This window comes from Micromonospora sp. DT62 (assembly GCF_049847285.1).
GTDB lineage: Bacteria > Actinomycetota > Actinomycetes > Mycobacteriales > Micromonosporaceae > Micromonospora > Micromonospora reichwaldensis.
Map to the genome: position 1 here is coordinate 1 of NZ_JBNCOB010000035.1, position 57,671 is coordinate 57,671.

At 70.9% G+C, this 57,671-nt stretch carries 51 protein-coding genes, 1 tRNA gene, 1 other RNA gene and 1 pseudogene (1 of these 54 running past the window's edge); 28 read left to right on the forward strand and 26 right to left on the reverse strand.

Annotation, left to right across the window (positions count from 1 at the left end):
• Positions 1-202: 202 nt before the first annotated feature.
• The 6 genes and pseudogenes from ACPXCB_RS29350 to ACPXCB_RS29375 all read right to left on the reverse strand — a co-directional run bounded on the left by ACPXCB_RS29350 (position 203) and on the right by ACPXCB_RS29375 (position 6,311).
• The gene (locus ACPXCB_RS29350) at positions 203-1,081 is read right to left on the reverse strand and encodes an IS5 family transposase (RefSeq protein ID WP_425879246.1); all 879 of its coding nucleotides are present in this window, start codon (positions 1,079-1,081) and stop codon (positions 203-205) included.
• A gap of 132 nt (positions 1,082-1,213) precedes the next feature.
• Positions 1,214-1,324, reverse strand: a pseudogene (locus ACPXCB_RS29355) (site-specific integrase); the annotation flags it as partial.
• A gap of 85 nt (positions 1,325-1,409) precedes the next feature.
• Positions 1,410-2,699 carry a hypothetical protein gene (locus ACPXCB_RS29360; RefSeq protein WP_425879168.1) on the reverse strand — a complete coding sequence of 430 codons (1,290 nt, stop codon included), beginning with the start codon at positions 2,697-2,699 and terminating at the stop codon, positions 1,410-1,412.
• A gap of 348 nt (positions 2,700-3,047) precedes the next feature.
• Positions 3,048-4,148 (reverse strand): helix-turn-helix domain-containing protein, encoded by a 1,101-nt coding sequence (locus ACPXCB_RS29365; protein ID WP_425879170.1) that lies wholly within the window; start codon positions 4,146-4,148, stop codon positions 3,048-3,050.
• A 426-nt stretch (positions 4,149-4,574) separates the two neighbouring features.
• Entirely contained in the window at positions 4,575-5,126 is a 552-nt protein-coding gene (locus ACPXCB_RS29370; RefSeq protein ID WP_425879172.1) for a DUF5872 domain-containing protein, read from the reverse strand.
• 75 nt (positions 5,127-5,201) lie between these two features.
• Entirely contained in the window at positions 5,202-6,311 is a 1,110-nt protein-coding gene (locus ACPXCB_RS29375; RefSeq protein WP_425879247.1) for an ISAs1 family transposase, read from the reverse strand.
• A gap of 562 nt (positions 6,312-6,873) precedes the next feature.
• Between ACPXCB_RS29375 and ACPXCB_RS29380 the strand changes: the two genes are divergently transcribed.
• Positions 6,874-8,055, forward strand: coding sequence for a right-handed parallel beta-helix repeat-containing protein (locus ACPXCB_RS29380; RefSeq protein ID WP_425879174.1), 1,182 nt, complete (start codon positions 6,874-6,876; stop codon positions 8,053-8,055).
• 144 nt (positions 8,056-8,199) lie between these two features.
• Here the strand turns inward: ACPXCB_RS29380 and ACPXCB_RS29385 are convergent, their stop codons facing one another.
• From ACPXCB_RS29385 to ACPXCB_RS29400, 4 genes are all read right to left on the reverse strand, one after another.
• Complete coding sequence (locus ACPXCB_RS29385) at positions 8,200-8,730, reverse strand: hypothetical protein (RefSeq protein ID WP_425879175.1); 531 nt, start codon at positions 8,728-8,730, stop codon at positions 8,200-8,202.
• The gene (locus tag ACPXCB_RS29390; RefSeq protein WP_425879177.1) at positions 8,727-9,341 is read right to left on the reverse strand and encodes a hypothetical protein; all 615 of its coding nucleotides are present in this window, start codon (positions 9,339-9,341) and stop codon (positions 8,727-8,729) included. The genes ACPXCB_RS29385 and ACPXCB_RS29390 overlap by 4 nt, the downstream gene beginning before the upstream one ends.
• A gap of 307 nt (positions 9,342-9,648) precedes the next feature.
• Positions 9,649-9,840: a DUF397 domain-containing protein gene (locus ACPXCB_RS29395; protein ID WP_425879178.1), complete on the reverse strand. Its 192-nt coding sequence runs from the start codon at positions 9,838-9,840 to the stop codon at positions 9,649-9,651.
• Positions 9,831-10,598, reverse strand: a complete 768-nt coding sequence (locus ACPXCB_RS29400) for a Scr1 family TA system antitoxin-like transcriptional regulator (RefSeq protein WP_425879179.1) — start codon at positions 10,596-10,598, stop codon at positions 9,831-9,833. Before ACPXCB_RS29400 ends, ACPXCB_RS29395 begins: the two co-directional genes overlap by 10 nt.
• Before the next feature lie 370 nt (positions 10,599-10,968).
• On the opposite strand from ACPXCB_RS29400, the gene ACPXCB_RS29405 reads away from it, so the two are divergent.
• The gene (locus ACPXCB_RS29405; RefSeq protein WP_425879181.1) at positions 10,969-11,337 is read left to right on the forward strand and encodes a hypothetical protein; all 369 of its coding nucleotides are present in this window, start codon (positions 10,969-10,971) and stop codon (positions 11,335-11,337) included.
• On the forward strand, positions 11,334-11,585 hold the full coding sequence (locus tag ACPXCB_RS29410; RefSeq protein ID WP_425879182.1) for a flavin reductase: 252 nt from the start codon (positions 11,334-11,336) through the stop codon (positions 11,583-11,585). The genes ACPXCB_RS29405 and ACPXCB_RS29410 overlap by 4 nt, the downstream gene beginning before the upstream one ends.
• A 3-nt stretch (positions 11,586-11,588) precedes the next feature.
• Here the strand turns inward: ACPXCB_RS29410 and ACPXCB_RS29415 are convergent, their stop codons facing one another.
• From ACPXCB_RS29415 to ACPXCB_RS29430, 4 genes are all read right to left on the reverse strand, one after another.
• A complete protein-coding gene (locus ACPXCB_RS29415; protein WP_425879184.1) occupies positions 11,589-12,389 on the reverse strand; it encodes a sulfite exporter TauE/SafE family protein in 801 nt (266 codons plus the stop codon).
• 157 nt (positions 12,390-12,546) lie between these two features.
• Complete coding sequence (locus ACPXCB_RS29420) at positions 12,547-12,978, reverse strand: hypothetical protein (RefSeq protein ID WP_425879186.1); 432 nt, start codon at positions 12,976-12,978, stop codon at positions 12,547-12,549.
• Positions 12,975-13,250, reverse strand: a complete 276-nt coding sequence (locus ACPXCB_RS29425; protein WP_425879188.1) for a hypothetical protein — start codon at positions 13,248-13,250, stop codon at positions 12,975-12,977. The genes ACPXCB_RS29420 and ACPXCB_RS29425 overlap by 4 nt, the downstream gene beginning before the upstream one ends.
• A 105-nt stretch (positions 13,251-13,355) precedes the next feature.
• Positions 13,356-13,440: transfer RNA gene (locus tag ACPXCB_RS29430), tRNA-Ser, on the reverse strand.
• A gap of 82 nt (positions 13,441-13,522) precedes the next feature.
• On the opposite strand from ACPXCB_RS29430, the gene ffs reads away from it, so the two are divergent.
• Both ffs and ACPXCB_RS29440 read left to right on the forward strand, forming a co-directional pair.
• An RNA gene (gene ffs / locus ACPXCB_RS29435) (signal recognition particle sRNA small type) lies at positions 13,523-13,612 on the forward strand.
• A gap of 108 nt (positions 13,613-13,720) precedes the next feature.
• On the forward strand, positions 13,721-16,741 hold the full coding sequence (locus ACPXCB_RS29440) for a DNA polymerase III subunit gamma and tau (protein WP_425879189.1): 3,021 nt from the start codon (positions 13,721-13,723) through the stop codon (positions 16,739-16,741).
• Between the two features lie 176 nt (positions 16,742-16,917).
• Here the strand turns inward: ACPXCB_RS29440 and ACPXCB_RS29445 are convergent, their stop codons facing one another.
• A complete protein-coding gene (locus tag ACPXCB_RS29445) occupies positions 16,918-17,991 on the reverse strand; it encodes a DUF2332 domain-containing protein (protein WP_425879191.1) in 1,074 nt (357 codons plus the stop codon).
• 159 nt (positions 17,992-18,150) lie between these two features.
• On the opposite strand from ACPXCB_RS29445, the gene ACPXCB_RS29450 reads away from it, so the two are divergent.
• From ACPXCB_RS29450 to ACPXCB_RS29480, 7 genes are all read left to right on the forward strand, one after another.
• Positions 18,151-18,459 (forward strand): YbaB/EbfC family nucleoid-associated protein, encoded by a 309-nt coding sequence (locus ACPXCB_RS29450; RefSeq protein WP_357578012.1) that lies wholly within the window; start codon positions 18,151-18,153, stop codon positions 18,457-18,459.
• A 7-nt stretch (positions 18,460-18,466) separates the two neighbouring features.
• Positions 18,467-19,060 carry a recombination mediator RecR gene (gene recR / locus ACPXCB_RS29455; protein ID WP_151453559.1) on the forward strand — a complete coding sequence of 198 codons (594 nt, stop codon included), beginning with the start codon at positions 18,467-18,469 and terminating at the stop codon, positions 19,058-19,060.
• Positions 19,061-19,380: 320 nt separating this feature from the next.
• Complete coding sequence (locus tag ACPXCB_RS29460) at positions 19,381-21,045, forward strand: ABC transporter substrate-binding protein (protein WP_425879194.1); 1,665 nt, start codon at positions 19,381-19,383, stop codon at positions 21,043-21,045.
• Between the two features lie 128 nt (positions 21,046-21,173).
• Entirely contained in the window at positions 21,174-22,178 is a 1,005-nt protein-coding gene (locus ACPXCB_RS29465) for an ABC transporter permease (protein WP_393170478.1), read from the forward strand.
• Positions 22,175-23,131 (forward strand): ABC transporter permease, encoded by a 957-nt coding sequence (locus tag ACPXCB_RS29470; protein ID WP_425879196.1) that lies wholly within the window; start codon positions 22,175-22,177, stop codon positions 23,129-23,131. Before ACPXCB_RS29465 ends, ACPXCB_RS29470 begins: the two co-directional genes overlap by 4 nt.
• Positions 23,132-23,194: 63 nt before the next feature.
• Positions 23,195-24,325 (forward strand): ABC transporter ATP-binding protein, encoded by a 1,131-nt coding sequence (locus ACPXCB_RS29475; RefSeq protein ID WP_425879198.1) that lies wholly within the window; start codon positions 23,195-23,197, stop codon positions 24,323-24,325.
• Entirely contained in the window at positions 24,322-25,425 is a 1,104-nt protein-coding gene (locus tag ACPXCB_RS29480) for an ABC transporter ATP-binding protein (RefSeq protein ID WP_425879199.1), read from the forward strand. The genes ACPXCB_RS29475 and ACPXCB_RS29480 overlap by 4 nt, the downstream gene beginning before the upstream one ends.
• Positions 25,426-25,479: 54 nt before the next feature.
• On the opposite strand, the gene ACPXCB_RS29485 is transcribed toward ACPXCB_RS29480, so the two are convergent.
• Together ACPXCB_RS29485 and ACPXCB_RS29490 are read right to left on the reverse strand one after the other, a co-directional pair.
• Positions 25,480-25,935, reverse strand: a complete 456-nt coding sequence (locus ACPXCB_RS29485; protein WP_425879200.1) for a hypothetical protein — start codon at positions 25,933-25,935, stop codon at positions 25,480-25,482.
• Complete coding sequence (locus ACPXCB_RS29490; RefSeq protein ID WP_425879202.1) at positions 25,917-26,582, reverse strand: HNH endonuclease family protein; 666 nt, start codon at positions 26,580-26,582, stop codon at positions 25,917-25,919. Before ACPXCB_RS29490 ends, ACPXCB_RS29485 begins: the two co-directional genes overlap by 19 nt.
• A gap of 108 nt (positions 26,583-26,690) precedes the next feature.
• Between ACPXCB_RS29490 and ACPXCB_RS29495 the strand changes: the two genes are divergently transcribed.
• Positions 26,691-28,127: an MFS transporter gene (locus ACPXCB_RS29495; protein ID WP_425879203.1), complete on the forward strand. Its 1,437-nt coding sequence runs from the start codon at positions 26,691-26,693 to the stop codon at positions 28,125-28,127.
• Positions 28,128-28,171: 44 nt separating this feature from the next.
• On the opposite strand, the gene leuA is transcribed toward ACPXCB_RS29495, so the two are convergent.
• The 3 genes from leuA to ACPXCB_RS29510 form a co-directional block, all read right to left on the reverse strand.
• Positions 28,172-29,923, reverse strand: coding sequence for a 2-isopropylmalate synthase (leuA, locus tag ACPXCB_RS29500; RefSeq protein ID WP_425879204.1), 1,752 nt, complete (start codon positions 29,921-29,923; stop codon positions 28,172-28,174).
• A gap of 238 nt (positions 29,924-30,161) precedes the next feature.
• Entirely contained in the window at positions 30,162-30,713 is a 552-nt protein-coding gene (locus ACPXCB_RS29505; RefSeq protein ID WP_425879206.1) for a nitroreductase family protein, read from the reverse strand.
• 85 nt (positions 30,714-30,798) lie between these two features.
• Positions 30,799-31,635: a hypothetical protein gene (locus ACPXCB_RS29510; RefSeq protein ID WP_425879208.1), complete on the reverse strand. Its 837-nt coding sequence runs from the start codon at positions 31,633-31,635 to the stop codon at positions 30,799-30,801.
• Between the two features lie 224 nt (positions 31,636-31,859).
• Here ACPXCB_RS29510 and ACPXCB_RS29515 point away from each other — a divergent pair, with 224 nt between their 5' ends.
• From ACPXCB_RS29515 to ACPXCB_RS29525, 3 genes are all read left to right on the forward strand, one after another.
• Positions 31,860-33,125: an aspartate kinase gene (locus ACPXCB_RS29515; RefSeq protein WP_121401692.1), complete on the forward strand. Its 1,266-nt coding sequence runs from the start codon at positions 31,860-31,862 to the stop codon at positions 33,123-33,125.
• A 5-nt stretch (positions 33,126-33,130) separates the two neighbouring features.
• Positions 33,131-34,192, forward strand: coding sequence for an aspartate-semialdehyde dehydrogenase (locus tag ACPXCB_RS29520; protein ID WP_425879210.1), 1,062 nt, complete (start codon positions 33,131-33,133; stop codon positions 34,190-34,192).
• An 83-nt stretch (positions 34,193-34,275) separates the two neighbouring features.
• Entirely contained in the window at positions 34,276-34,527 is a 252-nt protein-coding gene (locus ACPXCB_RS29525; protein WP_425879212.1) for a helix-turn-helix domain-containing protein, read from the forward strand.
• 58 nt (positions 34,528-34,585) lie between these two features.
• Here the strand turns inward: ACPXCB_RS29525 and ACPXCB_RS29530 are convergent, their stop codons facing one another.
• Together ACPXCB_RS29530 and ACPXCB_RS29535 are read right to left on the reverse strand one after the other, a co-directional pair.
• On the reverse strand, positions 34,586-35,629 hold the full coding sequence (locus ACPXCB_RS29530; RefSeq protein ID WP_425879214.1) for a hypothetical protein: 1,044 nt from the start codon (positions 35,627-35,629) through the stop codon (positions 34,586-34,588).
• 302 nt (positions 35,630-35,931) lie between these two features.
• Positions 35,932-37,353 carry a diguanylate cyclase gene (locus tag ACPXCB_RS29535; protein ID WP_425879216.1) on the reverse strand — a complete coding sequence of 474 codons (1,422 nt, stop codon included), beginning with the start codon at positions 37,351-37,353 and terminating at the stop codon, positions 35,932-35,934.
• 216 nt (positions 37,354-37,569) lie between these two features.
• On the opposite strand from ACPXCB_RS29535, the gene ACPXCB_RS29540 reads away from it, so the two are divergent.
• The 4 genes from ACPXCB_RS29540 (at position 37,570) to ACPXCB_RS29555 (ending at position 41,767) form a co-directional block, all read left to right on the forward strand.
• Positions 37,570-38,352, forward strand: coding sequence for a phosphodiesterase (locus ACPXCB_RS29540; RefSeq protein ID WP_425879218.1), 783 nt, complete (start codon positions 37,570-37,572; stop codon positions 38,350-38,352).
• 20 nt (positions 38,353-38,372) lie between these two features.
• Positions 38,373-39,044, forward strand: a complete 672-nt coding sequence (locus ACPXCB_RS29545; protein WP_425879220.1) for a histone deacetylase — start codon at positions 38,373-38,375, stop codon at positions 39,042-39,044.
• 271 nt (positions 39,045-39,315) lie between these two features.
• The gene (locus tag ACPXCB_RS29550; RefSeq protein WP_151453575.1) at positions 39,316-39,771 is read left to right on the forward strand and encodes a lamin tail domain-containing protein; all 456 of its coding nucleotides are present in this window, start codon (positions 39,316-39,318) and stop codon (positions 39,769-39,771) included.
• Positions 39,772-40,060: 289 nt separating this feature from the next.
• On the forward strand, positions 40,061-41,767 hold the full coding sequence (locus ACPXCB_RS29555; protein ID WP_425879221.1) for a bifunctional metallophosphatase/5'-nucleotidase: 1,707 nt from the start codon (positions 40,061-40,063) through the stop codon (positions 41,765-41,767).
• A 105-nt stretch (positions 41,768-41,872) separates the two neighbouring features.
• On the opposite strand, the gene ACPXCB_RS29560 is transcribed toward ACPXCB_RS29555, so the two are convergent.
• Entirely contained in the window at positions 41,873-43,156 is a 1,284-nt protein-coding gene (locus tag ACPXCB_RS29560) for an MFS transporter (protein ID WP_425879222.1), read from the reverse strand.
• A 132-nt stretch (positions 43,157-43,288) separates the two neighbouring features.
• Between ACPXCB_RS29560 and ACPXCB_RS29565 the strand changes: the two genes are divergently transcribed.
• The 3 genes from ACPXCB_RS29565 to ACPXCB_RS29575 all read left to right on the forward strand — a co-directional run bounded on the left by ACPXCB_RS29565 (position 43,289) and on the right by ACPXCB_RS29575 (position 47,296).
• Positions 43,289-43,762, forward strand: coding sequence for a hypothetical protein (locus tag ACPXCB_RS29565; RefSeq protein WP_425879224.1), 474 nt, complete (start codon positions 43,289-43,291; stop codon positions 43,760-43,762).
• Positions 43,763-43,985: 223 nt separating this feature from the next.
• Positions 43,986-46,364 carry a FlgD immunoglobulin-like domain containing protein gene (locus ACPXCB_RS29570; protein WP_425879225.1) on the forward strand — a complete coding sequence of 793 codons (2,379 nt, stop codon included), beginning with the start codon at positions 43,986-43,988 and terminating at the stop codon, positions 46,362-46,364.
• A 434-nt stretch (positions 46,365-46,798) separates the two neighbouring features.
• Positions 46,799-47,296: a hypothetical protein gene (locus ACPXCB_RS29575; RefSeq protein ID WP_425879227.1), complete on the forward strand. Its 498-nt coding sequence runs from the start codon at positions 46,799-46,801 to the stop codon at positions 47,294-47,296.
• Positions 47,297-47,722: 426 nt separating this feature from the next.
• Here ACPXCB_RS29575 and ACPXCB_RS29580 read toward each other — a convergent pair whose 3' ends face one another.
• Positions 47,723-48,025, reverse strand: a complete 303-nt coding sequence (locus tag ACPXCB_RS29580) for a hypothetical protein (RefSeq protein WP_425879229.1) — start codon at positions 48,023-48,025, stop codon at positions 47,723-47,725.
• An 86-nt stretch (positions 48,026-48,111) separates the two neighbouring features.
• On the opposite strand from ACPXCB_RS29580, the gene ACPXCB_RS29585 reads away from it, so the two are divergent.
• Positions 48,112-49,332, forward strand: coding sequence for a cytochrome P450 (locus tag ACPXCB_RS29585; protein WP_425879230.1), 1,221 nt, complete (start codon positions 48,112-48,114; stop codon positions 49,330-49,332).
• Positions 49,333-49,633: 301 nt separating this feature from the next.
• Here ACPXCB_RS29585 and ACPXCB_RS29590 read toward each other — a convergent pair whose 3' ends face one another.
• Both ACPXCB_RS29590 and ACPXCB_RS29595 read right to left on the reverse strand, forming a co-directional pair.
• Entirely contained in the window at positions 49,634-49,873 is a 240-nt protein-coding gene (locus ACPXCB_RS29590) for a hypothetical protein (protein ID WP_425879232.1), read from the reverse strand.
• A 3-nt stretch (positions 49,874-49,876) separates the two neighbouring features.
• Positions 49,877-51,076, reverse strand: coding sequence for a helix-turn-helix domain-containing protein (locus ACPXCB_RS29595; RefSeq protein ID WP_425879234.1), 1,200 nt, complete (start codon positions 51,074-51,076; stop codon positions 49,877-49,879).
• Positions 51,077-51,420: 344 nt separating this feature from the next.
• Here ACPXCB_RS29595 and ACPXCB_RS29600 point away from each other — a divergent pair, with 344 nt between their 5' ends.
• The 4 genes from ACPXCB_RS29600 to ACPXCB_RS29615 form a co-directional block, all read left to right on the forward strand.
• A complete protein-coding gene (locus tag ACPXCB_RS29600; RefSeq protein WP_425879236.1) occupies positions 51,421-52,500 on the forward strand; it encodes a helix-turn-helix domain-containing protein in 1,080 nt (359 codons plus the stop codon).
• A 271-nt stretch (positions 52,501-52,771) separates the two neighbouring features.
• Positions 52,772-53,554, forward strand: coding sequence for a polyprenyl diphosphate synthase (uppS, locus tag ACPXCB_RS29605; protein WP_327029875.1), 783 nt, complete (start codon positions 52,772-52,774; stop codon positions 53,552-53,554).
• 1,348 nt (positions 53,555-54,902) lie between these two features.
• Positions 54,903-55,364 carry a hypothetical protein gene (locus tag ACPXCB_RS29610; protein WP_425879238.1) on the forward strand — a complete coding sequence of 154 codons (462 nt, stop codon included), beginning with the start codon at positions 54,903-54,905 and terminating at the stop codon, positions 55,362-55,364.
• 1,096 nt (positions 55,365-56,460) lie between these two features.
• On the forward strand, positions 56,461-57,671 hold the 5' portion of the coding sequence (locus ACPXCB_RS29615) for a replication initiator (RefSeq protein WP_425879240.1). It continues 352 nt past the right edge of the window; only the first 1,211 of its 1,563 coding nucleotides appear in the window; the start codon lies at positions 56,461-56,463; its stop codon lies off the right edge, out of view.

Below are 57,671 nucleotides of genomic sequence, written 5' to 3' on the forward strand. Positions count from 1 at the left end.
CGGAGTACTTCTTCGGTGCAGGCATCGCTGGTGTTCCTCCCAGGTTTCGATGTCTCCATCAAACCCGGTGCGGGACAAAGCTAAGCGGCGGGCTGTGCTGGCACGAATGGTGCCAGCACAGCCACACCGTGGATGGTTAGAACCGAAGGCTTATGAGTGACTTGCGAATCGCGGCGGAACTAAGGCGTGTTTCATAAGCCGGTCAGAGCCACTCGGTGATGATGGTGATGGTCAGGACGGCTTGGAACCGGACGGCCAACTTGTCATAGCGGGTGGCGACGCCGCGGTGGCGTTTGAGCCTGTTGATGCCGTTCTCGACGGCGTGGCGTAGCCGGTAGAGCTGCGGGTCGAACGCCGGTGGGCGCCCGCCGCGGGAGCCTTTGGCTTTGCGGTGGGCGTCCTGGTCTTTCTTTCTCGGGATGCAAGCCCGGATTCCCCGAGAGCGCAGGTATCCGCGGTTGGCGCGGCTGGTGTAGGCCTTATCGGCCAGCACCAGCACCGGCCTGGTCCTTGCCCGGCCGACACCGAGGCGGTTCACGCGGATGCGGCGCAGGACCGGGATGAACTGCGGGCTGTCCCCGCGATGCCCGGCGGTGACGATCAAGGACAAGACTTTCTGGCCCTGCTCACAGGCCAGATGCGTCTTCGTCGTCAGCCCGCCACGGGAGCGGCCCAGCCCGTGATCGGCCGGCTCGTCATGAACCCCACCGGGTGGTTCCTTCTGCAGATGGCCGTCGATGCGGGCACCTGCGGCGTGCTGGTGAGCGCGACTGGTCATCGAGTCCACGCTGACCGTCCAGTCGATCCGTCCCCTGGCGTCGCCCTGGGCCTGCAACGCCGACAGAATCCGGTCCCAGGTTCCATCGCGTTGCCAACGACGGAACAGTCCGTAGATCGTCGGCCAGGGCGCGTACTCCGCTGGCACGTCGCGCCACGGCGCACCGATCCGGATCCGCCACCGGATCCCGTCGATGAGCTGCCGTTTCTCCCACTTCGGCGGCCGGCCGGTAGACGACGCAGCAGGTAGCAACGGGGCCAGGACAGCCCACTGCGCGTCAGTCAGGTCATGCCGCCTCGTCACCGCTAAGGTGGCCACGAGGTCTCCGGTGCATGGTGCTTCTTGGTCGTTGTACCAAGTACCGGAGACCTCTTCAGTTATCGATCACCGCCACGCCGTGACTTCAACCGGCCAACGCGAGTTACGAAACACGCCTTAGTCATCGCGGCCCTGCGGCCTGTCCCAAAGCAGCCCGCCGACCCGCTGGGCGATGTCTCGGCGGACTTGGGCGGTCAGGTGTTGGTATCGGGCCGCCATCGCCGAGTCTTACTGCTTCCAGCGCCTAGCTGCTGAGGGAAACACCTGCGGGCCGCCACACACAGTTTCGGAACCAGCGTGGCGGCCGTTCGTGTTAGACCCAAGGGACAGGGTCAACTGAGCCAACCCAACGATTAAGCGATAACGCGGACTTGTGCTGCCCCCCGTAACTCAGCATATTGAGGATGCCAAGCCTTAGGAAATGTCGCGCAACCATGCTAGCTTCGGCCCAGGCGTAGACGCTCCAACTGTCCAGCGTTCTGGTCGGATGGACTGTCCTATTCCGGAGGTAGATAACAGCGCTAAGGGCATCCCGCGCAACTCCTTGGTTGGCTGGCATAGCAGCTGCCGCCGCTTGTAGCTCGGTAAGGTGCGGAGGGACGGCGGTGTCAATCTGACACTCGCCCAAAAACTCTCGAATCTCGCCTTCCGTGTTTGATGCTGCATTCGCAAACGCTTTAGAGGACCGGTACTTCCTTTTCTCGTTTACCAGACGTTGGTGTGCCAGTAGCTGCAGGCCGGATACAGCAAGACCGAGCGCCGGCTCAACATCTACGTCTGCATTCGCACTGACGTAATACGAAGCGGCGTACCGGAGGGCGTTTTGATGGCTTGGCGTAGACAGATAATCCAAGCCGCGTTCTAGCAGCTCGCTTACTTGCTTGGACGCGACTGAAGGATCTAGCCAGGAATCGACCAGCGCCATGCTGTCTACCGGTGGCGCTGTCCACCTTGCCCATACAACTTGGTCGCCCCGCCAGCCTACGGGCAGAACCGGGTTGATGCGGCGTCCCGCCGCGACGTTCAGCAAGATCCGAATAGATTCCAAGACAGTTGCCGCGTCTTCTGGTTCAAACTCTTCCCCGTCTGCCCTGCGAAGCTCACCGACATGGGTGACGGCACGACCGCCCGCGCTCTTCAAGTCCTTCCAGAAAGCCTTACGGCTAGCTTCCTTGGTTCGATCGATTCTAATCGACCAATCACATACCTGTACCTCTAGACGCGCGTTCCAAGAATGCGTGAGATTATCTGGACTGCAAACCATGCTGCCGTCATGGGCATCCCAGCCATTCGGGATTAGAAACCCGATTCTGTCAACAGGACCAACGCCGATTTCCTGGGACCCGAGGATCTCTTGATACGTCGACGACTTTTCTGGAGGATCGTTCGGGGTGCAGTCCATGGACCGGATAAACAACTCGGCATCGACCGGAAAACTTACGGTAGGCAAGTCCCGCCATAAGGTCGTGGCGTTCGATGGCTTCAGACTGTCATGAAGGTCCTTAAATGAAGTGTCCCGAGAGCCGTGAGCAACAGTACGGGTGCTTGGATCCCATTTGAAGCGGATGTCACCCTCAAGCAAGGTCGGATTGGAGTCCTCCACAAATCCGAAACTTCCTTGGTATAGGCAAGCCTCGGAGTTTATGCCTTCAACGAAGTAAGGGTGGGTAAGGACATCTGGGTGATGGTGCCGTATCACGGCAGGCCGCCCATCACTCATCCTAATCCGTTGTTCGACGACTCGCCTACCATCCGTATCGAGATGAACGGACACGCGCCGAGAGCCATCGGTCGACTCATAAATTACAGTCATGCAGGCACCTAGCCATGTCGGTCAGCTCTTTCCATGCGCTCATCGCAAACTTGCTTAGAGCCTATCTCTCAGCCGACTCCTGTATGAGGCTGCTAAGCTCATCCACCTCAAGTCACGGCTGTATGGTCGAGGCAAAATCTAGGAGAGTCGCCCGAGTTGTTCACTCTTGGCCAGTGCTGCTCTCGCAGCCACTAGCAGCGAATGCACGGCTTCGGCTGACATGTTCCAGCGGGAATCTCCAATTCGGGTTGGTATCGTGAATGAGGCTCCATTCGTTCGCCCTTCCAGAGTGATCCCCCCTTTCACTAAGAAGGGCTTAAGGTGTTCGGGTTGGGGTGGAATGAGGATTGCCATAAAATGGCGTCCTGAGAATTCTAGCAAATGGAACTCTACTCCCGTTATGGGAGGCACTATTCTTTGTCTCGCCACCTGGGTGTAGGTCTCTACTGACAGCGACCCAATGGAGCATCCGGGCGCACCTGTAATTACGTCCTGCCCTGCCGCGTTCTTGGCGGTTTTTATCCCAAGAATGAGCAGTGCCCCCCTTTCTGTGTTTGCGAGTGCGGCTAGGTCCATGGCGTATTCGTGCTTTTGGTTTTCGTTCTGGAAGCCGTATCCCTTTTCTTTGGCCTCAAGGAAGGATGACTCCGCTTGTCCTATGAGGCCTTCGTGGTGCCCGGAGGCCAGGAGGGAGAAAGCTCCAGCTGGGGAACTCGGATCAATTTGGTCCGGACCGACGATTAGGCCGATTAGCTCTGCAAGTGCAAGGGCCTTCTCGATGGTCCAGGAGTTAGGATATTGAAACCTGAACTCCATGTAGTTTCCACTGGATTGATATTCAGAGTAGTCGGTGCGTAGTGTTTTGACGCCGTATGATCGAATCAGCGGCCCTATCGCGGTTTCCGCCTCGGCCTCGACCTGCATCCATGGGTCGAGAATGCCGACTTCCCCAACAAGTCGACCCTCGGCATCGAATCGAAAATAAAAAGTTACGCTTGCTGGTTCGTCAGATGGTCGGCGGCGTCGATCCGCTAAACTGATGAAGAGTGTAGCTTCCCGAAGCTCGCCCTTTTCGCTCTCGGCTACTGGTGCAAGCGCTTCGCTTAACTCGGCGACGGTCATTTTGCCAAGGCTTGAGAGGTGATCTGGGCTGTGGGGACTGAAATCCTCGCCGAGTTCCAGTCTCTGCCCCAAGGCACCCGCGCACTTGTCAGAATCCCAACCCACCCACTCAATCACTGGACCATGTTGGCCCTGCCGCTCTTTGAGCGCAACACCCCGATGGTCTCAGCCATGGTCTCGTTCATCGCGGTGCAGCACTCTCCGGCGAGGTTCGACGGACATCCCAGCCGCTGGTCACGTGCGTTGTAGGACCGTTCTGGACGCATGATCGCAGACCTCGAAAGCGTGTGAGGGTTTACGCCCTCCGCGGGTTCAAATCCCGCGGCCACCGCTCGTGACATGCGAGAACGCCCGGCCGATCCTCGCGGATCTGCCGGGCGTTCCACATGCCCAACCCAACGCCTTCCCGTGCCCCCCGGCACCCTGCCTGCGCCCCCCGCCCCCTGCCTGCGTCGATCATGCAGTTGTGGTGCTCCGTGAAAGGGGCGTATGGGTGGCTATTGCCCACCACGAGTGCATGCTCGACGCCGTGATGGGTGGGGGTTAGCGGCGGGTTAGTTCCTTTTCCAGGCGGGTGATGAGGGTCTTGCGGGACTTGCCGTCGCGTTCGCGGCGCAGGGCGGACTTCAGTTGGCCCTTGTCGAGGTCGCGGACGAGCTTGGTCGCCTCGGCGACCGGCAACTCCGACAGTTGTTCGGCCGACGTGGTGTTGCGGCGGGCGCGTTTGGCCGGTCCGGTGTTGGCGACGTACTGCTTGCCGGACTTCGACTCCTTCCGCTTCTTGGCGTCGGTTGCCCGCCTCTCCTTCTCGGAGAGCTCCTTCCAGGCCTGTTCGGGCAGGTAGCGACTCGTCTCGTCGCCGTGCCGCGCCCGGGTGTCGCCCTCCTTGGTCTGCCAGTGCTCGCCGCCCCAGCGCTGGAGGGACTTCTGCCGCTCGTCCTTCGGGCCGACGAAGCCCCCGCCGCGCCTCTTGTACTCCTGGGTGACCAACTGCGACTTGCGCGCCGACCACTGCCCCGGCCGACCGCCCTTGTCGGAGGCCTGGATCTCCTCCTTGACCTGCTGCCTGAGTTCGGGCTTCGTGTACCGCGCCATACCCGGCGGTTACCCGGCGACCTGCGGCTCATGCTTCCGGGTGCCGGGTGCCGGGTCAGGGCCCCGGCAAAGTCCTCAGGTGATGCCGAGTAGGGCGAGTGGTCGGTTGCTGTCGCGGGCGTGATGGCGGTTGGCGGCGGCGATGTTGGTAACGCCGGTCAGGCGTAGTGCGCCGATGGCGGCGTTGCGGAGGGTGGCCATGACCGGGGGTCCGGTGCCGGTGCGGATCTGGGATCGGTCTTCGTTGTAGGTGACGTCGCGGACCCAGTGGACTGTGTTCTCGATCGACCAGTGACCGCGGATCCAGGCGGCGAGTTGCGCCGGTTTGGCTTGGTGAACGAGCAGATCGGTGATTGCGTAGACGGTCTCGGTCGTGAAGCGTTTCGGCTGGTCGAGCCGGCGTCGGCGGCGTCGGATCTGGATGGCTTGGGCGGCGTTCGGGAAGTCGATCCCGGTGGAGACGGACAGGATTTTCAGGGTGCGGATCTCGCGGCGGCCGTGGCCGCGGCAGGTACTGCGGTCTGCGTCGGGGACTGCCCGCCAGGGCATCGCGGCCAGTTGGGTGCGCAGGTGGGGCTGGTTGCCCTTCACGGTGAGGATCCAGTGGGCACCACGCTCGGCGAGGTAGGCGACGTGGTCGCGTTGACAGTGCAGGGCGTCGGCGGTCACCACGACCTCGCCAAGGTCGCCGAGCTGGTCGAGCAGGGGTGCGAAGCGGGTAATCTCGTTGGTCTTGCCGTCGACATCGGTGCTGGCCAGCACCACACCAGTGGCCTGGTCGGCGGCGGCGAGGACGTGTCGGGCGACAGTGTCGCCGGTCCGGGAGCCCCGTAGCGTCTTGCCGTCCACGGCGATCGCCCGGCGTGTTCCCGCCGGCGGGGCGGGTAGCTGTGTGGCGAGCCAGGCCCCGATCACCATGGCCAACCGGTCGGCGTCCAGGGCCTGTAACAGCCTGCGGATCATGGCCTCTGACGGCCGCCGGCCAGGGTCGATCCCGAGCACAGCAGCGGTATCAGCAGGTAGATCAGCGACCCACTCACCGATCGCCGCGTACGAGCGGTAACCGGCGACGACCGCGCACACCGTCGCCGCGACCACGGTCACCAGAGCATGTCGGACCCCACGTCGGGCACGCGGATCGGGCAGGGAACCCAACGCGGCGAGCAGGCCAGCAGCCGAGGCCACGGCAGATGACCCGGCCGGTGCGGTTGACAACGATGAGATCAGCGATGATGGCAGCGCGGGCATGGCTCACTTCAGATAGATCAACAGGCCTAGAGAACCTTGATGATCTTCTGGAAAGGCCATGCCCGCCCCGCTGCCCACACCCAGGGCGCGTCTACACCAACCACCTCAAGCCGGACACGCCTCACGACTTTGCCGGGGCCCTGGGTGCCGGGTGCCGGGTGCCGGGTGCCGGGTGCTGCCCGAGTTCCCAGCAGCACCTCGACCTCGTTGTCCGCCCACAGCGCGATCACCACGGCGATCCGGGTCGCCGTGCGCCACCCGCCAGCCAGCACGTCCGGGCACGCCGATTCGGTGCGCGGGAGGGCACACGGCTCGGCGGTCGGATGGAATGATGTTCTCCGATGCGCCAGAGATGGCGTCTCCACGGGGGATCGTTCAAGAAGACAGCACGACCAGCCCGGAGCAGAGCGCCGGGCCGGTCGACGGCTGCTTCGCTTCCTCGTGTCCGTTCTCACCTCGACCCACCCTGCCCAGGGCGGGTCGCCCCTCAGGAGGAAACGTGCACGAAAAGCGCTCACACCGCCGCCAGTTGTTCCGGGCCGCGGCCGTCACCGCCGGCACAGCCGTCGCCGCGCCGCTGCTGGGGGGCGTCACGCCCGCCCAGGCCGCCGCGCTCGCCACCACCGGCGCCATTCCCTGGGTCGGCCCGGCCGGCTCCGGTGCCCCGTTCGAGGTGAACGAGACCTTGGGCGCGCAGGCCGCCATCAACGCGGCGCTGGGTACGAGCAGCCGGCGGGCCGTCTACGTCGCCCCCGGCAGCTACAACCTCAAGGCTCCGGTGGTGCTCGGTGACCGGCAGGCCCTGATCGGCGCGGGCCCGTTGGTCACACTGCTGACCGCAGCCGCGGGCTTCAGCGGGGCGGCCCTGGTGGTCAACCCGTGGTCCGGCACCCTCGCCGGTGGGACCCGACAGTGCGTGACCGACATCGGGCTCGACGGTGTGAACCGGGTGGCCAACGGGGTCAACTTCCAGATGAACACCGAGCCGGACCTGTACGGGCCGGACCCGGCGCCATGGCTGACCCGGGTCTTCGTCACCCGGACCACCGGCGACGGGTTCTACCTCGGCGGCACGTACGCCGGTGGGCAGCGGGAGTTCAAGCTCACTGACTGCCGGGTCGAGAAGGTGGGCGGCTGGGCGTACAACTTCCAGTCGTCAGACGGGTTCATCAGCGGGTGCTCGGCCCAGGGTTGCGCCGGGGGCGGCTACCTTCTCGGGGGCGGCAACATCAAGATCTGGGGCAGCAAGGCGTACGGCATCGGCACCGCGGCCACCTCCGCCCCCGCGTTCCGGATCGACTCCGCGCGGGCGACCGTCGTCGGCTGCGAAGCCCAGGACACCATCGGCAACGGCTTCGAGATCCGCGCCGCCAACGCGACGCTCTCCGGCTGCACCGCCGACTCGACCGGGCGCGGCGGCACCGGCGTCGACTCGGAGTCTGCGGGCTTCTACGTGGCCGCGTCCGCGGTGAACCTGGAAGGTGGCGCGTTTCAGCGGGCCAACGGCGGCGCGAAGTGGATCGTGAGCACGGATCCGGGCATGCGGTGCGCCCTGTACCTGGCCCCCGGCGTCGACTTCCTCTCCGTACGGCTGGTCACCGGGGCGGGCCGGCCCACGCCGTTCCAGCGCCTGATCACCGGCACGGTCGGCGCTGGTTCGTCGGTCTCGGTCCTCGGCTGACCGGGTGGGCCGCAGGGTCGACCTCACCGGGTCGGCCCTGCGGCCGCACGAACTCATGTCGGGGCCCCGGTCAGCCGGCGAGACGCCTGTCGAAGTCGTCCCGGCGGGCCGGGTGGGAGCTGGTTGCGGCGGTGACGGCGCCGGTCAGCAGGGGCTGTGGCCCTCGTCGAACAGGCGCTGGGCCCAGTCGGCGTACCCGGCGATGATCTTCTTCACCGCCCGCCCGTCGTGCAGGAAGAGGTACGCCCGGTCACCCTGCCGGGCGAGCAGCCCGTCGAGTCGGTACGTCCCCTGTGGAGCGTCCAGCTCCCGGACGGACGGGTAGCGGGTGCGGACCTCGTCGACCGGCATGCCGGCGGTGACTCCCTGCGGTGTGCGGGTCGCCTCGCCGAGCCAGAGCAGCACCAGCCGGTCGTCGACGAAGATGGGACTGGTCGTGTCGTACCCGGCCAGCGCCGGGCCGCAGGCGTCGACGTCGGAGCGCAGGATGCCCCGCCGGGTCAGCTCGTCCTCGGTGTCGCCGAACTCGACGTCGCGCAGGCCGTTGAGGTCGACCACCTCGACGGCCCCGACGGGCCGGCCGTCCAACTCGCGCAGCGGCGGGTGCACGCCGCTGCCCGAGACCCAGGCAGCCGTCGTCAGCGCCGCGATAAAGCCAAATTGTCGCAATTTCATGGAATCCCCCAGTCCCCAACGGGACCGGGCCGTTCAGGTTGCTGCCCGCCCGCAGATTGCCGGTTTTCCCATTCCTCGGCCAGCTCGTCCCAGTAGTCGGCGCTCAGCCGACGGCGCCCGTGCGCGAGCCAGCCGGCGGTGTTCCGCTCGACGTGCAGGCCCAGCTCGGCGAACGGGTCGATCCACGCGCCGGGTTCCGCCCCGAGCCGGGCGAGCGCCGCGTTGAGCGGCCACTCCGGGCGCGGCCCGTCGAAGAGACGGTCGAACCCCGGCCCCCAGCTCGCCTGGCCGCCGAGCCACACCAGCGCCGACTGGTAGCCGGCGCCGCCGAAGAACTCCGCCTCCAGGTACGCCACCGGACCCGACCGCGACCAGCGGGCGAGGACCTCGGCGAGGGGTGCCGAGAGCGCCAGGTGGAACGGCTCCTCCGGGGACCGCTCCGACGTCGAGTAGTCGGGCGGCGCCCCGGTCAGCTCCTCGACCAGTTGCGGGGTGACCGGCAGCAGCGCGAAGTCCTGGCGCAGCTCACCGAGGACCGCGTGGTCCAGGTCGGCGGTGTGCTCGCGGAGCAGCTCAGCGTCCGCGACGACCGCGCTGAGCTGGTAACCCATGCGAACCCTCCGCCGTCCACAGCCTGTGGATGGAACATGTGTACGACGAGTCCCGCCTCCGCCGTTCTCCGCACCGTACCCAATCGTCCCCTTCCGGCACCGCCCCGCGACTTTCGCGCTCCCGGCCCTTTCCGGGCGTGACGCGACCTCCGGCGGGGGTCGGTCGGGCAGGGCGGAGAGGCGGGGGTGATCTCTGCCGCCGCCAAGGGCGGGTGGAACGACACGGGTGCATCCCGCGTCGGGAGACACCCGTGGTGTTCCACCCGCGCCTCGTGCCGGGGGTGCCTCTGCCGTAGGCGGGCTCGGTTCAGGGGCGCTCGGCGATGGTGGCGACGAACGCGCGCCACGCCGCCGGGACGAAGGCGAGCGCCGGGCCGGCCGGGTCCTTCGAGTCGCGCACCGCGACGATGCCAGGCAGGTTGTCGGCGACCTCGACGCAGTCGCCGCCGTTGCCGCTGCTGCGGCTGCTCTTGCGCCACCGCGCGCCGTTCAGCTCCATGTCTCCGCCACTTCCGTGATGAGATCGACCGACTGCCAGTGGGACAGCGCCTCGCCGCGCACGTTCTCCCACGCAGCCATCATGGCGGCGATGTCCGCGGGATCGCTAACCAGTTGGCCCTGGAGTTGGTTGTCGAGGTAGCCGGCGACCCGGTGGTCGTGGCTGCTGGCGATCACGAACGGCCCGTTCAGGCCCGCGTAGGCGCCGACCGACGACGGCACGACGTGCACCCGCACGTGCGGTTCGGCGCAGGCGGCGACGACGGCCCGGAGCTGCTCGCGCATGGTGGCCCGGCCGCCGACCGGACGGCGCAGCACCCCCTCGTCGATCACGGCCGTGAACTGCGGCGGCTCGTCCTGCCGCAGGATGCCCTGGCGGGCGAGCCGGGAGGCGAGGTGCCGCTCGACATCGCCGCGGGGGAAGAGGCCGCCGCCGGTCAGCACGGCCCGCGCGTACGCCTCGGTCTGGAGCAGGCCCGGCAACACCATCGATTGGTACGACCGCAGCGACACCGCCTCGCGCTCGATCTCCTGCCACGGACGAAACCAGATCGGGTCACGACGTCTCGAAGTGTCCGGCCAGATGTCCGACACGTCCCTGCGGAGGGCCTCCGCCGCCCCCAGTCGGTGCCGGGCGTGCGGGATGCGGTCCTCGGTCAGCCACCGCCCGACCGTCTTCGGATCGACGCCAACGGTCTCGGCGAGCGATTCGATCGTGTGCCCGGTGTCGCTGAGCGCCACCCGGAGCGCGTCGTTCACGGGCTCCTCCCATCGGATGTCCCAAATATCTGGCGACCATAGCGCTACGGGCTGTATCTGTCTGCGCACACGCGGCAAGTTGGGGTGACGAAGACGGCGCGGCCGGTGGAGGCGAAGGAGCCCGGCGGTCGGCGTCAGTCGCGGGGCCGCCCCGGCGGGGAGGGCGGGGCGGCCCCCTCCAGCCCCACGTCCCTGCCAGCCCGGCCCTTTCAGCCTCTCGTCCCGTCAGGGCGAGTCCTGCCGAGCCCGCCAAGGAGGTCCGCCCGTGCCAACCCGCCGCGCTCCAGTCTCCGAGCATCGGGGCGAGCCCCGTCCCCCGGCCGACCGCGACGATCCGCCCCCACCGGCCGCCCCGGCCCGGAGCCGGCCGTTGGGGTGGCCCGCCGGTACGACCATCCGCGTCCCCGACGACGCCTACCGATTCGGCGAGGGCCCCCTGACGCTGCGCGTCACCGAGGTGCTGAGCGTCGGCCCGTTCGAGGGTCGGCTCTGGGCCGAGGTACGCGGCCATCAGGTGAACGCCGACGGCACCCTCCGCCCCCGCGAGCGCTTCGCCTCGATCCGCGTCGACCGCGCCCGGGTGATCGCCACCGATACGCCCCGGGTCCGGGCTGCGGACAGGCTCGGGGCGGCTCAACAGCCCGGGACGGCTGATCGGCTCGGGACGGTGGACCGGCTCGGGACGGAGCAACCCGGGGCGGCGGACCGGGTCGGGTCGGCGGGACCGGCGGTGCGGTGAGCCGCCGCATCCGGGAGCACGTCCCGACCCGGCCCACGTGGCGGTGCCGGGCGTGCGGCATCGCCTGGCCCTGCTCGCCGGCGAAGCTGCGGCTGCTCGGCGAGTACCGCCACGACCGCGCCGCGCTCACCGTCTACCTGGCGACTCTCCAGGTCGAGGCCGCCGCACAGCTCGTCGCACTCGACCCCGGCGTGAGCCCGGCCCAGCTAGCCGACCGCTTCGTCTCCTGGGCCCGCCCACGCGGATGACCGTCAGCGCAGCAGGTTGACCAGGGCGGCGAGGCCGACCAGCACGATGATGGCGCGCAACGCCACCGGCGGCAGCCGGCGTCCCCACCGGCCGCCGATCAGGCCGCCCACCACGGAACCCGCCGCGATCAGCAGCGCCGGCTGCCACGCCACCGATCCCACGGCGACGAAGAGGACCGCCGCGACCCCGTTCACGAGGCCGGCGAGCACGTTCTTCACCCCGTTGACCCAGCGCAGGTCGGCCGAGAGCAGCACGCCGAGCAGCCCCAGCAGCAACACTCCCTGGGCGGCGCCGAAGTAGCCCCCGTACACCCCCGTGCCGAAGACGCCGAGCAGCAGCAGCGGCCCCGCCCGCCGTACCGCCTGACCGCCCGCCGACGACGCGCCCGCGTCGTCCGCGACCGGCCGTCGGTGGGCCAACGCCCGCGCCAGTCGCGGCTGCACCACCACGAGCACCAACGCCAGGACGATCAGCACCGGCACGATCGCCCGGAACGCACCGGGTGGCAGGAGCAGCAGCAGTACGCCGCCCGTGATCCCGCCGAGCACGGCGGCGAGACCCAGGCGGGCCAGCAGCCGGCCGTGCCCGGCCAGTTCCTGGCGATAGGCGTACGCCGCGGTGAACGACCCCGGCACCAGCCCGACGGTGTTGGACACGTTCGCCACCACGGGCGGATAGCCGAGGGAGAGCAGGACCGGGAAGGTCACCAGCGTGCCCGAGCCCACCACCGCGTTGATGGCTCCCGCCGCGATCCCGGCGGCCAGCACGGCCAGCCCGTCGACGACGTTCAGCGTTGCGTTCACCTGTGTCCGCGCTCTCCCCGGGCCGGTCGACGCCCACAGGTCGCCGCCGCCCGGTGTTCTCGCTGTCGGATGCGGCTGTCAGCGTAGGACGCGGGCGGTGCTTCCTGATCGACGTGCGGCAGGGATCACGCCGTGACCAGTAGCTTCGTCGTCGGGTTCACCTTTGCAGCCGGCGCGGTCGCCAGGGCCCGGCGTGGCGGCGGCGCAGCCAGCGGGGCAGGCGGCGCCGGGGCACGAACATGCCGATGTCGTCCGCCGCGTTGTCGGCGTAGCCGCGTAGCTGGCAGCCGCCGAGCGGGGTACGGTCGCGCAGCGCGCCCCGGAGCAGCGCCAGCGACTCGGCGTCGACGTCGCGGTGTAGGCGCCCGAAGTGACCCAGCGACTGCAACGCGTTCGCCCTGGTCTGCGCGTTCCGCGACCGGAGCCCCCGCTTGATCCGGGGAAGGACGACGGCGGGCGGGTGGAACTCGTCCAGCACCAGCCAGAGAAGCGCCGTCCCGGCCCCGGGCTCCGTACGCGTCAGGGCCGCATCGGCCTTCTCCGGGCAGTCGCATTCGTCGAACTCTGGGTCGGTCGCCCGCTCGCTCACCCGGCATCGGTGACTTCTGCGTTGCCGCTGGTACGGCCGATGATCAGCGCGGCGACACAGTACAGCGCCATTCCGGCCGCCCCGCAGCCCACGATGATCTCCAGCGGTCGGTCGAACCCGACCCCACCTGGGAGAGGAGGACGCCGGACATCGCGACCTGTTGCGTCCAGAGCAGCCAGCGCGGGATCTTGCCCAAAGCGCATCGCCCCTTCCGGCGTCACCTGTCGAGAGGCGTAACCGCCACCGACCGATCGTCGACGAGGCATCGACACGGGTCGGAGGAGCGTAACCAGAGGGCCGCTGTGGCAGGCGGCAGAAACGGTACGAGGGCCGTCCCACCGGTGGGGTCGGCCCTCGCGTTCGTGCTGCTCAGCGAGCGGAGGATACGAGATTCGAACTCGTGAGGGTGTTAACCCAACACGCTTTCCAAGCGTGCGCCCTAGGCCTCTAGGCGAATCCTCCGCAGACGAGGATACAGGTCCCCGGCGGGTGGGCCACCCCACCACCCCCTGAAGATCGACGCGGCGTCGGGTAGGGTTGGCGGTACCTCCCGTGCGGCGGTATCTCGTGAACCTCCCCAGGGCCGGAAGGCAGCAAGGATAAGCGGGCTCTGCCGGGTGCACGGGAGGCCTTTTTTGTCTCCGGGTCCCGGTAACGTCCCTGCGGGTCAGGTCACGGGGTGGTGGGTGGTCACCCGCGCCCGACCGGCGCAGAATGGCTCGGTCGAGAGGAGGCGGGACGAGTGGCACTGGCGCTCTACCGCAAGTACCGGCCGCGTACCTTCGCCGAGGTCATCGGGCAGGAGCACGTCACCGAGCCGCTGTCGCAGGCGCTGCGCAGCGGGCGGCTCAACCACGCCTACCTCTTCTCCGGCCCACGCGGCTGCGGCAAGACCTCCAGCGCCCGGATCCTGGCCCGCTCGCTGAACTGCGAGCAGGGTCCGACGCCGGAGCCGTGCGGGCAGTGCGACTCCTGCCGCGAGCTGGCCACCGACGGCGGCTCGATCGACGTACTGGAGATCGACGCGGCCAGCCACGGCGGCGTCGACGACGCCCGCGAGCTGCGCGAGAAGGCGATCTTCGCGCCGGCCAGGAGCCGCTTCAAGATCTACGTCATCGACGAGGCCCACATGGTCTCGTCGGCCGGCTTCAACGCCCTGCTCAAGCTGGTCGAGGAGCCGCCGGAGTACGTCAAGTTCATCTTCGCGACCACCGAGCCGGAGAAGGTCCTCGGCACGATCAAGTCGCGGACCCACCACTACCCGTTCCGGCTGATCCCGCCGAAGGTGCTCCGGCCCTACCTGGAGCAGCTCTGCGAGGCCGAGAACGTCGCCGTCGAGCCGGCGGTCTTCCCGCTGGTGGTGCGCGCCGGCGGCGGCAGCGCCCGCGACAGCCTCTCCGTGCTCGACCAGCTCATCGCCGGGGCCGGGCCGGAGGGGGTCACCTACTCCCGGGCCGCCGCCCTGCTCGGCGTGACCGACGCCGCCCTCATCGACGAGATGTGCGACGCGCTGGCGGCCGGGGACGGCGCGACGGCGTACGCGACCGTCGACCGGGTCGCCGAGGCCGGGCACGACGCGCGCCGGTTCGCCTCCGACCTGCTGGAGCGGCTGCGCGACCTGATCGTGCTCCAGCAGGTGCCGGACGCCGCCGCCAAGGGCCTCATCGACGGCCCGGCCGACCAGATCGAGCGGATGGCCGCCCAGGCCCAGCGGCTCGGCCCGGCGACGCTGTCCCGCTGCGCCGACATCGTGCACAACGGCCTGGTGGAGATGCGCGGCACCACCGCGCCCCGGCTGCTGCTGGAGCTGATCTGCGCCCGGATGCTGCTGCCCGGCGCCGACGACAGCACCGGCGGCCTGCTCCAGCGCCTCGAACGCATGGAGCGCCGGCTCACCCTCGCCGGCACCGACGCGCCGCCGCCCGCCGCCGGCCCCGCGCCGGTCGCCGCCCCTCCTCCCGTACGCCCCGAAGCCCCCGCCCCGACTGCGGCTGCCGCCGCGCCCGACCCGTCGCCCGCCGGCCCGCCGGCGGCTGCCGGCGCCCAGTCCGGCGCTGCGGCTGCCCGCGCGGCGGCTCTGGCCGCCACCGGTTCCCGTGCGGCGCAGGCAGCCCCGGGCGCTACGGAGCCGGTGGGCGCGCCCGCCGGTGGCCCGCCCGCCGATGCTCCCGCCCGCCGTCCGGTGCCCCCCTCGGCGGTGCTGCCCGACCCGGCCACCCCCGCCCCGCCCCGCCCCGGCGTGGCTGCCGGGGGCGACCTGGACGCGGTCGCGGTGCGCCGGGTCTGGCCGGACATCGTCGCGAAGGTCAACCGGATCAAGAAGCCGGCCGCCGCGCTGATGCGCGACGCGGTGGTTCGTGACGTGGATGGCGACACCCTGGTGCTGACCGTGAAGTCGCCGGTGCTCGCGCAGATGATGGGCAACCACACGTCGGTGCTGGCTGAGGTGCTCTACGAGGAGTTCGGTGGCCGCTGGCAGATCCGCTGCGAGGTGGCCGGCGAGCGGGGTGGCACGTCACTCGGTGGCTCGTCCCGCCCCGCCGCTGCGGCCCGCCTGGCATCCCCGCCGTCGGCAGCCCCCGCCCACCAGGACCGGACCGGCGCCGGCCCGTCCGTCGCCGGCCCGTCTGGTGGCGGTGCGTCCGGTGGTGGCGCGTCCGGCGGCGGCCCGTCCGGCGGCGGTGCGTCTGGTGGTGGCCCGTCTGGTGGTGGCCCGTCCGGTGGCGGCCCGTCTGGTGGCGGCGCGGGCGGCGGCATGTCCGGTGGCCCTACCGGCCCAGGCGGCCCGAGTGGCCTGACCGGCCCAGGCGGCCCGAGTGGCTCGAATGGCCTGACGGGCCAAGGCGGCCCGAGCGGCCCGAATGGCCTGACCGGCGCGAGCGGCCCGGGCAATCCGGGCAGTCCGAGTGGCACGGGCAATCCGGGCGGCCCGGGCGGTCCGGGTGGTCCGAGTGGCTTGACCAGCGTGAGCGGCCCGGCCGGCCCGAATGGCCTCAGTGGTGCGGCCGGCGGGCCTGGCGGCGCGGGTGGTGCTGCGGGCGGCCAGGGCGGGGCGACCCGACCCACCTCCGGCGCTGGTGCGTCGGGGAGCGGCGGTGCTCCCGCCGCTGCCGACGTCGCCGAGGACTGGCCCGAGCCGGCCCGCCCGGGTGGCGCGGCCGGGGGCGGTGACGACTGGCCCGAGCCCGCCCGCCCGGGTGGCGCGGCGGGGGGTGGCGACGACTGGCCGGAACCGGCTCGGCCGGGTGGTGCGTCGGCCGTCACGTCGACCAGCGGTACGGCAGCCGCTGCCCCGGCGGCGACCGGCCTGCCCGGCGCAGCGGCGACCACCCGGCCGGCGAGCGCCGCCACGGCGTCGGCGAGCGCCGCGCCCGCCGTACCGAAGCCCGCCGGTCCCTCGGGTGCGCCGCAGCAGGCCGCGCCCGCCGGCCCCCCGGTGAGCAGCGCGATCGCGGCGGCGCGGGCGGCTGCGGCGGGACGCGGTCCGCGTACCGGCCAGCCGGTCCGGAAGACCGCGGACGCCGACTGGGCCGGCGAGCCGCCGTACGACCCGGACTTCGACGGCCCGGTGCGCGGCGGCGGGGGACGCCCCGGCGGTGCCCGGCCGGCGGCCCCGAACTTCGAGGGCTTCGACCCGGGTGACGAGCCGCTGGACGAGGTCATCGACGAGCAGACCGCGCGCGAGTCCAGCGAGGAACAGGCGGTACGACTGCTCCGCGAGGCGTTCGGCGCAGAGAAGATCGACGAGGTCGACGCCCGATAGCCCTCCCCGACGCCGACACTGGCACCGACGCGGAGGGCACGCCGACTCGGGGGCACGCCTCGCCCTGACCGGCGAGGCGAAGGCGGCAGATCTTGGCAGGAATCGGCCCCTATGGGGGCACTCCGGTACCAAGATCTCTGGCGACGACGCGCCGGGCGAGGTGGGCGCGGTGGGGGTCAGGCGGGCCAGGCCGGGAGGCCGTGGGGGTGTGCCTCGGCCAGCAGGCGTTCCGGGCCGGTGCCGAGCCGGGCGCGGAGCTGGAAGTCGTTGCGGGCCTCCCGCGGGTGCGGCTCGAAGGACAGGTGGGCGACCGGCGCGTCGGTGCCACCGGCGGCGGCCAGCCGGTCCAGCTCGGCGGTGACCCGCGCCCACTCCTCGGCCGGGACGTACTGGCGCATCACCGAGTGCCACACCACGGTCAGCGTGCCGGGGCGCGGGGTGATCCCGGCGAGGAAATCGGCCGCCCCCGCCGCGACGACCCGGGCCGGCAGTCGCCCGGCCAGCTCCAGCGCGCCGGCCAGCCGGGCCGCGCGGGCGGTGTGCTCCGGCCAGAGGTACGCCCGCAGCGCGAGCGCGCCGTCGGAGTCGCCCGGGTCGAGCGGACTGACGTCGCAGCCGAGCCGCTCCACCACGGTCAGCTCGGGGTACGCCTCGGCCGCCGCCCGCAGCCACTCGGGCGCCCCGCCCCGCCAGGCGTCCGGCAGTCGTACCGGGGAGTCGGCCGGTCCCCAGGCGAAGCCGGCGGCCTCGACGCGGAACCGGTCGGCGCGCAGGTTCAGCCCGGCGCTCGCGCCCAGCTCGACGAGGCGCACCGGCAGCCCGCCCACCTCGTGGACGGCGTGCAGCAGGCCGGCCAGCAGCAGGTTGGCCCGGCCGGTCTCGTTGGTCTGGGGCGACCGGCGCAGCCAGCCGCGCAGCGTGTCGTGCTCGGCCTCGACGACCGCCCGGAACGCGGCCCAGCAGTCTGGGGCGTCCGCCGCCCGGTACGCCCCACCCGCGCTGGGGTAGTACCGGGCCAGCTCGGGCGCCCGGCCGGACAGCACCAGCGCGTGCACCCCGCCGAGCAGGCGTAGCGACACGAGGGCGTCGGGGTCGGCGTCCTCGTACCCCTTGATGACGGTGGCGCACGGGCCGCCGGCCCGCACGTCACCGGCGGCGCGCGCCAGCAGGTGGGCGTAGAGGGCGGCGTCCATGTCGGCGCAGGCCCGGGCCTGTCGTTCCATGGCCGCCGCGGCCTGTTTCCGGGACATCGGCCACCTCCGTCCGGTCGGTTCCGTGATCGTGCGCCCGGACCCGCCGCGAGGGAAGCACCGGGCGGGGCGAGGCTGCTCACAGCCGATAGGCTGAGCGGCGGCCGAGCAGACGAGTGCGAGAAGGAGCCATCCGTGCGCCCAGGTGGACAGCCGAACATGCAGCAGATGCTGAAGCAGGCGCAGAAGATGCAGCAGCAGATCGCCAAGGCGCAGGCCGAGCTCGCCGAGGCGGAGCTGACCGGCACCGCCGGCGGGGGCCTGGTCACCGCGACCGTCGCCGGCAGCGGCGAGCTGAAGTCGATCAAGATCGACCCGAAGGCGGTGGACCCGGAGGACGTGGAGACCCTGGAGGACCTCGTCGTCGCGGCCATGCACAACGCCGCCGAGGCGGCGCGGGAGCTGACCGAGAAGAAGATGGGCCCGGTCACCGGCGGCATGGGCGGCCTCGGCCTGCCCGGTTTCTGAGCGGCAGATGTACGAGGGCGCCATCCAGGACCTGATCGACGAGCTGGGGCGGCTGCCGGGCGTGGGCCCGAAGAGCGCCCAGCGGATCGCCTTCCACGTCCTGTCCGCCGACCCGGCCGACGTCAACCGGCTGGCCGGGGCGTTGCGCAAGGTCAAGGAGCTGGTGCGGTTCTGCACCAGTTGCTACAACGTGGCCGAGTCCGACCGGTGCCGGATCTGCCGCGACCCGCGCCGCACGGACGAGGTGCTCTGCGTGGTCGAGGAGCCGAAGGACGTGGTCGCGATCGAGCGGACCGGCGAGTTCCGGGGCCGCTACCACGTGCTCGGCGGGGCGATCAATCCGCTGGAGGGGATCGGGCCGGACAATCTGCGCATCCGTGAGCTGATGACCCGGCTCAGCGACGGCACCGTGCGGGAGTTGATCCTGGCCACGGATCCGAACACCGAGGGCGAGGCGACCGCGACGTACCTGGCGTTGATGGTCAAGCCGATGGGCATCTCGGTGACCCGGTTGGCGAGCGGCCTGCCGGTCGGCGGCGACCTGGAGTACGCCGACGAGATCACGCTCGGCCGCGCCTTCGAGGGCCGGCGCGCAGTCTGACGTTTCCGCGATGGTCGGCACCCGATTCGGGTGCCGACCATCGCCGTACGGGTACTGTCGGGTCCACTGTGGGGTCTGACATCGGAGCGATGCAGGCGACGATCGATGTAACAAATCGGCATCGGTCAACCCGGACATAGCGCCCCTTTGTTGGCGGTCCGGAACAGCCGCTGAGGCGGTGCGCATCGGTTAAGACACGATCCGGTACCAACCGGTTCCGCGACGGTTTCCCGCCGGTCCGAACGGCGGCTAAGGTCACGGCGATCGGTGACCCCTGTCACCACGATTGTCCGTAACCCCAAGGACGAGGTGAAGCACCCATGCGTGCATCCAGGCCGAAGGTCGCCCTCGCGGCCGTCGCGGTCGCGGCCCTCGCGGTAGCAGGCTGCGCCGAGAGCAACCGCGATGACAGTTCCGGCGGTAGCAAGAAGGACACCCTCGTCTTCGGCGTAGCCGGAGATCCGAAGGTGCTCGACCCGAGCTTCGCCAGCGACGGTGAGTCGCTGCGCGTGGCGCGTCAGGTCTTCGAGACGCTGGTCCGTCCGGAGGAGGGTGGCACCAAGGTCACCCCCGGTCTGGCCGAGACCTGGACCCCGGACGCCGCCGGCACCACGTGGACCTTCAAGCTGCGCTCCGGCGTGAAGTTCCACGACGGCACCGAATTCAACGCCGAGGCGGTCTGCAAGAACTTCGACCGCTGGTACAACGCCAAGGGCCTCATGCAGAGCCCGGACGTGACCCCGTACTGGCAGGACGTCATGGGCGGCTTCGCCAAGAACGAGAGCGCGGACCTGCCGCCGAGCCTCTTCAAGTCCTGCACCGCCAAGGACGCCACGACGGTCGACCTGGCCTTCACCCGGGTCTCCAGCAAGATCCCGGCCGCGCTGATGCTGCCCTCGTTCTCGATGCACAGCCCGACCGCGCTGGAGAAGTACGACGCCAGCAACGTGGGCGGCACCGCCGAGGACATCAAGTACCCGGCCTACGCCACGGCGCACCCGACCGGCACCGGCCCGTTCAAGTTCAAGTCCTGGGACGTCGCCAACAAGACGCTCACCATCGAGCGCAACGAGGACTACTCGGGCACCAAGGCCAAGCTGAAGACCCTCATCTACAAGACGATCTCGGACGAGAACGCGCGCAAGCAGGCGCTGCGCTCCGGCGACATCCAGGGGTACGACCTGGTCGGCCCGGCCGACGTCGAGCCGCTGAAGGGTGAGGGCTTCAACGTCCTGACCCGCCCGGCGTTCAACATCCTCTACCTGGCCATGAACCAGAAGGGGAACCCGAAGCTCGCCGACGTGAAGGTCCGCCAGGCCATCGCGCACGCGCTGAACCGGCAGGCTCTCGTCGACTCGAAGCTGCCCCCGGGCGCCAAGGTCGCCGACAACTTCATGCCGGACACCGTCGAGGGTTGGAACGGCGACGTCACCAAGTACAACTACGACCCGGCGAAGGCGAAGGCGCTGCTGGCCGAGGCCGGCGCGACGAACCTGACCCTGCGGTTCCACTACCCGACCGAGGTCACCCGGCCGTACATGCCGAACCCGAAGGACATCTTCGAGTTGCTCTCGGCGGACCTCAAGGCGGTCGGCATCACCGTCCAGGCCATCCCGCTCAAGTGGAGCCCGGACTACCTGAACGCCACCACCTCGGGCAACAAGCACGACCTGCACTTCCTCGGCTGGACCGGTGACTACGGTGACGGCTACAACTTCATCGGCACCATGTTCGACCGGCCGAAGGCCGAGTGGGGCTTCACCAACAAGGCCCTGTTCGACCAGTTCAAGGACGCGGACAGCACCGCCGACGTGGCGGCCCGGACGGAGAAGTACAAGGCCCTGAACAAGGCCATCATGGACTTCCTGCCCGGCGTCCCGGTGTCGCACTCGCCGCCGGCGATCGTGTTCGGCAAGGACGTGACCGGGGTCAAGGCGAGCCCGCTCACCGACGAGCGGTTCTCCACCGCCGAGTTCAAGTCCTGATCTGACGCTCCGAGTCGTGGGGGGGGGGGGGGGGGGGGGGGGGGGGGGGGGGGGGGGGGGGGGGGGGGGGGGGGGGGGGGCCCCCCCCCCCCCCCCCCACGACCCTCCGTACCCCTTTCGAGGCCGCCGTGTTCCGGTTCATCGTCAGACGCCTGCTTCAGCTGATACCCACGCTGTTCGGGCTCTCCCTCCTGCTGTTCATCTGGCTCCGCCGACTGCCTGGCGGTCCCGAGACCGCCATCCTCGGTGAGCGCGGGACGCCCGAGATGCGCGCCGCGATCCGGCGCAACATGGGCCTCGACGAGCCGATCCTGGTGCAGTACGGCCGGTTCGTGCGGCGGTTGATCCGCCTCGACCTGGGCACGTCGACCTCCACCAAGCGGACGGTGGTCACCGAGTTCGTCGAGCGCTTCCCCGGCACGGTGGAGCTCTCCGTCACGGCGATGCTGATCGCGGTCGGCGTTGGCATCCCGCTGGGCTACCTGGCGGCCCGACGCCGCGGCCGGATGCTGGACCACCTCTCGGTCGGCGGCTCACTGATCGGCATCTGCATCCCCGTCTTCTTCCTCGCGTACGTGCTCAAGGCGATCTTCGCGGAGAACCTCGGCTGGTTCCCGGCGAGCGGCCGGCAGGACCCGACGCTCGGGGCGACGCGGATCACCAACTTCTTCGTCCTCGACGGGATCATGACCCGGGAGTGGGACGCCGCCGCCGACGCGCTCTGGCACCTGGTGCTGCCGGCCGTCGCGCTGGCCAGCATCCCGCTGGCGATCATCGTCCGGATCACCCGTGCCAGCGTGCTGGAGGTGCTCAACGAGGACTTCGTACGCACCGCCGAGGCGAAGGGCCTGACCGAGAGCACGGTCCGGCGCCGGCACGTGCTGCGCAACTCCATGCTGCCGGTGGTCACCTCGATCGGCCTGCTCACCGGTGGCCTGCTCTCCGGCGCGGTGCTGACCGAGACCGTCTTCGCCTTCAGCGGCATCGGAGCCTTCATCTACGAGGCGATCAGCCAACGTGACTATCCCGTGCTGATGGGCTTCATCCTGATCATCGCGGTGGTGTACGTGCTGGTGAACCTCCTGGTCGACCTCTCCTACAGCCTGATCGACCCGAGGGTGAGGGTCCGATGACGATCACCGGCGGCACCAAGAAGGAAAAGATCGACCGGCTCGCCGAGCTGGCGGCCCGGGAGGACGAGCGCGGCGTCAGCCTCTGGAAGGAGGCGTTCCGCCGGCTGCGGCGCAACCCTGCTGCGATCGTCGGCGCGGTGATCCTGAGCCTGTTCCTGCTGGTCGCCATCCTCGGGCCGTTCTTCGTCCCGCACGCCCCGGACGCCCAGCTCTGGAAGAGCGAGATCCGTCTCGGCGACTTCCCCGGCTTCCGCGGCGAGAACTGGTTCGGCGTCGACCACATCGGTCGCGACGAGTTCAGCCGCATGATCGTCGGTGCCCGGCAGACCCTGCTGGTCGGCGTGGTCTCCACCCTGATCGGCCTCGCGGTCGGCTCGCTGATCGGCGGGATCGCCGGCGCTGCCGCCGGCCTCGGCGGCCGGTGGGGCCGGGCGGTCGACAACGTGCTGATGCGTTTCGTCGACATGCTGCTGGCCATGCCGAGCCTGCTGCTGGCGATCAGCATCGCCGCCCTGCTCGGCGCCGGGCTGACCACGGTCATGATCGCGGTCGGCGTGGTGTCGGTGCCGGTCTTCGCCCGGCTGCTGCGCGGCTCGATGATCTCCCAGGCCAACAGCGACTACGTCCTGGCCGCCGTCTCGCTGGGCGTGAAGAAGCCGAAGATCGCGCTGGCCCATGTGGTGCCGAACTCGCTCGCCCCGGTCATCGTGCAGGCCACCCTCACCCTGGCCACCGCGATCATCGAGGCTGCGGCGCTCTCCTTCCTCGGGCTCGGCAACAACGACGCCTCCATCCCCGAGTGGGGTGTGATGCTCGCCGACGCGCAGCAGTACCTCGACTCCGCGCCCCGGCTGGCGATCCTGCCCGCCCTCGCCATCATCGTCACCGCGCTGGGCTTCACCCTGCTCGGCGAGGCGATGCGCGAGGCACTCGACCCGAAGCTGCGGAAGTAGGGCCGGTGAGCGCGAGGAGTGAGCTTGCGAGCCCCGCAGTCGCGAACGAAAGGCGGGCCCGACATGGCTCTGCTTGATGTCGAAGATCTCTCCGTCACCTTCGCCCGGCGCGGTCAGCGCGCCGTGCACGCCGTCGACGGGGTCTCCTTCTCCGTCGACGCGGGCGAGGTGGTCGGCCTGGTCGGCGAGTCCGGCTGCGGCAAGAGCGTCACCTCGCTGGCGATCATGGGCCTGCTGCCGAAGCAGCCGGGCCTGCGCGTCGGCGGCAAGGCGGTCTTCGACGGCACGGACCTGCTCCAGCTCGACGACCGGTCCCGGCGGGACATCCGGGGCCGCGACGTCGCGATGATCTTCCAGGACCCGCTCTCGTCGCTGAACCCGGTGATCCCGATTGGGTTGCAGGTCACCGAGGTGCTCACCCGGCACCGGGGGATGAAGGGCGCGGCGGCGGAGAAGGAGGCGGCGGCGCTGCTCGACCGGGTCGGCATCCCCGACCCGAAGCGGCGGCTGAAGGAGTACCCGCACCAGCTCTCCGGTGGCATGCGCCAGCGCGCCCTGATCGCGATGGCGGTGGCCTGCCAGCCCCGGCTGCTGATCGCCGACGAGCCGACCACGGCGCTGGACGTCACCATCCAGGCGCAGATCCTGGAGCTGCTCAAGGAGCTGGTCCGGGACTCCGGTACCGCCCTGGTGATGATCACGCACGACCTGGGCGTGGTCGCCGGCCTGTGCGACTCCATCAACGTGCTCTACGGCGGCCGGGTGGTGGAGACGGCCCGCCGTCGCCCGCTGTTCCGCGAGCCCCGCCACCCGTACACCGTGGGGCTGCTCGGCTCGGTGCCGCGCCTGGACGCCGGGCGCGGCGAGCGGCTGAACCCGATCCCGGGCTCGGTCCGCGACCTGCTGCCCTGGACGGACGGCTGCGCCTTCGCGCCGCGCTGCACGCGGCGGGTCGACGAGTGCGTGGGGGAGCCGCCCGCGCTGGTGCACGCCCACGACGGCCGCAGCTACCGTTGCGTCAACCCGGCGCCGGTGCCCGGCACCGTGCCCCGGCCGGCCGCCAGCAGCACCGTGCCTGCGCAGGTGCCGGCCGCCAGCAGCACCGCCCCGGCGGAGGCGCCGGCCGCCACCGCCCCGGCGGCGGAGGCGACCGCGGGCCCGGTGCCCGCCCCGCGCGAGGAGGAGAAGCCGTGACCGAGAGCGAATTCCTCGTCGAGGTCCGCGACCTGAAGGTGCACTTCCCGATCCGCACGGGGGTGATCTTCGACCGGACGATCGGCCACGTGAAGGCTGTCGACGGCGTCGACCTCAGCATCCCGCGCGGCAAGACGTACGGCCTGGTCGGCGAGTCCGGCTGCGGCAAGTCGACGCTGGGGCGGGCGCTGCTCCAGCTCACCCCGCCCACCGGCGGCGAGGTCCGGTTCGACGGTGTCGAGCTGACGAAGCTGCCGGCGGGCAAGCTGCGGTCGATGCGCCGCCGCATGCAGATGATCTTCCAGGACCCGATGTCGAGCCTGGACCCTCGGCAGAACGTCGAGTCGATCCTCACCGAGGGCCTCCAGGCCCACGGCATCGGCGGCAACCGGGACGAGCGACGCCGGGTCATCGGCGAGACCCTGGACAAGGTCGGCCTGCCCCGCTGGGCGCTCTCCCGCTACCCGCACGAGTTCTCCGGCGGCCAGCGGCAGCGCATCGGCATCGCCCGGGCGCTGGTGCTCGGGCCCGACCTGATCGTCGCCGACGAGCCGGTCTCCGCGCTCGACGTGTCGATCCAGGCCCAGGTGGTGAACCTCCTCGACGACCTCCAGGACACCCTCGGCCTGACCTACCTGGTGATCGCGCACGACCTCGCGGTGGTGCGGCACATCTCCGACACCGTCGGCGTGATGTACCTGGGCGCGCTGGTCGAGGAGGCGCCGAGCGACCGGCTCTACACGGGGCCGATGCACCCGTACACGCGGGCGCTGATGTCGGCGGTGCCGGTGCCGGACCCGGACGTGGAGGACCGCCGCGAGCGCATCCTGCTCGCCGGCGACCTGCCCTCGCCGGCCAACCCGCCGGCGGGCTGCCGGTTCCACACCCGCTGCCCGTGGGCGCAGCCGACCCGCTGCGCCGACGAGCGGCCCGCGCTGCGGGATGTCGGCGGCAGCCGGGTCGCCTGCCACTTCGCCGAGCGGATCGCCAGCGGGGAGTTGCGCCCGCACAAGGTCAGCGTGCAGCTCACCCGCCCACTCGGCGAGGGCGAGGAGCCGCACACCGTCTCCGCCCCCAACGAGCCCGGCTCGTACGTCTGATCCACGTCGCGGACGCGGCCCCCGTCGAGGGGCCGCGTCCGGACGGTCGGCGGGTCAGCCCTCCGGGCGGTGCAGGAGCGCGACCGCGATGCCGTGCACCGCGTCCAGCCCGGCCGGGTCGGCCAGCGCGACCGTGCCGCCGGTGACCTTGTACCACTCGTCGGCGTCCCGGTACTGCACCGTCAGCGTCACCTGGCCGTCGGCGTACGCGGTGCGCAGGGTCAGCTCGCCGGTGACCACCCCGACCTCGTCGGTCATCACCCCGCCCGGGCCGGGCACGACGTCGGCCGTACGCTCCCGCGCGGCGGTCGACGTGCCCTCGGCGTCGGCGGCCATCCCGGCCCCCGGCACGCCGGTGGTCGTGCCGGCCGCGCCGTCCGCCGTCATGCCGGCCGTGGTCGGCCCGGCCGGCGCGCTGCCGGTGGCCGCCGCCGCGTCCTCCCCGGTGGCGTCCGGCGTCTGCTCCGGGGCGGGGGTCGCCCCGGCTCCGGTCACGGCTTGCTCGCCCATGTGCAGCCCTCCAGCATGTCGGTCAGGGCGGCCTTCTCGGCGCTGGTCACCGTGAGCCGCCAGTGGTGCTTGACCGTCACCCAGTTGTCGGCGTACTGGCACCAGAACGCCCGGTTCGCCGGCTTCCACTGGGACGGATCCTGGTCACCCTTTGCCCGGTTGGAGGACGCGGAAACCGCGATGAGCTGCGGCCGGTCCAGGTCGTTGGCGAACTCGCCACGCTTCGCGTCGTCCCACTCGTCGGCGCCCGAGCGCCACGCGTTCGCCAGCGGCACGGTGTGGTCGATGTCCACGTCGGACGGGTCGGTGAACGCGCGGCCGTCGTAGACGCTCTCCCAGTGGCCGCCGACCACGTTGCAGCCGGAGAGCTTGATGTCCTCCCCGTCGCGTTTCAGCACGCTGTCGCGTACGTCGCAGTTCTTGCCGGTGTCCCGCCAGTGCGGGAAGCGGCTGCGGCTGTAGCCCTTCATCGACCCGGCGGTGGCCACGGTGAGTTGGGTCAGCTTCTGCGCGGCGTTGCCGCCGCTACCACCGCTGCTCGGCGCGACGTCCGGCTCGTCGACGGCGACACAACCGGCCGCGCCGAGCGCCAGCGCCGCGGCGAGCGCGGCCGTCACTACGGCGCGCGGTCCTGATCTGGTACGCACAGACGACACCTCTCCAGCTTGCGGGCTCCCGGCGATCCCGCACAGTACCCGGGACCGCTTTCGGCGATTCGTGGCGTCTCTCATATCGTGCGGGGCAGATTGGACGCCATGACCGAAACCACGCCCGCGCTCCGGCTGGGCACCGCGCACGGGCGGGGCACCCTGCTCGCCGCCGTCCTCGCCTCCGGCATGGTCTTCCTCGACACCACCGTGGTCAACGTGGCGCTGCCCCGCCTCGGTGCGGACCTGGACGCGACCGTCTCCGGTCTTCAGTGGACGGTCAACGGGTACCTGCTGATGCTGGCCGCCTTCGTCCTGCTCGGCGGCGCGCTCGGCGACCGCTTCGGGCGGCGGCGGGTCTTCCTGCTCGGGGTGGTCTGGTTCACCCTCGCGTCACTGCTCTGCGGCCTGGCCCAGGGCACCGAGTGGCTGATCGCGGCCCGGTTCCTCCAGGGCGCCGGGGGCGCGCTGCTCACCCCCGGCTCGCTGTCGGTGCTCCAGGCCAGCTTCCACCCGGACGACCGGGGCCGCGCCATCGGCGCCTGGTCGGGGCTGTCCGGCGTCTCCACGGCGCTCGGCCCCTTCCTCGGCGGCTGGCTGGTCGACGCGCTCTCCTGGCGGTGGATCTTCTTCCTCAACCTGCCGCTGGCCGTGCTCGTGGTGCTGGCGGCGCTGCGCTGGGTGCCGGAGAGCCGGGACGAGGCCGCGTCCCGCACCGGGGGGCCGGGACGTCACCGCCGCCGGTTCGACGTGGCCGGCGCACTGCTCGGCGCGCTCGCCCTGGCCGGCGTCACGTACGCGCTGATCGACGCCCCCGTCCGGGGCCTCGACTCGGTGCCGGTGCTCGCCGCCATCCTGGCGGGCGTGGCCGGCGCGGTGGCCTTCGTGCTGGTCGAGCGGCGCCGGGGGGACGGCGCGATGCTGCCCACCGGCCTGTTCGGCAGCCGGCTCTTCTCGGTGCTGAACGTCTTCACCGTGCTCGTCTACGCGGCGCTGGGCGGCTTCACGTTCTTTTTCGCCGTCTACCTGCAGAACGTGGTCGGCTGGTCGGCGCTGCTCACCGGGGTCGCGCTGCTGCCGATGACGGTGCTGCTGCTGGTCGGCTCGGCGCGGGCGGGCGCGCTGTCGGCGCGGATCGGGCCGCGGCTGCCGCTGACCGTCGGGCCGGTGGTCGCCGCCGCGGGGCTGGTGCTGCTGCGCGGCGTCGGCCCCGGCGCGTCGTACTGGCGGGACGTGCTGCCCGGGGTGGTGCTCTTCGGGATCGGGCTGACGCTGGTGGTGGCGCCGCTGACCGCCTCCGTGCTGGCCGCGGTCGACGACCGGTTCGCCGGCGTGGCGAGCGGCTTCAACAACGCGGCGTCCCGGGCGGGTGGCCTGCTGGCGGTGGCCGCGCTCCCGCTGCTGGTCGGGCTCTCCGGCTCCGGCTACGCGCAGCCGGCCGCGCTGACCGGCGCGTACCGGGGCGCGATGCTCTGGTGCGCCGGCCTGCTGCTGGCCGGGGCGGCGATGGCCGCCCTGCTCATCCACCGCCCAGCGGAGCGGTAGGAAGGGCACCCTGCCGCAGCAGGATGCCCTTCCTTACCCGAAGGTCAGGCGCGGGCGCGGTTGACGGCGCTCGTCACTGCCTTCACGGAGGCGGTGACGATGTTCGCGTCGGTGCCGACGCCCCAGACCGTACGACCGTCGACCTCGCACTCCACGTAGGCGGCGGCCTGCGCGTCCCCGCCGGAGGAGAGCGCGTGCTCGTGGTAGTCGAGCACCCGTACCGCCACGCCCACCGACTGGAGCGCGTTGACGTACGCGTCGATCGGGCCGTTGCCGACGGCGGTCAGCGAGCGGGGCTCCCCGCCCAGGCCGACGCGGGCCTCGATCTCGACCTTGCCCTCGGCGGTGCCGATGGCGTAGCCGTCCAGGGCGAGCGCCGGGTCGACCTGGTGGTCGATCAGGTAGTGCGTGGCGAAGATTTCCCACATGGTGCCCGGGTCGACCTCGCCGCCGTCGTGGTCGGTGACCTGCTGGACCACGCCGGAGAACTCGATCTGGAGCCGGCGCGGCAGGTCGAGCTGGTGCTCGCTCTTCATGATGTACGCGACGCCGCCCTTGCCGGACTGCGAGTTGACCCGGATGACCGCCTCGTAGGTGCGGCCCAGGTCCTTCGGGTCGACCGGCAGGTAGGGCACCGCCCAGGTGTGCTGGTCGATCGGCACGCCGGCCGCCGCCGCGTCCTTAGCGAGCGCGTCGAAGCCCTTCTTGATCGCGTCCTGGTGGGAGCCGGAGAAGGCGGTGTAGACGAGGTCGCCCGCGTACGGGTGGCGCTCGTGCACCGGCAGCTGGTTGCAGTACTCGACGGCGCGCCGCACCTCGTCGATGTTCGAGAAGTCGATCATCGGGTCGATGCCCTGGGAGAAGAGGTTCAGCCCCAGCGTCACCAGGTCGACGTTGCCGGTGCGCTCGCCGTTGCCGAACAGGCAGCCCTCGACCCGGTCGGCGCCGGCCAGCAGCCCCAGCTCGGCGGCGGCGACGCCCGTGCCCCGGTCGTTGTGCGGGTGCAGGCTCAGCACCAGGCTGTCCCGCCGGGGCAGGTGCCGGTGCATCCACTCGATCGAGTCGGCGTAGACGTTCGGCATGGCCATCTCGACGGTGGCCGGCAGGTTGACGATCAGCTTGCGGTCCGGGGTCGGGTCGATGACCTCGATGACCTTGGCGCAGACCTCCAGCGCGTACTCCAGCTCCGTGCCCGTGTAGGACTCGGGCGAGTACTCGTAGTGGATGTCCGTGTCCGGAGTGTGGATCTCCGCGTACTTGCGGCAGAGCCGCGCGCCCTGGGTGGCGATGTCGGCGATGCCGTCGCGGTCCAGGCCGAAGACCACCCGCCGCTGGAGCGTGGAGGTCGAGTTGTAGAAGTGCACGATGGCCCGTCGCGCGCCGCGCAGCGAGTCGAAGGTGCGGTCGATCAGGTGCTCCCGGCACTGGGTGAGCACCTGGATCGTGACGTCCTCCGGGATCAGGTCCTGCTCGATGAGCTGGCGTACGAAGTCGTAGTCCGTCTGGCTGGCCGAGGGGAAGCCGACCTCGATCTCCTTGTAGCCCATCTGCACGAGCAGCTGGAACATCCGGCGCTTGCGCTCCGGCGACATCGGGTCGATCAGCGCCTGGTTGCCGTCGCGCAGGTCCACCGCGCACCAGCGCGGCGCGGCCTCGACGTGCCGGGTCGGCCAGGTGCGGTCGGGCAGGTCGAGCCGGAACTGCTGGTGGTACGGCTGGTAGCGGTGGTGCGGCATCCGGCTGGGGCGCTGCCGGGCGATCGGGTCGGTCTCAGCGTCGGCGATGGGTTGAGCCATGACGGAGTGCTCCCTGGAACATGTGGCGTCAGCAATCGGAAGGTGTCGGCCAGGTGCCGGGCGACGGTGCCCGGGCGGTTGCCGATGGGAAGTTTCGGATGTGCTGGACGGCGCGGTTCGACTCCGCGACGAGGTGCCGGCCTTCAGGCCTCGTCGCGGCGACCAAGGAGAAGGTACGCCCGCCACATGACCAGGTAACCCTACGTGGCGGGCCGGGGTGCGGGAAGGCGGGTCCGGACTATGAGACGCACTTCGCAGCCTGGCTGGTCAGCAGGAGTTCGGCCAGGGGAAGCCGGCGGCGCAGGCCGGTCTCGGAGCGCAGCAGGTCGGCCGGGAGGCTGAGCGGGTCGCCGAGCTGCCCGACGGCCGCCACCACGTGCGGTCGTACGTCCGCCGGCAGGTCGAGGTCGGCGGCCAGGCCGGCGTGGTCGAGGTCGTGCAGTTGGCGTACGTGCAGGCCGAGCGCGGTGGCCTGCACGGTGAGGTGGGCGACGGCCTGGCCCAGGTCGTACGCGTGCCTGGCCGATCCGCTCCGGTGCGCGCCGAGCAGCAGGGCGGCGGCGCGCTGCGCCCACCGCTGGTCGGCCTCCGGCAGGTTGACCAGGATCCGCTTGAACGTCTCGTCGTCGCGGTGTCCGAGCGCGAACCGCCACGGTTGGGCGTTGCCGGCCGAGGGCGCCCAGCGGGCCGCCTCCAGCAGCGCGGACGCGTCCTCGCGGGACAGCTCCGCCACCGGGTCGAAGGATCGGGGGCTCCAGCGGAACGCGAGCAGCGGGGTGAGGTCGGCCATGGGGTAAGTGTCCCGTAAGGGCGATTCAGTGGTTAAGGGTGGGATGTCCGAATGTGGCGAACGGCACCCGTAACGTCACGGCTGGTCACGGCGTTCCCGCGCTCGGGCTCGTGGTCGCCTCCGCGGTCGGATCAGGAGCCGCCGTGCCGAGCGGCTCGGCGTCGACCACCGGCCCGGCCAGCTGCACGGTGGCCGGGGCGGGCGCGGGCGTCCCGGCGAGGATCAGCGTGCCGGACGCGGTGCGCACCGCCGTGGGCGTGCCGTCGGCGTCGTAGCAGTAGATCCCCACGTCCAGCGGCGCGTTGATCGACGCCGAGGTGGTCTCGACCGAGTAGCAGGCGCCGGACGCGCCGGGCGGCGGCTCGGCGGGGGAGACGGCGAGCGGGGCCCGCCGGTCGGTCAGCACGTCCAGCCAGTCGGTGAACGGGTGCTGCACCCGGGGGTCGAGCCGGCGGGGCACGGCCTCGTCCCGGTCGCCGAGGCGTACGCAGGTCGCCGGCTCGGGCCGGGCGGCGGACGGCAGGGCGCACTGGAACAGCCCGTCGGCGGTGGCGGCGAACGAGACGTCGGCGGTTCCGCCGAGCGCGCCGCCCGGCACGTCGACCCGCCAGCTCCCGTCGTTCGCGCTGGTCACCAGGATCGTCCGGTCCGGGGACTCCGGGGCGCGCAGCGTGTAGCTGGCGACGAGGTGCCGATCCTGTGCGGCGGCCGCCAGCGCCGCCAGTTCGTCGCGCGCCGCGCCCACCCCCGCCGGCACCGGTGTCGAAGTGGGCGTGGGCCGGGTGACCGGTTCGTCGGCGGTGCAGGCGACGAGGAGCGCGGGCAGGGCGAGCGCGAGCGGACCGGCCAGGCGTCGGGCCGGACGCGCCGGCGGGCGCGCGGGCTTCGCGGGAGGGCCGGCCGGGCGGAGATGGGCGTGCACGGGGCCATTCTGCGGCCCGGAGACGACGCGCGGGGGCCCTGCCACGCGCGGCGCCCCGGCGTGTCGCGCACCACGTCGCCCCGGGCCGCTGGGCCGGATCGTGGGATCACCTGACCCGGCCGAGTCGCGCGACCGATACCCTGGGTGCGTCTGACACGCGCCGCCGGCCCTGATCCGGCGGCGTCGGCACGCTCAGGGTCGTCGCTGGGAGGGAGTGCACCGTCGTGGCACTCGTGGTGCAGAAGTACGGCGGGTCCTCCGTCGCCAACGCGGAGCGGATCAAGCGGGTGGCCGAGCGCATCGTCGCCGCCCGCAAGGCCGGCGACGACGTCGTCGTGGTGGTCTCCGCCATGGGGGACACGACCGACGAGCTGCTCGACCTGGCCAACCAGGTCAGCCCGTTGCCGCCGGGCCGCGAGCTGGACATGCTGCTCACCGCCGGGGAGCGGATCTCCATGGCGCTGCTCGCCATGGCCATCCACAACCTGGGGTACGAGGCCCGCTCGTTCACCGGCTCGCAGGCGGGCGTGATCACCACGTCGGTGCACGGCCGGGCACGGATCATCGACGTCACGCCGGGGCGGCTCAAGGGCGCACTCGACGAGGGCGCGGTGGTCATCGTCGCCGGCTTCCAGGGCGTCTCGCAGGACACCAAGGACGTCACGACGCTGGGCCGGGGCGGTTCCGACACCACCGCCGTGGCGCTCGCCGCCGCGCTGCACGCGGACGTCTGCGAGATCTACACCGACGTGGACGGCGTCTTCACCGCCGACCCGCGGATCGTGCCGAACGCGCGGCACATCACCCAGATCACCTACGAGGAGATGCTGGAGCTGGCCGCCTGCGGCGCCAAGATCCTGCACCTGCGCAGCGTGGAGTACGCCCGCCGGGCGGGCTTGCCGATCCACGTCCGTTCGTCATACTCGACCAACACCGGCACGATGGTCACCGGATCGATGGAGGACCTTCCCGTGGAGCAGGCACTGATCACCGGCGTCGCGCACGACCGCAGCGAAGCCAAGATCACGATCGTGGGGGTGCCCGACGAGCCGGGCGCCGCCGCGCGGATCTTCGACACCGTGGCCGGCGCCGAGATCAACCTCGACATGATCGTGCAGAACGTCTCCACCGAGGGCACGGGCCGCACGGACATCTCCTTCACGCTGCCCAAGGCCGACGGCCCGACGGCCATGGCCGCCCTGAGCAAGATCCAGGAGTCGGTCAAGTTCAAGGGCCTGCTCTACGACGACCACGTCGGCAAGGTCTCGCTGATCGGGGCCGGCATGCGCTCGCACCCCGGCGTCGCGGCCGGCTTCTTCGCCGCCCTCGGCGCGGCCGGGGTGAACATCGAGATGATCTCCACCTCGGAGATCCGGGTTTCCGTGGTCTGCCGCGACACCGACCTGGACGCCGCCGTGCGCGCCATCCACGAGGCCTTCGACCTCGGCGGCGACACCGAGGCCGTCGTCTACGCGGGGACGGGACGGTAGCCACCGTGTCGCCGCTGCCCACCCTGGCCGTGGTCGGGGCGACCGGTGCCGTCGGCACGGTGATGTGCGAGCTGCTCAGCGGCCGCAAGAACGTCTGGGGCGAGATCCGGCTGCTCGCCTCCGAGCGCTCGGTCGGGCGGCGGCTGCGCTGCCGGGGCGAGGAGCTGACCGTCCAGGCGCTGACCCCGGAGGCGTTCGACGGCGTCGACGTGGCGATGTTCGACGTCCCGGACGAGGTCTCCGCGCAGTGGGCGCCAATCGCGGTCGATCGCGGCGCCGTCGCGGTGGACAACTCCGGCGCCTTCCGGATGGACCGCGACGTCCCGCTGGTGGTGCCGGAGATCAATCCCGAGCAGGTACGCAACCGGCCGAAGGGGATCATCGCCAACGCCAACTGCACCACGCTGGCGATGATCATCGCGATCGCCCCGCTGCACCGCGAGTACGGGCTGCGCGAACTGGTGCTCGCCTCCTACCAGGCGGCCTCCGGCGCCGGCCAGAGCGGCGTGGACACCCTGCACGCCCAGCTCACCAAGATCGCGGGGGACCGGGTGCTCGGCTCCCGCCCCGGCGACGTACGCCAGGCGGTCGGCGACGACGTGGGCCCGTTCCCCGCGCCGCTGGCGCTCAACGTGGTGCCCTGGGCGGGTTCCCTGGCCGACGCGGGATGGTCGTCCGAGGAGATGAAGCTGCGCAACGAGTCGCGCAAGATCCTCGGGCTGCCCGACCTGAAGGTCTCCGCCACCTGCGTACGGGTGCCGGTGGTGACCGGCCACTCCGTCGCGGTGCACGCGGTCTTCGCCACCGAGGTGGCCGCCGAGGGCGCCCGCGAGGTGCTGCGGAACGCGCCCGGGGTGATCCTGGTCGACGATCCGGCCGCGGGCGAGTTCCCGATGCCCATCGACGCGGTCGGCACCGACCCCTCCTGGGTGGGCCGGATCCGCCGCGCCGTCGACGACCCCCGCGCCCTGGACTTCTTCGTCACCGGCGACAACCTCCGCAAGGGCGCCGCCCTGAACACGGCCCAGATAGCCGAACTCCTGGCCAAGGAACTCACCCCCCGCTGAGCCACCCCCGGCACGTCTCACGCCGGCGTGCCGAGGCACTGCCCGCGCGGCGCTCCGAGTCGCTGCCGCGAGGGTTTGCTCGCGTGGCGCTCCGTCGCGCAGAGCACGAGGCGACGAACCTCGGCGCCGAGGCGCTGCCGCTCGACCGGCTCGGCCGGCCGCCGGCCATGACCCCGGAGAAGGTCGCGTACGCGCTACAGCTGCTCGCCGAACCGAACCGCACGATGACCTCGATCGCCAAGCTCCTCGGCGTCTCTCGCAGCACCCTGTACAACGCGCTGCCTGGCATCGTTCCGGCCCAACGCGACGACCAGGCCGCCCTGCAAGACCGGTGAGCGGCGGCATTGGTGCTGTCTGGTTCGTGATCGGCGCGCTGATCTACGTCGGCTACGGCTACCGCCGGTCGGCGCTGGCCCGGCGCTGCCCGTCCGGTCCCTCCGGCTCGTCCGGTCCGTCGGGGCGCTCCGGGTCGGTCGGGCGGTAGCCGAGGGCGGGCGGGAAGGCCAGCAGCAACGCCATCCCGAGGCCGGCGAGCACCCCGGACAGCGAGTTGAGCACGTCGGAATCGGCGCTGTTGATGGCGGGGTTGCCGGCCAGCGCGGTCAGCGGCGCGCCCGGGTTGAGCGGCAGGGTGCCGATGACCACGATCAGCAGCATCGCGTACGGGCCGAACAGGGTTGCCAGGGCGGCGAGGGCGTGCCACCGCCAGACCGGCCGCCCGCCCGGCCAGTCCCAGGCCAGCAGGGTGACCCCGGTCAGCAGCACCGCGCCGAGCAGCACTCCGGGCAGGATCCGCGAGCCGGGCGGCACCGCCCGCACCAGCAGGACGGCGGCGGCGGCCGCCGCGCCGATCCCGACCGCCAGCCGCTGCCGGGCCGGGTGCCACCCCGGGGCCGCCGCCAGCGCGCAACCGAGGGTCAGGGCGAGCAGCAGCAGGCTCGTGACGACAGCTGCCCGGTTCAGTTCCGGCTCCCGGTCGGTCGGTGACTCGATGCCCGCGGCGATCAGCACCGACACTCCGGTGACGCAGGCGGTGGCGACCAGCGCCCGCCGATCGCGGCCACCGCGCTGGCGGCGTACGGCGAGGGCGGCGGCACCGGCGACGGCCGCGCAGCCGGCGACGGCGAGCAGCACGGTGAAACCCGCGCCGGTGGGGTCGGCCCGGTCCACGGCTACGTCGACGGCCATCCACGCGCCGCCCAGCAGCACCGCCGGAACGCTCCACCGGCGGTTGCCGCCACCGGCCAGCACGAGCCCCGCCACCGCCCCGACGATCGCGACGAAGCGCAGGTCGCGGGCCCAGTAGGCGTTGTTGCCGCGCAGTGCCTCGGGCCACGGCCCCACCTGCTCCGTCAGTGGTTGCAGGACGATCATCCCGAGCGCCCAGAGCACCGCGGCGACCGCAGCGAGGAGGAGCCCGGCAGGACGTATGCGCATGGCCCGCACCCTAGTCGGCCGTCCCCCCCGACCGGCGGCCCCGGACGGCCGTGAGGCCGCACCGCGAACCGGTGCGGGCCCACGAGGGCTGGGGTGGGTGCTATCGCTTGTTGCCGGTGTTGCCGGTGTTGCCGACCGGACCGACGCGGGCCCCGTGCCCGGCCCGAGGTTGGCGGTAGGGCGGTGGCCGAGACCGCGCTGCACACCCGGTGGCACGCCGGCGTCGCCCGGGTCGAGATGCCCACGAACGAGCAGAAGCCGGTGAACGTCGCCCGCCGCCGACGGTGACCGGACGGAGGCGGTCAGGCGGGGGCCAGGCGTACGCCGTCGCGGCCGTGGTGCTTCACCGCGTAGAGCGCCTGGTCGGCGCGGCGCAGCGTGGCCTCGGGTGACTCGCCGGGGCGGGGAAGGGCCACCCCGACGCTGATCGTGCGGCCGATCCGCCGCGCCGCCTCGGCCAGGCGCTCGGCGATCCGGACCGCCTCCTCGGGGCGCCCCACCTCGATCACCGCCACGAACTCGTCGCCGCCGATCCGGTAGAGCTCGTCGCCGTGCCGCAGCGCCCCCTCCAGGGCCCGGGCCAGCCGGACGAGCACCCGGTCGCCGGCCTGGTGGCCGTACGTGTCGTTGACGGCCTTGAAGCCGTCCACGTCGATCGCCAGCAGGGCCGTACGCCCCGGGGTGGCCACGGCGATCCGCTGGCCGAACGGCCCCGTGTGCCGCAGCCCGGTCAACGGGTCCGAGTTGGCCTGCTCGCGCAGGCGGGCCAGGGTACGCAGCCGGTCGAGGCAGCTCCACGCCTGGCCGGCGAGCAGCTCCAGCAGGTTGACGGTGGTCGGGTCGGGGCGCAGCAGCCGTTCGTCGGCCACCAGCAGCACCCCGCCGTCGTCGGGCCGGCCGACGGGCACGGCGACCAGCGTGCGCACCCCGGCCCGGGTCAGCGGCCGGTGGTCGGGCACGGGCGGGTGTCCCGCCTCGCCGAGCGTGTAGCCCACGCCGTGGCGGTGGGCGCGAGCCACCAGTCCGTCCAGCGCGGCGGGGTCCGCCTCGGTCAGCTCCGCCCGAATCCGGGCCTCCAACTCGCCGGGGGTGGCCGGCGGCGTACCCAGGCGGGGCCCGTCCGGGCCGGCGAGCACCAGTACCGCCGCGGAGAGCGTGGACACGTCCCGGGCGGCGGTGATCGCGGCGGCGAACAGGTCCCACTCCGTCGACGCGGAGGTCAGCGCGGCGGCGTGCCGCAGGAGCTTCTCGCTGCGGCTCTCCGGCGGCGGCCCGCCGAGCGCCACGATCCGGGCCCCGAGGCGGGCCGCCAGCCGCTCGGCGGTGTCGCGCCACGGGCCGAGGTCGGCCGGGCCGCACCACTGGAGGTCCAGCACCCCGATGGGCCGGCCCGCCGGGTCCAGCACCGGTACGCACACCTCGGCGGTGACGTCGGGGCGTACCGGGATGTAGTCGGGGTCGGCGGCGACGTCGGGCACGACGGCCGTCTCGCCGGAGGCGTACACCCGGCCCACGATCCCGGTCTTCGGCGGCACGGTGGAGAAGACCTGCCAGGAGCCGGTGGCCGCGACGCAGCGGAGCCGGTCGTGGACGTGCAGCAGGACGGAGATGGTGGCCGGCGCGTGGCGGGCGAGCGCGGTGACGGTCCACCGGCACGCCTCGACGACGGTCGACGCCATGGGGAGGCGGACCGTGACGTCACGGATGACTCGCTCGTGATCCACTCGGCACGTCGTTCCAGGTAGGGAGGGCCGCGACCGGCGGGCGGGCCCGCGATCAAGCGTACTCAGGAAGGCACGCGACCAGCGGGAATCATGATCGTCGACGCTTTCGTACACATGTGCCATCCACAGGCTGTGGACAGGGCCTGTGGGTACGGGCGGGCCGCGCGCCGGGGCTCGCGGCGATAGCGTGAGGGTTCCGGTCGAGTGGAGGCACCGATGCTCATCGCCCAGCTCAGTGATCCGCACCTGACCACCGGCGTGCTCGCCGCCGAGCCGGCCGCCGGCCTGCACCGCGCTCTGGGCCGGGTGCTGGCGCTGAACCCACGGCCCGACTGCGTGGTGATCACCGGCGACCTGGTCGACCGCGGCCGCCCTGACGAGTACGAGACCCTGCGCGAGGTCATCGGCCGGTTCCCGCTGCCGGTGCACCTGGTCGCCGGCAACCACGACGACCGGGAGTCGCTGCTGGACGCGTTCGGGGGCACGCCGTGGCTCGGCGGCGGCTTCTCGGCGCACTACCACGTGGACCACCCGGAGGCGACGGTCGTGGTGCTGGACTCCCTGATGCCGGGCGGGGGCGACGCCGGCTGCCTCGGCGAGGACCAGCTCGGCTGGCTGGACGGGGTGCTGGCCGGTCGACCCGAGGTGCCGGCCGTGGTCTGCCTGCACCACCCGCCGGCGCCGGTCGGCATCCCGTTCCTCGACGACATCGGGTTGACCGACGGCGACGAGCTGGCCGAGGTGGTCGCCCGCCACCCGCACGTGGTCCGGGTGGTCGCCGGGCACGTCCACCGCCCGGTCACCGTGACCTTCGCCGGCACGGTGCTCACCACCGCGCCGAGCACCTGGCGGCAGAGTTCCCTCACCACCAGCGCCGACGACCAGTTCGGCTGGGTCGTCGAACCGACCGGCTTCCTGCTGCACCGGGTCACCGGGGGCGGTTGCGTCACGCACCTGGTGCAGGCCAGCCACGCCGCCGGCATGACCTGCGGCTTCTGAGCGCCGACCGGTCGGCCGCGGTGGGCGAGGTCTGGTACGTCGCGTACGGGTCGAACATGCACGCCGCCCGGCTCGGCTTCTACCTGGCGGGAGGCTGCCCGCCCGGCGGGCGGCGGACGTATCCGGGCTGCCGGGACCCGCGACCCCCCAGGCGTACGGTGCCGGTGTCGCTGCCCGGCGGCGTCTACTTCGCCGGCGAGTCGCGGGCGTGGACCGGCGGGATGGCGTTCTACGACCCGGCGCTCCCCGGCGAGGCGGCGGCCCGGGCCTACCTGCTCGACGTCGGGCAGTTCGCCGACGTGGCCGCCCAGGAGATGTACCGGGAACCCGGCGCCGACGCCGGCCTGATCGCCGAGGCCGTCGCCACCGGGAGGGCCACCCTCGGCCCCGGCCGGTACGAGACCCTGCTCTGCCCCGGCCGGCTCGACGGGCTTCCGCTGCTGACCTTCACCGCCCCGTGGGCGGCGTCCGAGGTGCCGTGGCGGGCCCCCGCCCCGGCCTACCTCGACATGATCGCCCGTGGCCTGCGCGAGTCGCACGGCTGGGACGCCGACCGGATCGCCCGCTACCTGCTGGCCCGGCCGGGGGTCGCCGGCGCCTGGGACGCCGCGGCCGTCGCGGCGCTGCTCACCGGGACGGACCGGCGCGAGGGTGCCGGGCTGACCACGGACCGGCGCCAGGTGCCGGGCTGACCGACGCACCGTACGGATCCCGACACCGAACGCGGGCGGGGGCGGCACGCTCGGTGCCGTCGTCCCGCCGCCCGGTGACCCCGGCGGTCGGTCGGACGAGCGACGTACGTCCCGCCGGCCGGCAGCGGGTCAACCGGGCGGACGCAATCGCCCGGGGCGGCCGTTTCACCGTCCACAGTCACCACCGGAGATCGATAACCTCGGCCGGCCGTGCGTGGGTACGGCTCATCCGCCGGCTCCACGACCGGCCGTCTGTGTGTGGGGGAATTGCATGAGGAGAAGGCTGATCGGTCTCGCGGTGGCGCTCGCCGTCACGGTGGGCGTGTCGCTGACCACCGCCGGCCCGGCCCAGGCCGCCACCCCGGCCGTCCAGATCACCAAGGCCTACTACAACTCGCCGGGTGCCGACAACCGCTCGAACTCCAGCCTGAACGCCGAGTACGTCCGGCTGACCAACCGGCGCTCCACCACCGTCAACCTGAAGTACTGGACGCTGCGCGACCAGTCCAACCACGTCTACAAGTTCTCCGGCGACTTCCGCCTGGCCCCGGGCGCCAGCGTCTTCGTGCACACCGGGAAGGGCACCAACAGCTCGACCCACCGTTACTGGGGCTCGGGCGCCTACATCTGGAACAACACCGGGGACAAGGCGTCCCTGCGCAACTCGTCCGGCACCCTGATCGACTCCTGCTCGTGGGGGAGCAAGGGCAGCTACACGTACTGCTGAGGCGGGCGGCCGGCCCCGGGCACCCGGGGCCGGCGGCACCCCTCCGCCGGGCCGGCGGCCACGCTGCCGGGCATGTCGGAAACGCCCGTCCGGATGGTCGCCGGCCGCGAGTTTGCGCAGGTCTGCGCCCCCGCCCCGGTCGACCGGAGCGGGCGACGATGAGAGGCTGTCCGCGACGCGGCGGCGCTCGGCCACCGTCGCCACCGCGACCGAACCTGTCGACGGCGCGGCCCGCCCCCGGGGTGGACCGTCACCCGGGTGCCCGCGCCGGCTTCCCACGAGGAGTTCCATGTCCAACCCCGGGATGCGCCGGGCCGCCATCGGCCTGACCGCGCTCGCCGTGACCGCCTTCGGTGCGGTCACGACCACCCCCGACCAGGCGGACGCCGGCCCGAAGCCGGTCGCCGTCAAGCTGCTCGCCCTCAACGACTTCCACGGCAACCTCGAACCGCCGTCCGGCTCCAGCGGCTCCATCGCCGGGCAGCCCGCCGGCGGGGCCGAACACCTCGCCACCCAGCTCGCCGAGCTGCGCAGGCACGCCAAGAAGCAGAACACGATCACCGTGGCGGCCGGCGACCTGATCGGCGCCTCCCCGCTGCTCTCCGCCGCGTTCCACGACGAACCGACCATCGAGGCGCTCTCGCTGGCCGGGCTCGACTACGCCAGCGTCGGCAACCACGAGTTCGACGAGGGCGCCGACGAGCTGCTGCGCATCCAGAACGGCGGCTGCCACCCGGTCGACGGCTGCGTCGACGGCACCCCGTACGAGGGCGCCGGCTTCCAGTACCTCTCCGCGAACGCGTTCAAGACCGCGACCGGCCAGCCGCTGCTGGCCCCGTACGCCATCCACAAGGTGCAGGGCGTCAAGGTCGGCTTCATCGGCATGACGCTGGAGGGCACCCCGCGGATCGTCAGCCAGCAGGGCGTCGCCGGCCTGACCTTCGCCGACGAGGCGCAGACCGCCAACCGGTACGCCCGCGAGCTGCGCCGCCAGGGCGTCGAGACCATCGTCGTGCTGCTGCACGAGGGCGGCACCCAGGACGCGACCGGCGGCATCAACGACTGCAAGGGCATCTCCGGCCCCATCGTGGACATCGCCAACCGGATGGACCCGTCCATCGACGTGGTCGTCAGCGGCCACACCCACCAGGCGTACAACTGCGACATCGCCGGCAAGCTGGTCACCAGCGCCAGCTCCTTCGGCCGCCTGGTCACCGACATCGACCTCTCCATCGACCGGCGCACCGGCGACGTGATCAGCGCCAAGGCCGAGAACGTGGTGGTCACCCGGGACCTCCCCAAGGACCCGGCGCAGACCGCGCTGATCAACCGCTACAAGACGGTGCTCGGCCCGGTCGCCGGCCGCGAGGTCGGCCAGACCACCGAGGAGATCAAGAAGACCCAGGAGACCCTCTTCGGTACGACCCTGGGCGAGTCCCCGCTGGGCAACGTGATCGCCGACGCGCAGCTCGCCGCCACCGACGACGAGCAGGGCGCCGTCGCCGCCTTCATGAACCCCGGTGGCGTACGCGCCGACGTCGACGCCGGCCCGGTCACCTACGAGGAGGCGTTCACGGTGCAGCCGTTCGGCAACAACCTCGTGACGCTCGACCTCACCGGCGCGCAGCTCTACTGCATGCTGGAGCAGCAGTTCGTCACCGGCCGGACGCTCTACCCGTCGTCGACCGTCCGGTACGTCGTCGACCCGGCCGGCACCACCGGCACCGTTGCCGACGCCTGCACGGGCACCCGGGTCGTCCGGGGCAGCCTCACCCTCGGCGGGGTGGCGGTCACCGCCGACGCCACGTACCGGGTGACGGTGAACAACTTCCTCTCCGGCGGCGGCGACGGCTTCACCGTCCTCACCGGCGGCACCAACGCGGTCACCGGCATGATCGACCTGGACGCGTTCGTGGCCTACCTGACCGCCGAGTCCCCGGTCTCGGCGCCGGCCCTGGACCGCATCCGCACCACCGCGGAGGTTCCCACCGCCTGACGGCAGCGGTACGCACACCCGACGGGCCCCGGAGCATCCCTTGCGGATTCCGGGGCCCGTCGCCGTCCGCCGTCCGCGGTCCTCGTGCGCGGCGGGGCGGGGCGGTCAGGCCTGCACGGGGGCCGGTTCGGTGGCCGGCGGGGCGGCCGGCACGCGGCCGTCCTGGGCCGGCGTGAGCAGCCGGCGCAGGGAGAGCGCGATGAGCGAGGCCACCAGGCAGCCGCTGACGACGACCGCGACCCAGATCCGGCCGTTGGCCGCACCGAGCAGTGGGCCCGCCGTGACGGGGCCGATCACGCCGCTGATGCCGAAGATCATCGAGCTCATGGCGTTGTACCGGCCGCGCAGCGCGTCCGTGGCGAGCGCGTTCGTCAGCGCCGGCATCACCGGCGACAGCAGGGTCTCGCCGAAGCCGAAGATCGCCGAGCAGGCCACGACGCAGAGGGCGGCAAGCAGCGCGTTGCCCGGTCCGACCACACCCCCGGCCCCCAGGACCAGCCAGGCGATCGCGAAGACCCCGCCCACGACCGCCAGCCCGCCCGTCCGGCTGCGCCCCTCCATCCGCCGCAGGACCAGCAGCTGAGAGAGCACGATCATCACCGTGTTGCCGGCCAGCGCCCAGGCGACCACGCGCGGCGTCACCTCGGCCACCCGCACGGCGTAGGCGGTGAAGCCGACCTCGATCTGCGCGTAGCCGCAGGTGGTCAGTACGAGGCCGAAGATGACGAGCCGCCGGAACGGACGGTCGCGCAGCACGGTGAGGTAGCCGCCGGCCGACGTCCGCTCCCCGGCCGGCCCGGCGGCGAGCCGGTGGCCCACGTGCGGCAGCGTCAGCAGGATCAGCGCGGGCATCAGGTAGCTGATCGCGTCGAGCACGTAGATCGCCTGGAAGGTGACCTCGCGGGCGGTGTCGACGATCGCGCCGGAGGTCAGGCCGCCGACGCCGATGCCGAGGTTGAGCAGGGCGAAGCTCAGCCCGAAGACCCGCTGCCGCTCGTCGGCGTCGGTGAGCGAGGCGAGGATCGTGTTCTGCCCCGGCCAGATGACCGAGCTGCCCATCGCCACCAGCGTCATCACCCCGAACGCCGAGGCGCTCGAGTCGACCAGCGCCAGCGACCCGGTGCCGACCGCCTCGATCAGCAGGCCCGACAGCAGGATCCGGCGCGCGCCGAACCGGTCGATGAGCGCGCCGCCGATCGGCGAGAGCGCCAGGGTGATCACGCCGTACCAGCCGATCACCAGGCCGGCGCGGGTGTCGGTGAGACCCCGCACGTCGGTCAGGTAGATGAACAAAAACGGCAGGGTGAGGCCGCGCCCGATCGCCGACAACAGCGTGCCGACGAGCATCCGCTGAGCTTCATAACGGCGGGGCAGGGCGCGACTGAGCATCCCCCGATTCTGTGTGCTGGGTGTGACACAGCGCGAGACCTTTCCGCGCCGAGTTACCCGTTCACCGTGTGCGCGGGGTCACACCACAGGCGCGTCGGCGGGGCGTCGTACCTCTCTGCGATCCTGGTCGCGATGACCACCACCTGGCGACACCTGCCCGCACCGGCCCGCGAGATCGCCGCCGCCACCACCGACGCGGTCGCCGCCGCCCGCGAGCGCGCCCCCGAGGCGTACGACGTCGCGGTGGCCCGGCTCGCGGCGGCCGAACGGTCCGGCCTGGTGCTCGGCGCGGTGGTCCGGCTGCTGCTGGAGGAGACCCACCCCGACGGCCTCGACGGCGACGACGTCCGTCAGGTGCTCGAAGGCTGCGTCCGCGACGCCGCGCAGTGGCGGCCCGACGTCGACCCGCACGTGGTCCTCGTCCTGTTGGCGGGCGCCCTCGGCGTCTACGACCCCGACGGCGACGAGTCGCCGCCGGACCCGCCCGCCGTGGCGCAGCACGCGCCGCTGCTCGTCGCCGACCTGCTCGCCGTCACCGGCCGGCCCGTCGAGGGCTACCTGACCGCCGCGTTCGCCGAGATCGCCCGCACCGAACAGCAGGACTGACCGTGTCGCCACCATGACATGTGCCTGATGTCGGTTGTCCGGGACAGGAAGAGCAAGCCCGTCCAGGATGCCCGGCACCACAAGCGGGGCGGAAACTGTTAAGCTCCCGCCGCTTCGCTGTGAGCTCTCAAACGTCGGCACGACGGCGGTCCGCCCGCGCCGCACGGTCCCACCGCAGAAAGCCCTCGAAGCCCTCATCTTCTGCGACGCAGGGAGGACCAGCGTGGCCAGACGTGCGCTCCTTCGCGGCGGCATCGCCGCCACCATGTCGTTCACACTCGCCATGGGGCTGGTTCCGCCGACGATCGCCGGAGCGGAGGCAGCCACGGCAGAGGCGGTGATCCCCGCCCCCACCGTCCTCCGACCTCGGACAGCCCTGCTGAGCGCGGGGCCCTCGGGATTCCTCCGCTACGAGCATGCGCGCGGTCACCTGTGGACGAGCTACGCAGGCACGGACGCGGTCGTCGACGCGTCCGCCACGGACGTTCACACCATGCCGGACTTCGGTGCGGGCTCCGACGTCGTCGCGCGGTACGACGACACCGCCAGGACCGTGCGGCTGCGGGACATGTCGGCCGGTGCGTCCCGTACGGTCGTGCTGCCCGCGGGCCACCAGTACTTCAGCACGCTCGGCTGGACGGTCGTGACGACGACGGGAAGCTCCGGCGGCGCCGACATCACGTGGCACCTGCTCGACTCCCGTGACGGCGGCTCCGTCACGCAGCGCACCGTCCAGGACGTCCCCGACGGAATCATCGTCACGTTCGAGACCAACGATCCGCTGGGCGACGCGCACGGGCAGGTCGTCCGGTACCGGACGGCCGACGGCGGGCACACCGGCTGGCTCGACGTCGACCAGGGCCGGTTGGTCCCGCTGCCGCACCGCGGTAGCCAGACCGACGGCCAGGTCGTGCTCACCGCCACCCACCTGCTGTTCTGGCGGTGGGAGGACCGGGCCGTCGCCATCCACTCGCGCGACGACCTGACCGCGGCTCCGCGAACGGTACCGCTGGTCGGCGACGCCCAACTGCTCGGCATGGTCGGCGGGACAGTCGTCGTGGCCCGGTACGACCCCTCCCTTGGCCGCCACGCCTACGACCTGCCGGTGTGGCGGGTCGAGGCGCTCGCCCCCGACGGCTCCACAGTGAAGACGCTGCTGGCCCGGTCCGCCGGCCGTGGCGTGCCGACCCCGGACGGCGGGCTCCTGGTGCCGGGCGGCCCCGGCCCCGACTGGGACCAGTGGGGGGTCTCCCTCATCGAGGCCACCGACGGTGGCGAGGTGACCGTCCGCAGGATCGCCGAGGCGTCCCCGCAGCAACTCCAGAAGACGGTGGACGAGCTGACCCTGACCCAGGGACGGCTGGACACCCTGGAGTACGACCCCTCGATCGACAGGCGACACGTCTTCACCCGGGACGTCGGTGTGACCGGATCCCTCACCGTGGGGGCACGCCTCGCCCGCGGCGCCGCGTACGACGGCTGCGCCTTCCCGGTGTGCATCAGGCGACACCCCACCGGTGACGGTCGGACCGTCGTCTCGGGCGTCACCGGATCCCCGCAGCCGCACCTCCTGGAGCCGACCCAGTCCCTGCCGGGCACCCCGATCGACAGCTCCCGCACCTACGAGACGGTGGCCGCCGCCAGCGGCCGGTTCGTCGCCCTGCGGGCGTACGCCGACACCGGAACGGGGACGCCGGAGCCCGCGCCCACCGGGCCGGGCGGGGGCGTGCTGGAGACCCGGGTCGTCGACCTGGACACCCGGCAGACGGTGTTCACCACGACTGCCGGCGTCGCGGCGATGTGGGGCACCACCCTGTGGGTGCGGAACGGCAACGACGCCGTGGCCCCCATCGACGTCCTGACCGGGCAGCGGGGCGCCGAGGTGTGGTTCGGCCGCGGCTGTCTCCTGGAGGATCTCCAGGCCGTCGGCCGGTGGCTGCTCTGGACCTGCCTGGGCTCGGCGGAGGGCCAGGGCGTGTACGACACCGTCACGAAGGCGAACCTGACCCTCGTCTCCGGATCCGGCTGGTCGCCGGCGAAGCTCGGTGACGGCTTCGTAGCGTCCGAGGTGGACGGCCAGCTCCGGGTCACCGATGTTCGCAGCGGCACGCCCGTGCCGCACACCCTCGGGGAATTCCGGTCGTGGCGTCCCTGGGACGTCGACCCGTACACCGGGACCATCGCCCACCTCGGCGCCGACAACGGCATCCGTCTGGTGTCCAGCGGCGTTCCGGTCTCGCCCCTCGTCCAACTCGACGCCGCAGTCGCCCCGTCGGCCCGGATCAAGGGAACCACCGGGCACTGGAAGCCGAAGTGGTGGCTGTCCAAGCCGGCCGCCTCCTGGACGCTCGTGATCACGAACCCGGCCACCGGCGCCACCGTCAGCACCATCTCCGGCGGCCTGGCCCGCGGCCTCGTGACCACGTCCTGGAACGGGCAGGACCGCCTGCGTCGACCGGTAGCCGACGGCGCGTACAGCTGGACGTTGACCGCCACGCCGGCCGATGGGAAGGGCGCGGTGCTCACCCGCTCCGGCACGCTGGATCTCCGCAACGAGTGCCACATCGGGGGCCGGTTGCGAAAGGCCGTGGGGTGTTCCTGACGGCTGTGCACCAGTCGGAAGCGCTGGGCCAGCACCAGGGTCTCGTCGTCAGTCGATCACCATCTGATCCTGTTCATCGGCGCAGGCATCGACCAGCACGTCGAACAGCAGATGACCGTCCGCTTCGCTGTACGCGTCAGCCGCCAACTCCATGACCGCGTCCGACCGTAGGGTCAAGATCCACCGACCAGGGATGCCGGATCCATCACGACCGGCAACGCTCCCCAACCGCCGCCCGGCCCCGTGTGACCTTTTGTGCTGACGGAAGCCCGCGAACCGCGGTCAGCAGATTTCTGAGAGCCGATCCTGCCGCAGCCGCAGCGGGGCATACTGATGGCGAACGCGACAATCTACCCCTGAATCCCGCTGCCGGCAGGGCCTACGCGTCACCCAGTCATGTTTGCTGCGAGACGGGAAGCACGAAGGGAGGAGCCGTGGCAACCAAGACGATCGACGTCACTTTGGCGGCTATGCGCAATGCGGGCGACAATGTTGTGTCACCGCACGGTGCGATAAGCGCCAGAACGGTCCGGGCCGTGGACGATGAGCAAGTGTTCCAATCGGAGCTCCTGTACTGGAGGCCGCGGTCTCAGCAGCCGATGCATCCGAACGGGGCAGTGCATATCGCGCCTGGCGAGAGCCTCACCTACAATACTACGAAGCGACTGACGGTTTCCCATTTTGAGCGGGAGGCCGAAGGGCAGCTCAATCAGATGCTGATATTTGCAAGCGACTTGACGCAGGACGTGGTCCTCCTGGGTCAAGTTCATCCCGACGAGCGCTACCAAGGAAGCTTCAACCGTAAGCTGCGATTTGACGAGATCGACGGCCTGAACGTGGTTTCCTGCGATTACAATGTCGTATTCGGTGGCGGATTCTGGGCCAAGATCATCGTAACCTACGTGGTGAACCTCGTTTCGTCGTCCGGATAGATTCAGTGCCAGCGCTGGGGAGCGTGCGCCGGGCTCCGCTGGGACTCCGTCGACTTGGCCGCCGACCGTCCTCTTGTGTGCGGGCGCTGAGGAGGTGTCTGGTCGCGTCATGCTCAAGCCGTACCTACAGTCACGAACGGCCGATCCGTGCCGCTGCCCCTTCTCGTCCAGACGCTGACCGACCACCGGCTGTCCTTCGAAACGGGCACCGACGGTCTGATCTTCGTCGTCCGGGCCATTGTTGCTCAAGCGGGAGACGTCCGGGCTCGATCTGAAGCCGTTTCTGCAGCGCGCCCGTCTGCCACTCGGCTCCGATTCCACGACCTGCGGCATTCGTGCGCGACGTAGCTCGTCTTCGACGGCATCCCGATCAACGCATGACGAGGGTCATAGGACACGAGCAGGCGTCGGAAATGCGCGCGGCCGCTATTCGGCGATCCGGATACGCATCGTCCAGCGGAAGGCGATCAGGCCGTCGTCCGCGGGATCGGCGCCCGTCTGGCGTTCGACATCCACGATGTTGTCGTCTGCGAGATGACCCATCGCCATGCCTCTTCTCGACAGTTCTGGCGCGATGACGTCCGGAAACAGGATCTCGACGCCTTGCCATTCGACGGTAATCAATCGGGGGAGCGGCTCCCACCTCTCACGGACCCCTGTCGGGAAATCCGGTGGCGGCCGCATTCGCTGATCCATGCCGCTTACCCGGTGATTACCGGCTTGTTCCACGGCGGCTCGTACGTTTCGTCAGCGCGGCAACAGACGATATCACCCCACATCGCGGTCACCTGCGAATAGGAGTCAGCATGGCAAGGTTGGGCTCCACCGTGCCGGCCGGCAAGGCCGACAATCCGCCGTCGTTCCCGATGCGCCGCTCCGGGTGCCCCTTCAACCCGCCCCCGGAGTACGAGACGCTGCGCGCGACGGAACCGGTGTCCCGGGCCATGCTTCGCGACGGCAGCACCGTCTGGCTGGTCTCGCGGTACGCCGACGTCCAGGCCGCGCTCACCGACCCCCGGATCAGCAGCGACAGCGCCATCGCGGGCATCCCCCTGGCCGGCGGTTCCAGGGTGGACCCGCAAGGACGGCGTTCGTCGTTCGTCCGGATGGACCCGCCCGAGCACGACGTGTACCGCAAACTGCTGGTGCCCGACTTCACGATGCGCAAGATCCGCACCCTGCGCCCGCGGATCCAGCGGATGGTGGACGAAGCGCTGGACGTCATGCGGGACAGTGGCCAGCCCGCCGACCTCGTGAACCTGGTGGCGCTACGGGTGCCGGCGGTGCTCACCTGCGAACTTCTCGGTGTGCCGGAGTCCGAGCACCACTTCTTCCAGACCCGCGCGAATGTCCTGCTCGAGCGCAGCGTCCCGATGAACGACCTCCGGACCGCCGTGATGGAGATGCGCACCCGCATGCTCGCCCTGTTGGACGAGAAACGCCGTAACCCGGGCGACGACATCCTCACCAAACTCGCGCACGCACCGGCCGAACTCGAGCTGGCGGATTCCGAGCTCGCCGGCGCGGCCCAGAGCGTGCTGAACGCATCACACGAGTCGACCGCCAGCATGATCGCCCTCGGCACGCTGGTCCTGCTGGAACACCCCGGTACGCTCGCCGAACTGAAAGCCGACCCGGCCCTGTGGCCCAAGGCTGTCGAGGAGTTGCTCCGCTACCTCAGCGTCGGCGATCTGGTTCTGCCCCGGATCGCCAAGGAGGACGTCGAGATCGCGGGACAACGGATCGCGGCCGGTGAGGGTCTGTATCTCCTCGCCGCCTCGGCCAACCACGACAAGGACTTCTTCGAGGACCCGGACACCTTCGACATTCATCGCTCGACGCGCGGGCACATGGCGTACGGCTACGGCATCCACCAGTGCATCGGCCAGAACATCGCCAATGCGGAGCTGGAGATCGTCTTCGAGACCCTGTTCCGGCGGTTCCCCGACCTGCGCTGCACCGTGCCGCTCGAGGAGCTGTCGTACAAGCACGAGAGCACTTTTTTCGGCGTTCACGAATTGCCGGTCACCTGGTGAACCGGTGAGACGGAGCGGCCGGCCGGGATCGGCTGGCCGCTCCGTCTCCCACGTACGGTCAGCGCGGTCCGGAGTCGGCGCCGGTCACGAAATCGATCACCTGGCGGACCACCTCCGGCGCGGACATGATGCGGTGGTGACCGAGCCCTTCGGTGGTGACCAGACGGGCCCAGGAAGCACTAGAGGACACATCCTTCGATAGCATGTGCCCCTCTCACCTGGTCGGGGTGGCCGGATTCGAACCGACGACCTCTTCGTCCCGAACTGGCTGCAGGCCGGGCGGATCGGGTGTCGTCCGAGGTCATCCGGCCTGTTGAGGTTCGTCCTGGTCGGGCGCGGTCGGCTCGGTTGCTGTAGTCCGCTGCTGTACTTCCTCGGCGGTGCGCAGGACCTCGCTGACGGCGGTCGCCACCGGGCAGCCTGCGGTCCGGCAGGTCGGGCAGCGTCCGTCGGGTCCGGATCGGTGCTGGCGGAGGATGGCGCGGGCGGTGAGGACCAGCCGATTGCGGATCTGGGCCAGAGACAGGAACGGTGCGGTCACCGCTCAGCCCACCCCGATGGCCGCGGCGAGGTGGGTAAGCGTCGTCGGAGCGGCGGAGTCCTGGGCCACTTGGGCGAGCACGTCGCGGCCGGCGGGCCGCTGCCGGATCTCGGCCGGTGCGATTCGATCGGCCTCCACCAGGACCCGGCCGGCGCCGACCGGGTCGTCGGCGTGCAGGTACGCGCGGGCGACATCGCTCAGGTACGCGGCGCGGTGCTCGGCGCTCAGCCACCGCCACCCGTCCCGCGTGGTCACCCTCTCGTGCCGTGCCACGGCTTCCTGCGCATCGCCACGCTCCACCGCGACGGCGATCCGGGCCAGCTCCACTGCCGTCGGCCCGAAACCGGTCCGATAATGGTCGTGCCCGTCCCCCACCCGCGCCGCCATCTCGGCGGCCTCGTCCACCAGGTCGACGGCGGCACGATCGTCCCCGTCCCGCGCGGCGGCCAACGCGGCCTGCACCAGCAGCGTCCCGCACAACGACAGCTTCCCCGCATCGTCGACCCCGACCGCCGGCGGGGCGATGCGGTACGCGGCGGCCAGCATCACCGACTTCGCCACCCGCGCCCGGCCCGAGGCACGCAACACCTGCCCGAGCTGCACCGCAGCCGCTGCCACCAGGACCCGGTCACCGGTAGCGGCGATCATCGCCCGGTCCACCGCCAGCCACGCCACGTCGGGGGCACCGAGCTTCACCAACAACGACCCGGTCACCCGGTACGCCTCCACCAGCGGCACCCGCCCCGCGCCAGGATCGCGGGCATGGGCGCGCTGCACGTCGGTCAACAACTGCGGTAGCAGGTCGACCGCCTGCGGGTAGCGGGCGTGCTGGAAGGTGGTCCACACGTGCCCGGCCTGCTGCATCAACCGGTCGACCGGCAGCACCCGGTCAGCCGCCGGGCGTTTCAAGGCGATCTCGTACGTCGACAGAGCCGCCCGAACCCGCTCGACACTCTCGAGGCGCTCGGACATTGCGGCCGGCTTGGCGTCGCGGCCGAGCAGCACGGCCGTGTCGATGCGCAGCACGGCAGCGATGTCCTGGAGGGTCGACACCTTGTCCAGCGACCGGACGCCCCGCTCGACCTTGTCCACCCAACTCTTCGACTTGCCCAGGCGGTCGGCCAACACCTGCTGCGAGAGCTTGCGCCGCCCCCGCCAGTACGCCACCCGCCGACCGACCGGCAACAACTCACTGTTGTCCACGACGCCACCGCCGCTCCGGTACAGCCCGGGTCGTCTCCTCGGCCGGTATTCGATCCGCCTGAGCCTGCGCGAGGATCCGCCGTCGCGCCGCCTCCCGCTCCGCCTGCTGGATCTGTTCGCCCCTGGGTTGGTCCGGAACGTCGCCGCTCACTTTCGCCTCCGCCGTGAAGAGGGGGCGCGGCGACACTGCTTTTGGAAGGACCGATGCCGCCGCGCCGGCTGGCAACGCGACCAGGCCCGGTTCTCACACCGACCGCACCGGCCGCGCCTGGGAACTACTCTGTGACCGCACGACTACGGACGGAAGCGCCTCGATGCTTTCAGGACCTTTCACGGGGGATCCGATGGATGACCTCGGCGCACAACTGAGGCAGGCTCGTACTGAGGCCGGCGTGACGCTGGCCTCCATCGCGGCCCGCACCTGTTACTCGGCATCGCACCTGAGCAACGTCGAGGCGGGACGCCGGACCGCGACGCCGGACATCGTGCTCGCCTACGCGCGAGCGTTGGGAGACCCGGACGTGAGACGAAGGCACCTCCTCAAAGCCGCCACAATCGGCCCGATCGCCGCCAACGAGCTGATCCGATCCGGCTTCACCGCCGCCCTCGCCGGCCACCGGGACAGCGAGGACCGCTGGCGCGACCGGGTCGACCAGTACGGCCGTGACTACATGGAGATCGGTGCCGACAGCCTCCAGACCAGGCTCGCCGGTGACCTCGTCGTCCTGCAACAGCAGCTCGATTCCCCGACCATGTGGGCGACCGCCGCCCGCGCGCTCACCACCTACGGCAAGACGACCAAGGACCCGACCGAGGCGATCGGCTGGTACGACACCGCCCGGATCGCCGCCGACCGCTCCGACGACCTCGCCGTCCGGGTCTGGGTACGCGGCCGAGCCGCCATCGCCCTGGCCTACGAAGGCGCGGCCCTGCCCGTCGCCAAGCGGTACGCCGACGAAGCCATTGCCCTGTCCGACCGGCCGTCGCTCGGACGCCTCCAGGCACTGATGGCCCGCGCACACGTCGCCGCCGGACGCGGCGACATCGGCGGAGCCATCACGGCTGACGAGGACGCACGACGGGTCTTCGACCAGACCGCCTCACCAGACGGGGAAATCTCCGACGCCGCCGTACCCGCCTGGCGAATGGCCACCTTCCGGTCGATGCTCTACGCCCGACTCGGCATGGTCGGCCCCGGCGAACAGGCCCAGACCGACGCCGACAGACTCCGACCGCCAGCGCTGACCCGGTTCGCCACCCATATCGAGCTGCACCGCGCCCTCATGATGGCCAAGTCCGGAGATCGGTCCGGAGGGCTCGCCTACGCCCGACGAGCCTGGGCAACACTGCCAGCAGACCGCCGCTCACAGACCCTGGGGCTGGTCCTACAAGAAGTCGAGAGCGCAGCACGCAAGCCAACCTGACCCCCGCTGGGGGAGCCGGACACACCTCGTCGTCCCGTGCCGATCGTTGCCGACTAGTGCTTCGACCAGCTGACGCTCGGCGTCCTTTGCCGGCCAGTACCCACCCGGATCAACGGGGTCACCTGCCGGTGCAGCAGACCCCTTTGTTCCAACTCGTAGCTGTCACCGTTGCTGTCGACAGCCAGCCCGGGCAAGGGTCACAATTCCCCGTCCGCCTGACGTTTGAGCAGCCGGGCCAACGCCAGCGCCGATGAGGTGATTTCATTCGATCATGATGCAGCCCATACGCCATGGCGCCTACCGGTTCTACGCCCGCCGCCTCCGCGCCCAACTGGCCGGGAAGTCGCTGCCACGGCACGTGGCAATGGTGATGGACGGGAACCGCCGGTGGGCCAGGCAGGTGGGCTTCGATGACCCCGGGGTGGGCCACCGGTACGGCGCGGAACACGTCCACGAGGTACTGGGCTGGTGTGCCGACATGGGCATCCATCACGTCACTCTGTTCATCGCCTCCGTCGACAACATGCGTAAACGGGCATCCGAAGAGGTGGAGAACCTGATGCGGATGATCGAGGAGGTCGTCGCGGAGCCGCTCCTCCGCCCGGCCAATCCCTGGCAGCTTCACCTGGCCGGCCGCGCGGACGTCCTACCCGACTCGACACGCCACGCCCTGAAACTCGCGGAAGACGCCACCCGCGAACGCGGTGCCGAATTCCATCTCACAGTCGCCATCGGCTACGACGGCCGCGAGGAAATCGTCAGTGCAGTTCGTTCCCTGTTGGAACAGGAGGCACGAGCGGGCGCCACACTCGACGACGTCGCACAGCGACTAACCGCCGAGGCTCTCGCGGCGCACCTGTACACCGGCGGCCAACCCGACCCTGATCTGGTCATCCGCACGAGCGGAGAACGCCGCATGTCCGGGTTTCTGCTCTGGCAGGCCGCCTACTCCGAACTGTACTTCTGCGACGTGTACTGGCCCGGCTTCCGGAAGATCGACTTCCTGCGCGCCCTGCGCTCCTACTCGGCCCGCAGTCGACGATTCGGAGCGTAACAACCACATCCCCTGCTCCCGGTTCCGTGGCAAAACCGCAAAGACCGGCGACCGTCAGACGTTGAAGCGGAACATAGACGGGCGGTCGCGTGACCTGCGGTGGCATGGTCGGCAAGCTGGTCACGGCCCATCTCTGACTCACGTCGTTCGTCGCCCTTTACCGACGTTTCACGCTGTCTTGTGCCCCGCATGTGCCCCGGACGTCCTTGACCCCCAGGCAACCATCGGGCCGCAGCTACCTGCCACTTTCCGCGTCGTACGCTGGCGCTCGCGTCCGTCGTTGTCCACAGGTGTCCGGCCGCGTGCACCGCGATCGTCACCCACTTAGTCACCCAACTGCTAGGGAAGAGTCCGATGGCTACCAGGCCGAATTTTGACGCAGAGTACGCGCGACGGATCGAGCGTCACGCAAAGGCAGTCGTGGAGGAGGCCCTCGGCGAAGGGTGGCTGACCTACCTACCCGAGGCTGATGGTCAGACGCCCCTCCAACGGGCGGTCAACGAGCTGGCCCGCAACCTTCGATATATGCACTTCGACGGGGACGGCTGCGTGAGTCACGGCAGATGACGCCTTCGGTGTGAAAGAACGATCACCGGCTCGTGAGCTGCGCTGCCAACGTGGTTGAGCTGGCCGAACGGTCCGTCACTGTCCGTGGGTGTCCACCGTTGCCCGGGCCTGTCGTCACCCGGTTAGTCACTCACCCGCATCGCCGGGAAAGACCCTCGTACACATGGCCTCGACATCGCGTAGCCCTTCATCCTCCTCGTAGATACAGGCCGCGCAGATGGAAAGGTCCCGATCGTCCGGCCTCGGGTGGACCTGCGGCGCATGCCTACACTCGGGACAGGGCCGAACTTCCTCGCTGGTCACGTAGCGATCCTTGCAGGTGTGCACGCTCAGCTTGGGAATCGCGTTGATCTGCACCGAGGGTAGCCGTCCGACCTTACAGGCGAGCACGCAGCGTCCAGAATGCCGCAGCCGGGATGCCGCTACGCGCCGGTGTTGACCCCTGCATCGGGCACACGTAGGGCACGCCTACCGCTTTGGCGTGAAGAGTTAATCACCTTCACCCTGGCCCGCCGGTCCTGCGAATGAACAACAAGCACCCCAACGCATAGCAAACCTGAGAACCATCCGTCTGTAGCCTTTCAGACAAAAACGCTAGTTATTGCGCTTGACGAAAGTTCCACTCCAAGCGTTATCCCGGCCACAATAATCGACTAGCGTGGATCACTGCCGACCATCGGCACTCCACCGAGCAGCGGCTTATCGCCAGGCGAAAGAATTCAACTCGAAAGGGAGCAAGGCGCAGAACCACAAACATTCACTCTTGGTCCAGGAGGAAATCATGCTAAAGAAGCTGGTTGCTAATGCAACTATGGCTAGTGCGGTCATCGCAGGCCCCATCGGCTTAGCGGCCGATCCGGCAGCCGCAGGCACCTGCGGATCACCCGGCTGTGGCGGAGTTGTGACCAACAGAAGCTCAACTAATCACTCCATAAAGGTAGCGAACTGCTTCCCATACTCCTCCCCCGCCTATTACATCGGTGACTCTCTTCCGTGCGTAAAGAACCCCGACAACAGGTACGCATACAATGCTGACTTCCAGCTTCCGGTAGGGGCAAGCACCATAAACTACTCGTATTACTACGACACTGACGCTTTCCGCGTCTATGGAGGATGCTCGGTCACCTATCAATTCGAGGGAGACGGCTCGATATACAACGAGAACCGGCAGGCTTACAGCACGAGCAAGTGGCTGAAGTTTTCAGGGATCGCTAGAGTAAAGATCTTGTCAATTTATTGCTAGCGATCAGAGTTGGAACACAAAGGTTGGAGCAACCCGCCATCCCGTCTGCCGTCGACCCGCCCTCCTGGGGAGCGGGCCACCGCCCGGCCCGCCACGTCAAGCGGACCTTGACACCCGTACGGACGCTGGCGGGTCGGGCGGTGGTCTGCTCGGCTCGCCCGGGTCGACGGCGGGCGGGATGGCTCCCACCGCAACCACCCACGGACCGCAAGCCGCCGACGGACCCCCGGCCATCCTGGAGCCGGAGCGCCCCCGCCGGAGGCGCAGTAACCGCCACCCCGCCACCGCCCGGCAGCCGCCGACGGACCCGGCGTGCGCTCCCCTACGCCGCGCGGTGCTCTCCGCGCGGCCGGCCGGCTGCCGGCCCCACCACCCCACCGGGAAACGGCCTGTCGTCATGCGGCGGCCCACCGGGCTACCCGCTGTCCGCGCCAGCCGCCGGGCGTCCTGCGTGACCGGAGTGGAGCGCCAGCGGAGCGACGGACACGCGCCCAGGCGGCGGCGCGTGCGGCCCGTTCAGGGCCGCCTTGATAGATGTACAGAAAGTCCTCCCACACGGGCCGGCAGCCGACCGGATCGCCTCCGGCGCGGGGTCACAGCGGGTTGACGTGTCGGTGCTCGGTGATACCGTGGTCCTCGTCGAGCACGTCAGCGCGGCCTTCCTGCCGGATCGCTGAACTCGACTCCGGAGTTGCCGAGCTGCCTTCCTGCCGCTGATGCGGGTCACATCCCACCGGCACTCGATCGCACCGGCCACTGTGCCGGTTTCCAGAATCCACTGAGCGGCCCAGCACGGCCTTCCTGCCGTCCACGGTGGCCCGGATTCGCGTACCTCGACGGGTGGGGATCGCCTGCGGCAACCCACCGGATGCCGATGACCAGGCACCCCACCCGTCCCGGCATCACACCCACGATTCCCGGACCGGAAGGACGTTCCCCGATCGGCGGCCCGTGGCTCGGCCACGTTTCCGCCCTCCGGCGTCAGCCGCCCTCCCCGGCGGTGCCAGGAGACACCACGAACACCACCGACGGACACCGCTCCGGCGACTGGTGGCAGTTCGTACCCGTCCCCTGCCACCCCCTGAGGAGAGATTCCGTGTCCACCCTGCTCACCCTGCACTGCCCCGGCCTTGCCGCCGGTCGTGACGCCCAGGCTCTACATCGCGCCGGCACCCCGGACTTCTTCGGCTGGCTGGAGCACACCCGCGCCGCCGCCGGCTGCACCCGTCCGATCCGCCTGACCGGCACCCTCACCGCCGTCGAGCCCGGCACTGGCCGGGTGGTTGGAGAGCGGCACACCGACGAGTTGCCTGACCGGGCGCTGTACAAGGCGTGCGGCAACCGCCGTGCCGCCCAGTGCCCCGACTGCGCCTGGGTCTACGCGGGCGACGCCTTCCAGGTCGTCCGCTGCGGCCTGACCGGCGGCAAGACCGTCCCCGCCACCGTCGCCCGGCATCCGGTCGTCTTCGCCACCTTCACCGCGCCGTCCTTCGGTCCGGTCCATCACCGGCACATCCCCCGGCACACCTGCATCAACCGGCGGCGCTGTGACTGCCGCCCGGCGCCCTGTCACGCTCGCCGCACCGCCGGTACCTGCCCGCATGGGCAGCCCGCGGCCTGCTTCGCCCGCCATGACGCCGATGATCCGCAGCTTGGTCGGCCGTTGTGCCTGGACTGCTACGACCACGCCCACCAGGTCGTGTGGAACGCCTTCTCTGGCGAGTTGTGGCGGCGGACCAAGCAGGCCATCGAACGTCACGTCACCGCTCTGTCCCGTCGACGCGGCATCGGCCATGTCCATGTCGTCACCGACTCCGGCAAGGTCCGTCGTGTGCCGCCGGTGCGGGTGTCACACGGGAAGGTCGCCGAGATGCAGCGCCGGGGCGCGGTGCACTTCCACGTCCTGCTCCGCCTCGACGGCATCGACCCGCACGACCGGCACGCCCTCGTCCCGCCACCGGCCGGCATCACCGCCGACGACCTCGCCGACGCCGTGCACGCCGCCGCCCGGCAGATCACCGTCACCACCCCGCCGCACCTCGACCGGCCGCACGGCTGGCAGGTCGCCTGGGGTGAGCAGGTCGACGTACGCCGTATCGGTACCGGCGACGGGGACGTGACTGACGGGAAGGTCGACGCCTACCTGGCGAAGTATGCGACGAAGTCCACCGAGGTCACCGGCCACTGCTCCACCCGACTCACCCCCGACACCATCGACGCCTACGCCGACCCGGAAGGCGACCACCTCGCCCGGCTCATCGACGCCTGCTGGCGACTCGGCCGCCCCACCCACACCCCGACCAGCAG

Bases quoted from the DNA above. Each gene is read 5' to 3' on its own strand.
- ACPXCB_RS29370 (WP_425879172.1), bottom strand. From the start codon at position 5,126: ATGGCGCGGTACACGAAGCCCGAACTCAGGCAGCAGGTCAAGGAGGAG.
- ACPXCB_RS29385 (WP_425879175.1), bottom strand. From the start codon at position 8,730: ATGAAATTGCGACAATTTGGCTTTATCGCGGCGCTGACGACGGCTGCC.
- ACPXCB_RS29390 (WP_425879177.1), bottom strand. From the start codon at position 9,341: ATGGGTTACCAGCTCAGCGCGGTCGTCGCGGACGCTGAGCTGCTCCGC.
- ACPXCB_RS29395 (WP_425879178.1), bottom strand. From the start codon at position 9,840: ATGGAGCTGAACGGCGCGCGGTGGCGCAAGAGCAGCCGCAGCAGCGGC.
- ACPXCB_RS29445 (WP_425879191.1), bottom strand. From the start codon at position 17,991: ATGTCCCGGAAACAGGCCGCGGCGGCCATGGAACGACAGGCCCGGGCC.
- ACPXCB_RS29450 (WP_357578012.1), top strand. From the start codon at position 18,151: ATGCAGCAGATGCTGAAGCAGGCGCAGAAGATGCAGCAGCAGATCGCC.
- recR (WP_151453559.1), top strand. From the start codon at position 18,467: ATGTACGAGGGCGCCATCCAGGACCTGATCGACGAGCTGGGGCGGCTG.
- ACPXCB_RS29460 (WP_425879194.1), top strand. From the start codon at position 19,381: ATGCGTGCATCCAGGCCGAAGGTCGCCCTCGCGGCCGTCGCGGTCGCG.
- ACPXCB_RS29470 (WP_425879196.1), top strand. From the start codon at position 22,175: ATGACGATCACCGGCGGCACCAAGAAGGAAAAGATCGACCGGCTCGCC.
- ACPXCB_RS29475 (WP_425879198.1), top strand. From the start codon at position 23,195: ATGGCTCTGCTTGATGTCGAAGATCTCTCCGTCACCTTCGCCCGGCGC.
- ACPXCB_RS29485 (WP_425879200.1), bottom strand. From the start codon at position 25,935: ATGGGCGAGCAAGCCGTGACCGGAGCCGGGGCGACCCCCGCCCCGGAG.
- ACPXCB_RS29495 (WP_425879203.1), top strand. From the start codon at position 26,691: ATGACCGAAACCACGCCCGCGCTCCGGCTGGGCACCGCGCACGGGCGG.
- leuA (WP_425879204.1), bottom strand. From the start codon at position 29,923: ATGGCTCAACCCATCGCCGACGCTGAGACCGACCCGATCGCCCGGCAG.
- ACPXCB_RS29505 (WP_425879206.1), bottom strand. From the start codon at position 30,713: ATGGCCGACCTCACCCCGCTGCTCGCGTTCCGCTGGAGCCCCCGATCC.
- ACPXCB_RS29530 (WP_425879214.1), bottom strand. From the start codon at position 35,629: ATGCGCATACGTCCTGCCGGGCTCCTCCTCGCTGCGGTCGCCGCGGTG.
- ACPXCB_RS29540 (WP_425879218.1), top strand. From the start codon at position 37,570: ATGCTCATCGCCCAGCTCAGTGATCCGCACCTGACCACCGGCGTGCTC.
- ACPXCB_RS29550 (WP_151453575.1), top strand. From the start codon at position 39,316: ATGAGGAGAAGGCTGATCGGTCTCGCGGTGGCGCTCGCCGTCACGGTG.
- ACPXCB_RS29555 (WP_425879221.1), top strand. From the start codon at position 40,061: ATGTCCAACCCCGGGATGCGCCGGGCCGCCATCGGCCTGACCGCGCTC.
- ACPXCB_RS29560 (WP_425879222.1), bottom strand. From the start codon at position 43,156: ATGCTCAGTCGCGCCCTGCCCCGCCGTTATGAAGCTCAGCGGATGCTC.
- ACPXCB_RS29565 (WP_425879224.1), top strand. From the start codon at position 43,289: ATGACCACCACCTGGCGACACCTGCCCGCACCGGCCCGCGAGATCGCC.
- ACPXCB_RS29600 (WP_425879236.1), top strand. From the start codon at position 51,421: ATGGATGACCTCGGCGCACAACTGAGGCAGGCTCGTACTGAGGCCGGC.
- uppS (WP_327029875.1), top strand. From the start codon at position 52,772: ATGATGCAGCCCATACGCCATGGCGCCTACCGGTTCTACGCCCGCCGC.
- ACPXCB_RS29610 (WP_425879238.1), top strand. From the start codon at position 54,903: ATGCTAAAGAAGCTGGTTGCTAATGCAACTATGGCTAGTGCGGTCATC.